The organism is Pseudomonas farsensis, assembly GCF_014268805.2.
Lineage (GTDB): Bacteria > Pseudomonadota > Gammaproteobacteria > Pseudomonadales > Pseudomonadaceae > Aquipseudomonas > Aquipseudomonas farsensis.
On record NZ_JABWRF020000003.1, the window covers coordinates 519,903 to 576,801 of the forward strand.

49 protein-coding genes, 1 pseudogene and 1 riboswitch are annotated in these 56,899 nt (G+C 62.8%); of the genes and pseudogenes, 30 read left to right on the plus strand and 20 right to left on the minus strand.

From position 1 onward, the window contains the following. Positions 1–25: 25 nt before the first annotated feature. Positions 26–2,560, plus strand: coding sequence for a dermonecrotic toxin domain-containing protein (locus HU719_RS18610; protein ID WP_186535733.1), 2,535 nt, complete (start codon positions 26–28; stop codon positions 2,558–2,560). 5 nt (positions 2,561–2,565) lie between these two features. On the opposite strand, the gene HU719_RS18615 is transcribed toward HU719_RS18610, so the two are convergent. Further along, positions 2,566–3,144, minus strand: coding sequence for a hypothetical protein (locus HU719_RS18615; RefSeq protein WP_186519721.1), 579 nt, complete (start codon positions 3,142–3,144; stop codon positions 2,566–2,568). Positions 3,145–3,291: 147 nt separating this feature from the next. Beyond that, positions 3,292–3,512: riboswitch (cobalamin riboswitch) on the plus strand. Between the two features lie 111 nt (positions 3,513–3,623). Here HU719_RS18615 and cobO point away from each other — a divergent pair. The 13 genes from cobO to HU719_RS18680 all read left to right on the plus strand — a co-directional run bounded on the left by cobO (position 3,624) and on the right by HU719_RS18680 (position 15,730). Further along, positions 3,624–4,235: a cob(I)yrinic acid a,c-diamide adenosyltransferase gene (gene cobO, locus HU719_RS18620; RefSeq protein ID WP_186519719.1), complete on the plus strand. Its 612-nt coding sequence runs from the start codon at positions 3,624–3,626 to the stop codon at positions 4,233–4,235. After that, complete coding sequence (locus HU719_RS18625) at positions 4,232–5,527, plus strand: cobyrinic acid a,c-diamide synthase CobB (RefSeq protein ID WP_186535735.1); 1,296 nt, start codon at positions 4,232–4,234, stop codon at positions 5,525–5,527. Before cobO ends, HU719_RS18625 begins: the two co-directional genes overlap by 4 nt. Beyond that, positions 5,524–6,174, plus strand: coding sequence for a 5,6-dimethylbenzimidazole synthase (gene bluB, locus HU719_RS18630; RefSeq protein ID WP_186519714.1), 651 nt, complete (start codon positions 5,524–5,526; stop codon positions 6,172–6,174). Before HU719_RS18625 ends, bluB begins: the two co-directional genes overlap by 4 nt. Further along, positions 6,171–7,079, plus strand: coding sequence for an adenosylcobinamide-phosphate synthase CbiB (gene cbiB, locus HU719_RS18635; protein WP_186535737.1), 909 nt, complete (start codon positions 6,171–6,173; stop codon positions 7,077–7,079). The genes bluB and cbiB overlap by 4 nt, the downstream gene beginning before the upstream one ends. Next, positions 7,072–8,064, plus strand: a complete 993-nt coding sequence (gene cobD / locus HU719_RS18640) for a threonine-phosphate decarboxylase CobD (protein WP_186535738.1) — start codon at positions 7,072–7,074, stop codon at positions 8,062–8,064. The genes cbiB and cobD overlap by 8 nt, the downstream gene beginning before the upstream one ends. Next, the gene (locus tag HU719_RS18645; RefSeq protein WP_186535739.1) at positions 8,061–9,521 is read left to right on the plus strand and encodes a cobyric acid synthase; all 1,461 of its coding nucleotides are present in this window, start codon (positions 8,061–8,063) and stop codon (positions 9,519–9,521) included. Before cobD ends, HU719_RS18645 begins: the two co-directional genes overlap by 4 nt. Then, positions 9,514–10,035, plus strand: a complete 522-nt coding sequence (cobU, locus tag HU719_RS18650; RefSeq protein ID WP_186519699.1) for a bifunctional adenosylcobinamide kinase/adenosylcobinamide-phosphate guanylyltransferase — start codon at positions 9,514–9,516, stop codon at positions 10,033–10,035. Before HU719_RS18645 ends, cobU begins: the two co-directional genes overlap by 8 nt. Next, positions 10,032–11,087: a nicotinate-nucleotide--dimethylbenzimidazole phosphoribosyltransferase gene (gene cobT / locus HU719_RS18655; protein ID WP_186535740.1), complete on the plus strand. Its 1,056-nt coding sequence runs from the start codon at positions 10,032–10,034 to the stop codon at positions 11,085–11,087. Before cobU ends, cobT begins: the two co-directional genes overlap by 4 nt. Next, the gene (cobC, locus tag HU719_RS18660; protein WP_186535741.1) at positions 11,084–11,650 is read left to right on the plus strand and encodes an alpha-ribazole phosphatase family protein; all 567 of its coding nucleotides are present in this window, start codon (positions 11,084–11,086) and stop codon (positions 11,648–11,650) included. The genes cobT and cobC overlap by 4 nt, the downstream gene beginning before the upstream one ends. After that, the gene (locus HU719_RS18665) at positions 11,651–12,391 is read left to right on the plus strand and encodes an adenosylcobinamide-GDP ribazoletransferase (protein WP_186535742.1); all 741 of its coding nucleotides are present in this window, start codon (positions 11,651–11,653) and stop codon (positions 12,389–12,391) included. A gap of 93 nt (positions 12,392–12,484) precedes the next feature. Further along, positions 12,485–13,669, plus strand: coding sequence for a glycoside hydrolase family 5 protein (locus HU719_RS18670; RefSeq protein WP_186535743.1), 1,185 nt, complete (start codon positions 12,485–12,487; stop codon positions 13,667–13,669). A 144-nt stretch (positions 13,670–13,813) separates the two neighbouring features. Continuing rightward, positions 13,814–15,016 (plus strand): MFS transporter, encoded by a 1,203-nt coding sequence (locus tag HU719_RS18675; RefSeq protein ID WP_186519689.1) that lies wholly within the window; start codon positions 13,814–13,816, stop codon positions 15,014–15,016. A gap of 162 nt (positions 15,017–15,178) precedes the next feature. Then, positions 15,179–15,730: a glutathione peroxidase gene (locus HU719_RS18680; RefSeq protein ID WP_186519670.1), complete on the plus strand. Its 552-nt coding sequence runs from the start codon at positions 15,179–15,181 to the stop codon at positions 15,728–15,730. Positions 15,731–15,732: 2 nt separating this feature from the next. On the opposite strand, the gene HU719_RS18685 is transcribed toward HU719_RS18680, so the two are convergent. After that, a complete protein-coding gene (locus HU719_RS18685; protein ID WP_186519667.1) occupies positions 15,733–15,993 on the minus strand; it encodes a DUF2798 domain-containing protein in 261 nt (86 codons plus the stop codon). 117 nt (positions 15,994–16,110) lie between these two features. Between HU719_RS18685 and HU719_RS18690 the strand changes: the two genes are divergently transcribed. Further along, positions 16,111–17,040 carry a LysR family transcriptional regulator gene (locus HU719_RS18690; protein ID WP_186535745.1) on the plus strand — a complete coding sequence of 310 codons (930 nt, stop codon included), beginning with the start codon at positions 16,111–16,113 and terminating at the stop codon, positions 17,038–17,040. Positions 17,041–17,083: 43 nt separating this feature from the next. Here the strand turns inward: HU719_RS18690 and HU719_RS18695 are convergent, their stop codons facing one another. From HU719_RS18695 to HU719_RS18705, 3 genes are all read right to left on the minus strand, one after another. Next, complete coding sequence (locus tag HU719_RS18695; RefSeq protein ID WP_186535746.1) at positions 17,084–18,361, minus strand: OmpP1/FadL family transporter; 1,278 nt, start codon at positions 18,359–18,361, stop codon at positions 17,084–17,086. Positions 18,362–18,507: 146 nt separating this feature from the next. Further along, positions 18,508–18,990 carry a hypothetical protein gene (locus tag HU719_RS18700; protein ID WP_186535747.1) on the minus strand — a complete coding sequence of 161 codons (483 nt, stop codon included), beginning with the start codon at positions 18,988–18,990 and terminating at the stop codon, positions 18,508–18,510. 244 nt (positions 18,991–19,234) lie between these two features. Further along, the gene (locus HU719_RS18705; protein ID WP_186519659.1) at positions 19,235–19,459 is read right to left on the minus strand and encodes a hypothetical protein; all 225 of its coding nucleotides are present in this window, start codon (positions 19,457–19,459) and stop codon (positions 19,235–19,237) included. A gap of 939 nt (positions 19,460–20,398) precedes the next feature. On the opposite strand from HU719_RS18705, the pseudogene HU719_RS18710 reads away from it, so the two are divergent. Together HU719_RS18710 and HU719_RS18715 are read left to right on the plus strand one after the other, a co-directional pair. Further along, a pseudogene (locus HU719_RS18710) lies at positions 20,399–20,740 on the plus strand (sel1 repeat family protein); the annotation flags it as partial. 178 nt (positions 20,741–20,918) lie between these two features. Continuing rightward, entirely contained in the window at positions 20,919–22,277 is a 1,359-nt protein-coding gene (locus tag HU719_RS18715; RefSeq protein WP_186535765.1) for a DNA recombination protein RmuC, read from the plus strand. On the opposite strand, the gene HU719_RS18720 is transcribed toward HU719_RS18715, so the two are convergent. Next, positions 22,249–25,725: a hybrid sensor histidine kinase/response regulator gene (locus tag HU719_RS18720; protein ID WP_186535748.1), complete on the minus strand. Its 3,477-nt coding sequence runs from the start codon at positions 25,723–25,725 to the stop codon at positions 22,249–22,251. The genes HU719_RS18715 and HU719_RS18720 overlap by 29 nt on opposite strands. A 114-nt stretch (positions 25,726–25,839) precedes the next feature. Next, entirely contained in the window at positions 25,840–27,024 is a 1,185-nt protein-coding gene (locus HU719_RS18725; RefSeq protein WP_186535749.1) for an MFS transporter, read from the minus strand. Positions 27,025–27,185: 161 nt separating this feature from the next. On the opposite strand from HU719_RS18725, the gene HU719_RS18730 reads away from it, so the two are divergent. Beyond that, entirely contained in the window at positions 27,186–28,325 is a 1,140-nt protein-coding gene (locus HU719_RS18730) for a TDT family transporter (protein ID WP_186535750.1), read from the plus strand. A gap of 15 nt (positions 28,326–28,340) precedes the next feature. Here HU719_RS18730 and HU719_RS18735 read toward each other — a convergent pair whose 3' ends face one another. From HU719_RS18735 to HU719_RS18745, 3 genes are all read right to left on the minus strand, one after another. Further along, positions 28,341–29,288, minus strand: a complete 948-nt coding sequence (locus HU719_RS18735) for an ornithine cyclodeaminase family protein (protein WP_186535751.1) — start codon at positions 29,286–29,288, stop codon at positions 28,341–28,343. After that, positions 29,285–30,262 (minus strand): threonine/serine dehydratase, encoded by a 978-nt coding sequence (locus tag HU719_RS18740; protein ID WP_186535752.1) that lies wholly within the window; start codon positions 30,260–30,262, stop codon positions 29,285–29,287. Before HU719_RS18740 ends, HU719_RS18735 begins: the two co-directional genes overlap by 4 nt. 375 nt (positions 30,263–30,637) lie before the next feature. Continuing rightward, positions 30,638–31,243 (minus strand): helix-turn-helix transcriptional regulator, encoded by a 606-nt coding sequence (locus HU719_RS18745; protein WP_186519646.1) that lies wholly within the window; start codon positions 31,241–31,243, stop codon positions 30,638–30,640. A 223-nt stretch (positions 31,244–31,466) separates the two neighbouring features. On the opposite strand from HU719_RS18745, the gene HU719_RS18750 reads away from it, so the two are divergent. After that, a complete protein-coding gene (locus HU719_RS18750) occupies positions 31,467–34,178 on the plus strand; it encodes an AAA domain-containing protein (RefSeq protein WP_186535754.1) in 2,712 nt (903 codons plus the stop codon). Positions 34,179–34,305: 127 nt separating this feature from the next. Here HU719_RS18750 and HU719_RS18755 read toward each other — a convergent pair whose 3' ends face one another. From HU719_RS18755 to HU719_RS18775, 5 genes are all read right to left on the minus strand, one after another. After that, positions 34,306–34,638: a hypothetical protein gene (locus HU719_RS18755; RefSeq protein ID WP_186535756.1), complete on the minus strand. Its 333-nt coding sequence runs from the start codon at positions 34,636–34,638 to the stop codon at positions 34,306–34,308. A 189-nt stretch (positions 34,639–34,827) separates the two neighbouring features. After that, complete coding sequence (locus tag HU719_RS18760) at positions 34,828–37,233, minus strand: TonB-dependent siderophore receptor (protein WP_186535757.1); 2,406 nt, start codon at positions 37,231–37,233, stop codon at positions 34,828–34,830. 81 nt (positions 37,234–37,314) lie between these two features. Further along, positions 37,315–38,313 carry a FecR domain-containing protein gene (locus HU719_RS18765; protein ID WP_186535758.1) on the minus strand — a complete coding sequence of 333 codons (999 nt, stop codon included), beginning with the start codon at positions 38,311–38,313 and terminating at the stop codon, positions 37,315–37,317. Further along, on the minus strand, positions 38,310–38,816 hold the full coding sequence (locus HU719_RS18770; protein ID WP_186519636.1) for a sigma-70 family RNA polymerase sigma factor: 507 nt from the start codon (positions 38,814–38,816) through the stop codon (positions 38,310–38,312). Before HU719_RS18770 ends, HU719_RS18765 begins: the two co-directional genes overlap by 4 nt. Before the next feature lie 123 nt (positions 38,817–38,939). Then, complete coding sequence (locus tag HU719_RS18775) at positions 38,940–39,425, minus strand: Lrp/AsnC family transcriptional regulator (RefSeq protein WP_186519634.1); 486 nt, start codon at positions 39,423–39,425, stop codon at positions 38,940–38,942. A 132-nt stretch (positions 39,426–39,557) separates the two neighbouring features. Here HU719_RS18775 and HU719_RS18780 point away from each other — a divergent pair, with 132 nt between their 5' ends. Continuing rightward, complete coding sequence (locus HU719_RS18780) at positions 39,558–41,018, plus strand: L-lactate permease (RefSeq protein WP_186535759.1); 1,461 nt, start codon at positions 39,558–39,560, stop codon at positions 41,016–41,018. Here HU719_RS18780 and HU719_RS18785 read toward each other — a convergent pair. Next, the gene (locus HU719_RS18785) at positions 40,974–41,585 is read right to left on the minus strand and encodes a hypothetical protein (protein ID WP_186535760.1); all 612 of its coding nucleotides are present in this window, start codon (positions 41,583–41,585) and stop codon (positions 40,974–40,976) included. The genes HU719_RS18780 and HU719_RS18785 overlap by 45 nt on opposite strands. Positions 41,586–41,780: 195 nt before the next feature. On the opposite strand from HU719_RS18785, the gene HU719_RS18790 reads away from it, so the two are divergent. From HU719_RS18790 to HU719_RS18800, 3 genes are all read left to right on the plus strand, one after another. Beyond that, positions 41,781–42,287 carry a sigma-70 family RNA polymerase sigma factor gene (locus HU719_RS18790; protein ID WP_186535761.1) on the plus strand — a complete coding sequence of 169 codons (507 nt, stop codon included), beginning with the start codon at positions 41,781–41,783 and terminating at the stop codon, positions 42,285–42,287. Then, the gene (locus tag HU719_RS18795) at positions 42,284–43,234 is read left to right on the plus strand and encodes a FecR domain-containing protein (RefSeq protein WP_186535762.1); all 951 of its coding nucleotides are present in this window, start codon (positions 42,284–42,286) and stop codon (positions 43,232–43,234) included. The genes HU719_RS18790 and HU719_RS18795 overlap by 4 nt, the downstream gene beginning before the upstream one ends. Positions 43,235–43,349: 115 nt before the next feature. Then, positions 43,350–45,794 carry a TonB-dependent siderophore receptor gene (locus tag HU719_RS18800; protein ID WP_186535763.1) on the plus strand — a complete coding sequence of 815 codons (2,445 nt, stop codon included), beginning with the start codon at positions 43,350–43,352 and terminating at the stop codon, positions 45,792–45,794. A gap of 401 nt (positions 45,795–46,195) precedes the next feature. On the opposite strand, the gene HU719_RS18805 is transcribed toward HU719_RS18800, so the two are convergent. From HU719_RS18805 to HU719_RS18815, 3 genes are all read right to left on the minus strand, one after another. After that, positions 46,196–46,837, minus strand: a complete 642-nt coding sequence (locus tag HU719_RS18805; protein ID WP_186521048.1) for a 3-oxoacid CoA-transferase subunit B — start codon at positions 46,835–46,837, stop codon at positions 46,196–46,198. 8 nt (positions 46,838–46,845) lie between these two features. Further along, positions 46,846–47,538: a 3-oxoacid CoA-transferase subunit A gene (locus tag HU719_RS18810; RefSeq protein ID WP_186521049.1), complete on the minus strand. Its 693-nt coding sequence runs from the start codon at positions 47,536–47,538 to the stop codon at positions 46,846–46,848. A gap of 315 nt (positions 47,539–47,853) precedes the next feature. Beyond that, entirely contained in the window at positions 47,854–48,723 is an 870-nt protein-coding gene (locus tag HU719_RS18815; protein WP_186536783.1) for a helix-turn-helix domain-containing protein, read from the minus strand. A gap of 132 nt (positions 48,724–48,855) precedes the next feature. Between HU719_RS18815 and pobA the strand changes: the two genes are divergently transcribed. The 4 genes from pobA (at position 48,856) to HU719_RS18835 (ending at position 53,188) form a co-directional block, all read left to right on the plus strand. Continuing rightward, a complete protein-coding gene (gene pobA, locus HU719_RS18820; RefSeq protein WP_186536782.1) occupies positions 48,856–50,040 on the plus strand; it encodes a 4-hydroxybenzoate 3-monooxygenase in 1,185 nt (394 codons plus the stop codon). A gap of 150 nt (positions 50,041–50,190) precedes the next feature. Then, a complete protein-coding gene (locus HU719_RS18825; protein WP_186536781.1) occupies positions 50,191–50,922 on the plus strand; it encodes a GntR family transcriptional regulator in 732 nt (243 codons plus the stop codon). 130 nt (positions 50,923–51,052) lie between these two features. Further along, positions 51,053–52,327, plus strand: a complete 1,275-nt coding sequence (locus HU719_RS18830; RefSeq protein WP_186521053.1) for an MFS transporter — start codon at positions 51,053–51,055, stop codon at positions 52,325–52,327. A 27-nt stretch (positions 52,328–52,354) separates the two neighbouring features. Continuing rightward, positions 52,355–53,188: an amidohydrolase family protein gene (locus HU719_RS18835; protein ID WP_437179684.1), complete on the plus strand. Its 834-nt coding sequence runs from the start codon at positions 52,355–52,357 to the stop codon at positions 53,186–53,188. A gap of 54 nt (positions 53,189–53,242) precedes the next feature. On the opposite strand, the gene HU719_RS18840 is transcribed toward HU719_RS18835, so the two are convergent. Further along, entirely contained in the window at positions 53,243–53,479 is a 237-nt protein-coding gene (locus tag HU719_RS18840) for a DUF465 domain-containing protein (RefSeq protein ID WP_186521055.1), read from the minus strand. A 262-nt stretch (positions 53,480–53,741) separates the two neighbouring features. On the opposite strand from HU719_RS18840, the gene HU719_RS18845 reads away from it, so the two are divergent. The 3 genes from HU719_RS18845 (at position 53,742) to HU719_RS18855 (ending at position 56,898) form a co-directional block, all read left to right on the plus strand. After that, positions 53,742–55,379, plus strand: a complete 1,638-nt coding sequence (locus HU719_RS18845; protein ID WP_186536779.1) for a phosphoethanolamine transferase — start codon at positions 53,742–53,744, stop codon at positions 55,377–55,379. Between the two features lie 101 nt (positions 55,380–55,480). Beyond that, positions 55,481–56,608: a ribonuclease D gene (rnd, locus tag HU719_RS18850; RefSeq protein ID WP_186536778.1), complete on the plus strand. Its 1,128-nt coding sequence runs from the start codon at positions 55,481–55,483 to the stop codon at positions 56,606–56,608. Further along, the gene (locus tag HU719_RS18855) at positions 56,605–56,898 is read left to right on the plus strand and encodes a YcgL domain-containing protein (protein ID WP_186521058.1); all 294 of its coding nucleotides are present in this window, start codon (positions 56,605–56,607) and stop codon (positions 56,896–56,898) included. Before rnd ends, HU719_RS18855 begins: the two co-directional genes overlap by 4 nt. Position 56,899 lies beyond the last annotated feature (1 nt).

Below are 56,899 nucleotides of genomic sequence, written 5' to 3' on the forward strand. Positions count from 1 at the left end.
GCTTCTTCAATAGAGAGGCGGCCCCATGGACTCCATCGAACAAACCTTGCAGCACAATCTGGCAGTGCTCGGCACCGGCCGTGAACTTACGCGTATGGCGCAGCGCCTGCTGCACGCCTACCCAGACCCCGGCCAGCTAGCAATCAGCGAGGCTGCGCGCATTCTGCGCAAGCACACCGGCAAGGACCTCGACCCGCAATCGGTCTGGTGGCACCAGTTCAGCGGAGCTAGCAGCAGTGGCCGCAGCTTCACCGGTTGGGCGCACAACCAGGCGCCGACACGCTCCATGCGCTTTCCTGAGCTGATGATCGAACGCTTCGAGCCTGCATTTCAGGAGGCGTCCGATGAGCTGAGCGTCTACAGCGGCTTCTATCGGCAAGGCCCCCGCGCCAGCCGCTTTGACGAACTTAATGAAGTGGCGGTGCTGCCGCGCGATGTACAGGCCGACTTCTGGGCGCTGAACTTTGCCCAGGCGTATCGCCAGCAGGTCGACGCCTTTTGGGCCGAGCAAGCGGACCACTTTGCAGTGCTGGCCAAGGTCAACTTGCTAGGCCAGTGCGTGGTTGCCCAACGCGAAGGGCGTATCAGCCCTGAAGATACGCAGCAGTTGCGCACCTGGTTGGGCTTGAGCGATGCGCAACTCACCCTTGCGCAGTTGCGTGAGCAGGCCGTGGCGGACGGCGCGTTAGCCGAAGCCTACGAGCTGGGAGCGGTCTCAGGTGCCTGCCTTTATGTATTGCAGGGCGCTGGCAGTGGTGTCTTGCTGTACTTGCCGTGGGCCGAGCAGCCCTTGCAGGCTTTTGCTTCCCTGCAGGCAGTGGCGCAGTGGCTACGGGAACAGTTGGCAAACACTGAGCAGGTGGCGCGGTTCAAGCGCGGCCTGGTAGCCGACCCCCATGACGCGGCTTCGCTGCAAGCGGTGGGCGATGCGTTGGCGGCGCTAGGTGCCAGTGACAGCGACGAAGCTGCACTGGTTTTGCTGGAAGGTGCCCGCAAGCCGGTTGGCCCTTCATTCTTTGCTTTCGTTACCGAGCAGGCGCGTAACCAGATGCAGAGCAGTGCCGCACGCATGACTGACAACAGTCAGTTGCGCAAGGCCATGTGGCGCGGCTATCTCGGCGCTTTCCTGCAGGTCTTTGGTGGCTTTGTGCCGATGGGCTGGCCAGTGTCGCTGGGGTTGCTCGGCGTGACCCTTGCAAAGCTTGGCCTGGATATCGATGCCGCCGTGCATGCGGGCAGCGCCCAGCAACGCCAGGCGGCAATGCGTGCGGCGATTCTGGATTCAGTGTTCGCCGCACTGAGCATGGTCGATGTGGGCGCAGGCAGTAGCATGGCGCTGCTTTCGTACCAGACGCCTTTTCACGAACTGCAAGCGTCGCTGGCCGATTGGGAGGTGGTTGAGGCGCCCTCGGCCGGTCTCGATGGCATCGAGGCCAATGAAGTGCTGGATGCAAAGCCGCTAGGGCAGGGCCGCTTGGAAGGGGTGCGCATGGGCACCGACGGCAGTTGCTGGATCGAGCTGGAAGGTGTTCCCTATCGCGTGCGCTATAGCCCGGAGACATCGAGCTGGCTGATCGTGCCTGCCGACAATCCGTTTGCGTTCGGGCCCCTGCGCCCGGTGCGGCTCAATGCTGAGGGGGAATGGGAGTTGCTGGCACCGCCACGTCTGGCCGGTGGCGCGCCAACCGGCAACCTGGCCAGCGAGCCTTCAGCGTTCTGGGACGAGTACATGCGCCCGGATGCGCTGCGCGAGCGCACCCTCTCGGACAACGCCCGGGCGCGGCAGGAGGCGTTGCTGGGCGACCAGGATATCCCTGAACTCGATGATGAAGACGACCCGCAAGTGGACGACAACGGTTTCGATTATGTCGATGACGGCGGCACGCCGGCCTACACCTATCAGCAGGACGGCCGCTACAAGAATCACCTGATCCTGATGTACACCGAGGAAGATTCGCAGATCCACCGCTTCCTGCGCGAAGGCGTGCGCGATTTCCCCTACGGCGATGAAGTGGACTACGTGACCAAGCTCGCTGATGATCTGGAGCGTCTGCCGAAAAACAGCGATGTGCCGCTATATCGCGGCGGCCATGGCCTGCGCAGCACCAGCGGTACGCACTTCCGTAACGGGCAGTTCAATGTGGGCGATGTGCTGGTCAATACCGACCTGACCTCGTTTACCGAAAACCCGTATGTGGTGCGCCAGTTCGCCGCCGACAACAACCTCAAGACTGCCAGCGGCGTTGAGGGCGTTTTCGATGACACCTCCGTGGTATTCGAGTTGCCAGCAGGCAGCTATCGCAATGGCACGCCGGTCAGCGCGTTTTCAGGCCATGCCAACGAGGCCGAAACGCTGTTCGTGCCGGGCTCGTACTTTCGCATCGATTCGCTGCGCGAGATCCGCGGCGCCGAGTACCACTTCGTCAATGTGCGGTTAAGTGAGGTGGCCGCCCCCGCGTCCGGGCCGGTTTATGACCTGCGCACCGGCCAGCTGTTCGACCGCGCCGCCTACGCAGCGCGCCTGAATGATGCAGGCTTGGTCGAGCGCTTCTTCGGCTGACCCGGTCACGCCTGCTTGAGCAGCAACGCCACCCCGGGAAAGTACTGCCCCAGCTCGTTGTGCAGCTTGCGATAGGCATACGGGAAGTACCACGCCACCGCGCAGGCGGTGTGCTTTTGCAGATCGTCCACCAGGTCCTGCAGTTCCTCGGGGCTTGCGTGCTGGCCGGCCTTCCATGGCGTGACGAACAGGGCGCCGGCCTTGAGCTGGCTGGGGTAGGCGATGCATTTGGCCTGCACGGCGGTTTCCAGCAGCGCCGCGGTCATGTCCAAACGCGCAATGCGCGGCCAGCGCTGGCTGGCATGCAAGTACACGGATGCTTCGGCGCTACTGATCGACAGGTCGCAGCGGGCGTCACGCTCGCCTTCGTCGCGCTGCTTCTTGCTGACGGTCTGCTCCAATGCGGCCAGCTCGCTCTGCCAGGCGGCAGCGGCCAGCAGGCCGACATTGGCTGCTGTGCCATGCCAGTAGGGCGCCTCGTTGTCGCCATGGAACTGGTTGCAACGGTCGATGCAGTCGATCCAGCGCTCCAGTGCCGGGCGCAGGAACTCCAGATGCTGATTATTGATGGTCAGGCCTTGCATGCTGCGCTCTCCTTGTAATTGTATTGAGGTCAGCTGGGTGCTGGCTAAGTGATATCACTGTACTCAGTGTGGCACAAGCTGGCAGATCGGCCATTGATCCAGGCCATTGCGGCCTTCGTTCATTGACGCTCAGGGTGCAACCCTCTAACCTTCGCGCGTGTTTCAGGTGCCCTGCGAGCCAAGCCTTGGCGGGGTGAAACTGGGAAGCCGGTGGGTGCCAGCATGGCGCGATTCCGGCGCTGCCCCCGCAACGGTAGGTGAGTCGACGCCGCGCACGGCCACTGGGTGCTCTCACCCGGGAAGGCGCGCAGGCCGGGGCCTTTGCCCCACTCACAAGCCCGGAGACCGGCCTGTAACTGCCAACGGCATCACGGAGGGTGATGCGCGGTGCACTGTGGCTAATGCCGCAGCTCCTGCGCGTTCTCCGTATGCCCGCCTTTTACCTGCCGCCACCGCGCGGCAGTTTGCGGAGACCCCTGATGAGCGAATCCCCCGAACGCGACGAACGCCACCTGGCGCGCATGCAGCGCAAGAAGGCGCTCATCGACGAGCGCATCGCCAACTCCCCCAACGAATGCGGCCTGCTGCTGGTGCTCAGCGGCAACGGCAAGGGCAAAAGCAGCTCGGCCTTCGGCATGCTTGCACGCGCCTTGGGCCATGGCATGCAGTGCGGCGTGGTGCAGTTCATCAAGGGCCGCAACAGCACCGGCGAAGAGTTGTTCTTCCGCCGTTTCCCGGACGAGGTGCGCTACCACGTGATGGGCGAGGGCTTTACCTGGGAAACCCAGGACCGCCAGCGCGACATCGCTGCAGCCGAGGCCGCCTGGGCGGTATCGCGGCAACTGCTGCAAGACCCCGCGGTGCAGTTCGTGGTGCTCGATGAGCTGAACATTGCCCTCAAGCACGGCTATCTCGACCTCGACCAGGTGCTGACCGACATCCAGGCGCGCCCGCCGATGCAGCACGTGATCGTCACGGGCCGTGGGGCCAAGCCTGAAATGATTGAAATGGCCGACACCGTCACCGAAATGGGCATGCTCAAGCATGCGTTCCAGGCCGGCATTCGTGCGCAGAAAGGCGTCGAACTGTGAGCCAACCCCGGCACTGCCCGGCCGTGCTGATTGCCGCCCCGGCTTCGGGGCAGGGCAAGACCACGGTCACTGCGGCCCTGGCACGCCTGCACCGTAACCAGGGGCGCAAGGTGCGGGTGTTCAAGTGCGGCCCGGACTTTCTCGACCCGATGATTCTCGAGCGGGCCAGCGGCGCGCCGGTGTACCAGCTCGACCTGTGGATGATCGGCGCCGACGAAAGCCGTCGCCTGCTGTGGGAGGCGGCGGTCGACGCTGACCTGATCCTCATCGAAGGGGTGATGGGGCTGTTCGATGGCACCCCGTCCAGTGCCGACCTTGCCCGCCACTTCGGCGTGCCGGTGCTGGCGGTGATCGACGGCACCGCCATGGCCCAGACCTTCGGCGCCCTGGCCCTGGGCCTTGCGCGCTATCAGCCCGATTTGCCATTCGCTGGCGTACTGGCCAATCGGGTCGGCAGCCTGCGCCATGCGCAACTGCTCGAAGGTAGCCTGACCGAAGGCCTGCGCTGGTATGGCGGGCTGTCCCGCGAGCGGGGTATCGAGTTGCCCAGCCGCCACCTAGGCCTGGTGCAGGCCAGCGAGCTGAACGACCTCGACGCCCGCCTGGATGCCGCCGCCGAAGCACTCGGCGCCAGTTGCGATGCGGCCTTGCCGCCGCCGGTCAGCTTTGCCGCGCCGCTGCTGCAGCAACCCGCCGCTACGCTGGCCGGGGTGCGCATTGGCGTGGCCCGCGACGAAGCCTTTGCCTTCCTGTATGGCGCCAATCTTGAGCTGCTGCGCAATCTGGGCGCCCACCTTGAGTTCTTCTCGCCGCTGCACGACCGTGAGCTGCCGGCGGTAGACAGCCTGTACTTGCCCGGCGGCTATCCGGAGCTGCACCACCACGCGCTGGCGGCCAATGCGCCGATGCTCGAGGCGATCCGTGCCCACCACGCCCAGGGCAAGCCGCTGCTGGCCGAATGTGGCGGCATGCTTTACCTGCTCGATGCGCTGACCGATGTGGCGGGCGAGCGCGCCGCGCTGCTGGGGTTGCTGAGCGGCGAGGCAACCATGCAGAAGCGCCTGGCTGCGCTGGCGCTACAGGCGGTCGAGCTGCCTGAAGGCACTTTGCGTGGGCACACGTATCACCATTCGCTGACCAGCACCGAGCTTGAGCCCATCGCTCGCGGCCTGAGCCCCAATGGCGGGCGCGGTAACGAAGCGGTGTACCGCACCGGCCGGCTGACGGCTTCATACGTACACTTCTATTTCCCTTCCAACCCCGATGCGGCGGCGGCATTGTTGCGACCATGAATGAACACGCTTACAGCGACGCAGAACGCGCGGCTATCTACCGGGCCATCGGTGAGCGCCGCGACATGCGCCACTTCATCGGTGGCGAGGTGGCGCCTGAGCTGCTCGGGCGCCTGCTGAGCGCCGCGCACCAGGCGCCCAGCGTCGGCCTCATGCAGCCATGGCGGTTTATCCGCATCAGCCAGCGTGCGTTGCGCGAGCGTATCCAGGCGTTGGTCGAGCAGGAGCGCCTGCGCACCGCTGAGGCACTGGGCGAGCGCTCCGATGCGTTCATGCAGCTCAAGGTCGAGGGTATCGGCGACTGCGCCGAGGTGTTGGTCGCGGCATTGATGGACAACCGCGAGCCGCATATTTTTGGCCGCCGCACCCTGCCGGAGATGGACCTGGCATCGCTTGCCTGCGCTATCCAGAACCTGTGGCTGGCCGCGCGTGCCGAGGGCTTGGGCATGGGCTGGGTGTCGCTGTTCGACCCGCAGGCGCTGGGCGAGCTGCTGGGCATGCCGGCCGGCGCAAAAGCGGTGGCGGTGTTGTGCCTGGGGCCGGTTGCTGCGTTTTACCCGGCGCCGATGCTGGTCATGGAAAACTGGGCCGAGGAGCGTCCGTTGCACGACATGCTGTTTGAGAACCACTGGGGAGAGCGCCCATGAGCGTGGCTTTGCTGACCGTCGCAGGCGTTGCGTTGGACGCCTTGTTCGGCGAGCCGCAGCGGCGCCACCCGCTGGTGGGCTTCGGCAACCTGGCGAGCAACCTGGAAAAACGCCTGAACGCCAGTGGCCGGGGCTGGCGCAGCCATGGTGTGAGCGCCTGGTTTATCGCCGTGGTGCCGCTGACGCTGCTGGCGCTGATTCTGTCATGGCTGCCCTACATCGGTTGGCTGGTGGACGTACTGGCGTTGTACTGCGCGCTGGGCTTGCGCAGCCTTGGCGAGCATGTGCTGCCGGTGGCCCAGGCCCTGCGCCAGGGGGACCTTGAGCAGGCGCGTACCCGCGTCGGTTATCTGGTCAGCCGTGAAACCCGCGAGCTGGACGAGCCGGCCGTGGCCCGCGCCGCCACCGAATCGGTGCTGGAGAACGGCAGCGATGCGGTGTTCGCCGCGCTGTTCTGGTTTGTCGTGGCTGGGGCGCCGGGCGTGGTGTTGTACCGTCTGAGCAATACCCTGGATGCGATGTGGGGCTATCGTAATGAACGGTTCGAGCGCTTTGGCTGGTGCGCGGCGCGTATCGACGATGTGCTCAACTATGTTCCGGCCCGGCTGGTGGCGCTGACCTATGCGCTGCTCGGCAAGACCCGCCTGGCACTGCGTTGCTGGCGCCAGCAGGGGCCTTTGTGGGACAGCCCCAACGCAGGCCCGGTAATGGCGGCTGGTGCCGGTGCGCTGGCGGTCGAGCTGGGCGGCCCGGCGGTGTACCACGGCGAGCTGCATGAGCGCCCACGCCTGGGGGAAGGGCCGATGGCCGACGCCGATGCCATCGAGCGTGGCTGGAACCTGGTGCAGCGCGGGGTGTGGCTGTGGTTGCTGGTGATTGCCTTGGGGGGGTATTTCTATGCTTGAACATGGTGGCCGCTTGGCGCGCGCCGTACAGCAGTACGGTATTGCTCGCCAGCACTGGCTTGACCTGTCCAGCGGCATCGCGCCCTGGCCGTACCCGGTCCCGACCATTGACAAAGAAGCCTGGGCACGCCTGCCAGAGACCGAAGACGGCCTCGAACAGGCGGCGCGCGCCTATTACAACGCCACAGTGCTGCTGCCGGTGGCAGGTTCCCAGGCGGCGATCCAGGCCTTGCCGCAGTTGCGCAGCACTGGCCGGGTTGGGGTGTTGTCGCCGTGCTATGCCGAACACGGCCACGCCTGGCGCAAGGCGGGGCACACGCTGGTGGAGCTTGCCGACGATGAGGTCGACGGTCAGCTCGACAGCCTCGATGTGCTGCTGCTGGTCAACCCGAACAACCCCACCGGCCGCCTGGTGCCACGCGAGCGCCTGCTGGCCTGGCATGCGCGGCTGGCTGCACGCGGCGGCTGGCTGGTGGTCGATGAAGCGTTCATCGACAACACCGCGATGCTCAGCCTGTGCGCCCTGGCTACGCAACCAGGGCTGATCGTGCTGCGCTCGTTTGGCAAGTTCTTCGGCCTTGCCGGCGTGCGCCTGGGCTTTGTCATGGCCGAACCTTGCGTGCTCGATGCGCTGGCCGAAACCCTTGGGCCGTGGACCATCAGTGGCCCGACCCGTGCCCTGGGCAAAGCGTGCCTGGTCGATGAGCTGGCGCATCTGATGCAAATCCAGCGCTGCGCCAGGTTCAGCCGCAGGCTGGTAGCCGTGTTGAGCAGCAGCGGGCTTGCGCCCAGCGGCGGCTGCGACCTGTTCCAGTACGTCGTGTGCGAGCAGGCGGTGCAGTTGCATGACTTTCTTGCCCAGCGCGGCATCCTGGTGCGCCTGTTCGAGCAGCCTGCGGCCTTGCGCTTCGGCCTGCCTGCCGACGAATTCCAGATGCAGCGCCTGAGCCAGGCGCTGCTCGAGTACCAACAGGTATCCGCATGAGCACACTCATGGTGCAAGGCACCACGTCCGATGCCGGCAAAAGCACGCTGGTCACCGCCTTGTGCCGCTGGCTGTTGCGCCAGGGCGTCGGGGTGGTGCCGTTCAAGCCGCAGAACATGGCGCTCAACAGCGCGGTGACGGCCGATGGCGGCGAGATTGGCCGCGCCCAGGCGGTGCAGGCCCAGGCCTGCCGGTTGGCACCGCACACCGACATGAACCCGGTGCTGCTCAAACCCAACAGCGACACCGGCGCCCAGGTGATCATCCACGGCCGCGCGGTAGCCAGCATGAACGCCGTCGCCTATCACGACTACAAAGCCATCGCCATGCAGGCGGTGCTGGCGTCCCATGAGCGCCTGCGCAGTGGTTACAGTGTGGTGATGGTCGAAGGAGCCGGCTCCCCAGCGGAGATCAACCTGCGTGCCGGCGACATCGCCAACATGGGTTTTGCCGAGGCGGTGGACTGCCCGGTGATTCTGGTCGCCGACATCAACCGTGGCGGGGTCTTCGCCCACCTGGTCGGTACGCTGGAGCTGCTTTCGCCGAGCGAGCAGGCGCGGGTCAAAGGGTTTGTCATCAATCGCTTTCGCGGCGACATCGCCTTGCTGCAACCGGGCCTGGACTGGCTGCAGCAGCGCACCGGCAAACCGGTGCTGGGCGTATTGCCGTTCGTCACCGACCTGCACCTGGAAGCCGAGGACGGCATCGACCGGCGCCAGGGCCAGAAGGGCGAACGGGTGCTCAAGGTGATCGTCCCGGTGTTGCCACGCATCAGCAACCACACCGATTTCGACCCGCTGCGCCTGCACCCGCAGGTCGACCTGCAATTTATCGGCGCCGGCGAGCCCATCCCGCCCGCCGACCTGATCATCCTGCCGGGCTCGAAAAGCGTGCGCGCCGATCTTGCCCACCTGCGCGCCCGTGGCTGGGATACGGCCATCGACCGGCACCTGCGCTATGGCGGCAAGTTGATCGGCATATGTGGCGGCCTGCAGATGCTCGGCAGCCAAGTGCACGACCCGTTGGGCCTGGAAGGGCCTGCCGGCTCCAGCGCAGGCCTTGGCTTGCTCGACTACACCACGGTGCTCGAAGCCGACAAGCAACTGCGCAATGTCGCCGGCACCCTGGCGCTTGCGCAGGCGCAGGTGAGCGGCTACGAAATTCACGCCGGCGTTACCTGCGGCGCGGCCCTTGAATGCCCCGCCGCGCAGCTGGCTGATGGCCGCTGTGATGGGGCCATCAGCGCCGACGGGCAGATCCTTGCCACCTACTTGCATGGCCTGTTCGAAGGCACCGCATCCTGCGCCGCGCTGCTGCGCTGGGCCGGGCTCGAAGACGTGCAAATGGTCGACTACGAGGCGCTGCGCGAGCGCGATATCGAACGCCTGGCCGACCTTGTCGAGCAGCATCTGGACACCGACCAACTGCGCGCGCTATGTGGTATTGCCCATGCGTAACCTGATTCTTGGCGGCGCCCGTTCAGGCAAGAGCCACCTCGCCGAACAACTGGCGAAGGACAGCGGCCTTGCCGTCACCTATATCGCCACCAGCGAGCCGCTGGATGGCGAAATGAACGAGCGAGTGCGCCTGCACCGTGAACGCCGCCCTGCCGACTGGGCGCTGATCGAAGAACCCCTGGCGCTGGCAGCCGTGTTGCGTGCCCAGGCCAGCGTCGAGCGTTGCCTGCTGGTGGACTGCCTGACGTTATGGCTGACCAACCTGTTGCTGCTCGACGACCCGCAGCGGCTGGTCGAGGAGCGCGATGCGCTGCTCGATTGCCTGCGCACCTTGCCCGGCATGATCATTCTGGTCAGTAACGAAACCGGCCTGGGCGTGGTGCCCATGGGCGAGCTGACCCGCCGTTATGTCGATGCCGCAGGCCTGCTGCACCAGGCCGCCGCCGCGCGTTGCGAGCGGGTGGTGCTGACCGTTGCCGGCCTTCCTCTCATGCTTAAAGGACCTGCTCTATGACCCAGATGTGGTGGCGTGATGCCTGCCAAGCCCCCGACACCACCGCCATGGACCAGGCCCGCGCCCGCCAGCAGCAGCTGACCAAACCGGCCGGCTCACTCGGCCAGCTCGAAGGCCTGGCGGTTCGCCTGGCCGGCCTGCAAGGCTGCGAGCGGCCAAGGCTTACCCAGGTGGCGATCAGCATTTTTGCAGGCGACCATGGCGTGGTCGAGGAGGGCATCTCAGCCTACCCGCAAGCGGTCACCGGGCAGATGTTGCGCAACTTCGTTGGCGGCGGTGCTGCAATCAGCGTGCTGGCCCGCGAGCTTGGCGCCAGCCTTGAAGTGGTCGACCTTGGCACCATTGACCCCGCGCTGGAGCTGCCAGGTGTGCACCATCTGCGCCTGGGCGCGGGCACTGCCAACTTTGCCCGCCAGCCGGCCATGACCGATGCGCAACTGGCGGCGGCCCTGCAAGCGGGCCGCGACAGCGCACTGCGCGCGGTGGATGCCGGGGCGCAGCTGTTCATAGGCGGCGAAATGGGCATCGGCAACACCACGGCTGCCGCTGCCGTCGCCAGCGTCTTGCTGGGCTGCCCGGCGCAGGAACTGACCGGGCCGGGCACCGGCCTGGACCCTGCCGGTGTGCGGCACAAGGCTGAGGTGATCGAGCGCGCCCTGGTGCTGCACGCCTTGCGCGCCGATGCGCCGTTGCAGGCGCTGAGGTGTGTTGGCGGGTTAGAAATCGCCGCGCTGGCCGGCGCGTACCTGGCCTGCGCCCAGCATGGCGTGGCGGTGCTGGTAGATGGCTTTATCTGCAGCGTTGCGGCGTTGGTCGCGGCGCACCTGAACCCGCAGTGCCGCGCCTGGTTGCTGTTCGCCCACCAGGGCGCCGAGCCTGGGCACAAGGCCCTGCTGGCGGCCCTGCAGGCCGAGCCGCTGCTGGCGTTGGGCTTGCGCCTGGGCGAGGGCAGTGGCGCCGCCTTGGCCGTGCCGTTGCTGCGCCTGGCCTGTGCCCTGCACGGGCAGATGGCGACTTTTGCTGAAGCTGCCGTGGCGGACCGCCCGGCATGATCCTCGACCTGCTGCGCCATGGTGAGACCGAACTGGGTGGCGGCCTGCGCGGCAGCCTCGACGATGCCCTGACCGAGACCGGCTGGGCGCAGATGCGCAACGCGGTGGCCAGTGCCGGCCCGTGGGACGTGCTGGTCAGCTCGCCGCTACAGCGGTGCGCATTGTTCGCTGACGAACTGGGTGCGCAGCTGGGTTTGCCGGTGCACCGCGAAGCTGGGGTGCGTGAGCTGCATTTCGGCGATTGGGAAGGGCGCAGCGCTGCGCAGATCATGCAGACCCAGGCCGACGCGCTTGGGCAGTTCTGGAACGACCCCTATGGCTATACCCCGCCTGGCGGCGAGCCGGTGCTCGAGTTTGCCCAGCGTGTGCTTGGCAGTATCGAAACCCTGGCCCGCGAGTATGCCGGCCAGCGCGTGCTGCTGGTGACCCATGGCGGGGTGATGCGTTTGCTGCTGGCGCGCGCCCGTGGCCTGCCACGCGAGCAGCTGTTGCAGGTGGAGGTCGGGCACGGCGCGCTGATGCGTGTGCACGTGCGGGGCGGCCAGTTGCACGAGGGCGTCTAGATGCTGGCGTTGTGGATCGCCTTGCAGTTTCTCAGCAGCTTGCCGGTGACCCTGCCGGGCATGCCGGCGCCACGCGAAATGGGCCGCTCGTTGCTGTTCTACCCCGTGGTCGGTGCCTTGTTCGGCCTGCTGCTGTGGCTGGCGAGCGCTCTGCTGCAAGGCGTTGCGGCGCCGTTGCATGCGGCGCTGCTGCTGGCCTTGTGGGTGTTGCTCAGTGGCGCGTTGCATCTGGATGGCCTGGCTGACAGCAGCGATGCCTGGCTGGGTGGCTTTGGCGACCGTGAGCGCACCTTGGAAATCATGAAAGACCCGCGCAGCGGGCCGATTGCGGTGGTCACGCTGGTGCTGGTGTTGCTGCTGAAATTCTGCGCGCTGTGGGTGCTGGTGGAGCGTGGTGCGGGCGCGGTGCTGCTGCTGGCCCCGGTGATTGGGCGGGCAGCGATGCTCGGGCTGTTTTTGTGCACGCCGTATGTGCGCAAGGGCGGCTTGGGCGCGGCGCTGGCCGAACACCTGCCGCGCCAGGCGGCTGCGTGGGTGCTGGCGGGCAGTGCGCTGGCCTGTGTGGTGCTGGCGGGTGCCACGGCTGTGTGGATTCTGCTGTTGGCGTTGGCGGTGTTCGCCAGCTTGCGGCGGTTGATGTGCAAGCGCCTGGGCGGCACCACCGGCGATACCGCCGGGGCATTGCTGGAACTGCTGGAGCTGGCGGTGGTAGTGGGGTTGGCAGTGCTTCCAGCAGCGTGACCTGTAAAACGGAAACCTCCCACGCGCAATGCGGAAATGGCTCAGAGTGATCCGTTTTATCGTGAGGGGCCTTCCATTACTGGGGTTGCTCCGATGCGCCACTGGATATCGTTTTGCCTGCTTGCCCTGATGTGCCAAGCCTCCCACGCCGCCGACCTGATCGACTTCTGGGACGCCGCGCGCCACGGCGGCAACAGCTTCAACCGCTTGCCGCCCGATCAGGCCTACTTCGATGCACTGCAAGGCTACGGCGCTAATTGGGTACGCCTGTCCTACGACAAGTGGAAGCCCGCCAGGCGCGACTTCCTGCTGGGCGATGCCGACGATTACACAGGGCTCGTCGAGGCCGACTTGCAGCAGCTCATGGCGGTACTCGACCGTGCCCATATTGCCGGGCTCAAGGTAGTCGTCGCACCGCTCTCGCTGCCCGGCATGCGCTGGGCGCAGAACAACCAGGGCCAGTTCGACGACAGGCTCTGGCAAGACAAGCGCTACTGGCAGCAGGCCGCACGCTTCTGGCGTGACCTGGCCACTGCGCTCAAGGACCACCCGGCGGTTGCCGCCTACAACTTGATCAACGAGCCGGCCCCTGAGTTCAAGGGCGGGTTGGCCGAGCACGCGAGCGCTGCGCAGATGCAGGCCTGGTATGCCCAGCAGCAGGGCAGTGCCCGCGACCTGCCGGCGTTGTATCGGCAAGTCATCGCAGCTATCCGCGAAGTCGATGGCACCACCCCGGTAATGGTCGATGCTGGCTGGTACGCCGCGGCCGATGCCTTCAGCTACTGGCCGGCGGCGCTGGAGGATGAGCGGGTGCTGTACAGCGTGCACATGTACGAGCCCTACGCGGCCACCAGCGCGCCGAACCTTACCCGCGACAAACCCATCCCCTATCCTGGCCCGGCACCCTTCGGCGGGCAAAGCGTGCAGTGGAATGGCCAGCGCGTGGCCGAGTACCTGCAAAAGCCACTGGGCTGGGCGCAGCGGGTGCAACTGCCGCGCAAGCGGCTGGTGGTGGGCGAGTTCGGTTGCATGCGCCGCCTGGCAGGGTGTCAGCAATATCTTGAGGATGTACTGAGCGTGCTCGACCGCGAGCAGCTGCATTGGGCGTTCTACAGCTTTCGCGAAGACAGCTGGGATGGCATGGACTATGAATTGGGTACAGGCAAGGTGCCGGGTGTGTACTGGCAGGCGATTGAGGACGGCACACCGGACCCGGTCGCACGTCGGGCGACCCGTGCATTCAAGCCTATTCTCAAGCGTTTGCAGCCCGGAACGTAAATAGATAATACCTGTCCTCCGGAAAACTCTTGCAACAGGTCGCTGCCGGTGTCCATCATTTCAGCGCCGCCTTAAGCTGCGGCCTGATGTGCACGAGCGGGACGATACCTGCAAACACCTTGCGAGCTGCCGGAGACAACAATAATGAATTCGCTATGGCGTACCAGCGGTTGGGTATTACTGGGCGCCGCGCTGATCCTTGCGCTATCGCTGGGAGTGCGCCACGGTTTCGGCCTGTTCCTGGCGCCGATGAGCGCCGATTTTGGTTGGGGCCGCGGCGTCTTTGCCTTCGCCATTGCCCTGCAAAACCTGATCTGGGGCCTGGCCCAGCCGTTCGCCGGGGCGTTGGCTGACCGCTTGGGGGCGGCAAAAGTGGTCATCATCGGCGGCATTCTCTATACCGCAGGCCTGGTGCTGATGAGCATGGCCGACTCGCCCTGGTCGCTCTCGCTGAGCGCCGGCTTGTTGATTGGTATCGGCCTTTCCGGCACTTCGTTCTCGGTAATCCTTGGCGTAGTCGGCCGCGCCGTGCCGCCCGAGAAGCGCAGCATGGCCATGGGCATCGCCAGCGCTGCAGGCTCGTTCGGCCAGTTCGCTATGCTGCCCGGCAGCCAGGGCTTGATCCAGTGGCTTGGCTGGTCGGCGGCGTTGCTGGTGCTGGGTATGCTGGTGGCGCTGATTGTGCCCTTTGTGGGGCTGTTGCGGGACAAGCCGATGGTGGTCAAAGGCCCTGACCAGACACTCGGCCAGGCGCTGCGCGAGGCCTGTACCCATTCAGGTTTCTGGCTGCTGGCACTGGGCTTTTTCGTCTGCGGCTTCCAGGTGGTGTTCATCGGGGTGCATCTACCGGCGTATCTGGTCGATCAGCATTTGCCGGCGACCACCGGCACCACGGTGCTGGCGCTGGTCGGGTTGTTCAACATTGTCGGTACCTATACCGCCGGCTGGCTGGGCGGGCGCATGTCCAAGCCGCGCCTGCTTACCGGGCTGTATCTGCTGCGCGGGGTGGTGATCATCCTCTTCCTGTGGGCACCGGTCACGCAGTACAGCGCGTATCTGTTTGGTATCGCCATGGGCCTGCTGTGGCTATCGACGGTGCCGCTGACCAACGGCACCGTGGCTACGCTGTTCGGCGTGCGCAACCTGTCGATGCTGGGCGGGATCGTGTTCCTGTTCCATCAACTGGGCGCTTTCCTGGGTGGCTGGCTGGGCGGCGTGGTGTATGACCAAACCGGTAACTACGACCTTGTCTGGCAGTTGTCGATCCTGCTTAGCGTGATGGCCGCCGCGCTGAATTGGCCGGTGCGTGAACGCCCGGTGGCACGCTTGCAGGCGCAAGCGGCATGAGCCTGGCCTGGCGTGCTGCGCTGGTTATCGCCGCCACAGGGGTGCTGGCGCTGGTGTGGTGGGGCTGGCAAAAGGGCGGCCTGGCGTTGATGCAGTTGGGCATGAGCATCTGTTAGGCGCTACCCTGCAGGTTCATGGAAACCTTTGCAGGAGAACCCGACAATGCATGCTCGCTGGCTGATGATCCCGGTACTGGCTTTGGCTGCCAGTACTTCTAGCTGGGCTGCAGACTGCCCGGCCCTGTTGCAGGGCAGTTTGCCGGAGCTGCGTGGCAAGCAAACCATAGACCTCTGCCAGCGTTACGCCGGCAAGCCGCTGGTGATAATCAATACCGCCAGCTATTGCGGTTTTGCCCCGCAGTTCGAAGGGCTTGAGGCCACTTACAAGCACTATCACGAGCAGGGGCTGGAAATGCTCGGCGTGCCGTCCAACGACTTCAAGCAGGAAGACGACAACGCCGAGAAAACAGCCAAGGTGTGTTACGCCAACTATGGCGTCACCTTCACCATGGCCAAGGCGCAAGCGGTGCGCGGCAAGGATGCGGTGCCGCTGTTCGCCGAACTTGCCCGGCAGAGCAGCGCGCCAAAGTGGAACTTCTACAAGTACGTGGTAGACCGCAAGGGCAAGGTGATCGGCAATTTCTCAAGCCTGACCAAGCCCGATGACCCGGCGTTTACCGCTGCCATCGAAAAGGCCATTGCCTCGCAGCCTTGAGTTCAATGCGGATGCACGGTCACTGCCACCAGGCGCACAACCACCGGCCTGACCATCAGCACGCAGAGAAAGGCCACCGGCATCGCCAGCTGGTAGGCCTTTAACACGTTGCTCAGGTACTGGCTGTCGATGCCTGCGTTGGCGGCGGTGATCACGAAGCACATCAGCATGGCCATGATTGCCGACATATAAAAAGCGAACACGTAAGGCGTGGCGCTTGGGCGCAGCTTGCGGCGGGTGCGTGGGGAAGAGAGTTCAGTCATGAAAGCTCCAAGACAGGTGTGAATGTGCGGGCAGGTTAACAACGGCCGCAGGTAACCCTGTAGACCTCCGGTGCTGAGTTCTTTATAAAGGGAAACTTACGAATGCCGAGGCCAGACATGGACCTGCTCAATACCATTCGCAGCTTCATCAAAGTGGTTGAAGCCGGCAGTATCGCCGGTGGCGCCCGTGCCCTCGGCCTGACCCCGGCAGCGGTCAGCCAGAACCTGGCGCGGCTCGAGGCGCACCTGCAAGTACGCTTGCTCACGCGGACCACACGCAGCATGGCCCTCACGGCAGCCGGGCGGCTCTATTACGAGAAGGTCAGCCATATCGAGCGCGACCTGGCGTTGGCCGAGCAAGCGGTCAGCGCCCCCGACAGCGAGCCGCAGGGCCGGTTTTGCATAGCCAGTACGTCGGCGTTTGGCCGTCATGTGCTGGCGCCGCTGATCCCGGCCTTTGCGGCTCGCTACCCTGGGCTTTCGATAGAGTTGGTGATGACTGACCGCAAGGTGAACCACACTCGCGAAGACGTCGATGTCAGCCTGCGCATTACGCCACAGCTTGAAGACAACCTGCTGGCGCGGCATATCGCGCGCATCCCGTTTATCTGCTGCGCATCCCCTGGGTACCTGGCCGGCGCCGGTTGGCCGGCAACCCCTGAAGCGCTGCGCGAGCACCGTTGCCTGGTGTTTCGTTACCCGGTGGACGGGCGGTTTCTGCACTGGGGGTTTGTACGTGATGGCCATCGTTTCGAGGCGCAGTTTGGCCCGGCGCTGATCAGTGACGATGTCGATGCGCTGACCCAGATGGCCTTGAACGATGGCGGCATTACCCGGCTGGCTGACTTTATCGTGCGCCCACACCTGGACGCAGGGCGGCTGGTGCCATTGTTCGAGTACAGCAACGCAGGCGTTGCTTACGCGCAGACCGAACCAATGGATGTGTTCTTGTGTGTGGCAGACCGCTTTGCCATGACCGCCAAGGCGCGGGCATTCATGGAGTTTTTGCAGCAGTCGCTAGAGGGAAGGTGGGCGGTGCCGGCTTGAGCCGGAAAGGGGCCGCAGGGCGGCCCCGAGCGTACGCTGCGGCTTAGAAGCGATAGGTCAGCGAAGCACCTACGCCATGGGCGCTGTTTTCGTACTTGGCCTGGTAGCTGCCACGCAGGGCATTCTGGGCAGGGCCGTCCGGCTGGTTGTTGACCTTGGTGTCCTCTTCCCACAGGTAGGAGTAGGCCACGTCAATGGTCAGGTCATCCGAAGGGCTCCAACCGGCACCGAGGCTGAAGATCTTGCGATCGCCAGTAGGGATGCGTGGGGAGCGGTTGGTGTTGTTGGTAGGCGACTGGTCCACCGTGAAGCCGGTGCGCAAGGTCCACTCTTTGTTGACCTTGTAAGAAGCACCGATGGCGTGTGCCCAGGTGTCGTGCCAGTTCTGCTCTTCGCTGATGGTTGCGAACTGGCCTGCAGCGCCTGCCGGCACCTCGTTGTTGACGACGATGGCTTCCAGGCGGCTCCAGCGGGTCCAGGTACTGCCGGCGTACACCGTCCATTGGTCATCCAGTTCATGGGTGACGGAGAAGTCGACCGATTCCGGCGTCTTGATCTTCAAGGTCGCGTCGAACTTGGAGTCATTGAGGCCCAGCAGCGGGTAATTGACCTTGGTCTTGCCTTCGAGCTTGTAGTCCACCATCGAGTGGTAGGTCAGGCCCAGGCGAGTGCGGTCGGTGGCTTGCACGAGGATGCCGATGTTGTAGCCAACGGCGGTATCGTCACCTTTGATCTTGACCTCGCCATCGGCCGGGGCCAGCGGAGATACGCTTGCCAGGTTCGAGCCCAGCTCACCTTCGATACGGTTGATTGTCGGGCCGAAGCCGATCGACACTTTGTCGTTGAACGCGTAGCTGACGGTTGGCTGGAAGGTCACCACTTCAACGTGGCTCTTTTTGCCCCAGTAGCGAGCGGCGTCGTCGCTACCGTAGTCGGTCACCAGGCCAAATGGCACGTAGACCCCGAAGCCGATGCTCCAGTGGTCATCCAGCGGTTTGACGTAGTAGCCCATCGGTACGCCGACGACCGGCACCATGTCACCGTCGGTTTCCCCCCCTTTGCTGCTGCCAGGCCCGGAAATGTCGGTCTTGGCAATGACCGCGGCGCCGCCGACGGTGATCTGCTCGCGCTTGAGGCGCGACATGCCGGCAGGGTTGCCGTAAACGGTGCTGGCATCTTCGGCAGAAGAAGAACGACCCGCGAAACCTGTCCCCATGCTGCTGATGCTCTGTTCGTTGAGCGCAAAGCCCGACGCGAACAGTTGACTTGAAGCGATGGCCACGGCGATGCCGAGGGAGGTTTTGAGCATTACTTTTTTCATTATTAGAAACTCCTTGGGTTCTCCGGGGCGAAAAGCTACCAACAAATCTCGCTCCACGCTATAGGCTAAAACGCAGGAGATAGAGCGGTTTTGTAGGACAATCCGACCATAATTCCATTTTTCAGAGTTTTATATGAGAGGTCTTCTCATATGCTAACGGTGGCTGCCGGCTCGACGCAGTGGTGCCAGGCCTGGGTGAAGTCACGCAAGCGGCCCTGCGGATGGAATGTTTGGCGCCAGATTCGTGCCAGCCCTTGCAGGTCGTCGGCGGCAGGCAATGGGGTGGCCTGCTCCTCGATCAGCATCCAGGCAATGGCCGTGGCGTAGCGCAGGTTGACTGTGAGTTCCAGGTGGGGGCCGCCCAGGAAGGCGTGTTGGCTGGCAAGGCCGCGTACCAGGCTGGCCAGGTCCGGGTCTCGGGCGAGGAAATCGTCCCAGAGCACGCGGTGGCGTTGGCTGGTGATGCGGTACAGCCCGTGACCGCGCCGGTCGTGCAGGGCCGCGCCCAATGCCGACTGGCTTGCCGCAACGCCCAGTAACAAAGCTTCGGCGCTCTGGCAGTAACGATTCAGGTAAACCAGCGTTGGCCGGATCACGTATTGACTCAACTCGTTCGCAGCAATGCCCATGATGCCCTCATCTGCAAAGGGCCGACGGGCGCTGGAGCTTGGCAGCTGGTGGGGGATCAGGCCCGTCGGAAGCGGTCTGCACCGCTCGAGTTGAAGTGTAGTGTGATAAGCGTGCTGTAAAGGGCTGTTTTTAAATCGATTGCAGCCTGAGAGTGCTGGGCATATGCCCGTAGGCAATTAAGCCAATCGTACTCAGGCTGCAAAAAATGGCGGTTATTCATGCTGTGAATCTGCCGCCATTCATTCATGCGGTCAGCGACTGGCGGGTGCGCTCGATCACCGCTTGCAGCGGTTCTGCCCGGTTGTATTGGTCCGGGTACAGGCGCTCGGTGTGACAGGCGACGCCATATTCGTCGACCAGGGTAAAACTGAAGCTGCCCTTGCGGGGGGCAACGATAAGGCACGTCAGTGGAGCGAAGGCCTGAGAGAGTTTGCCGAATGCGGCGTGGATCTGTTGTTGTTGGCACATGTTTAGAATGTTCCTGCGAAAGACACGGTGTCTGATCCGTGAACAATAGAAACGTTCCAGTGACGTCTTTATTACGGAGACGAATAACCTGACTGGAACAGGGCAGCCAGAGGTGCGCAATTAAATGTAGGCGCTGGGCTGACTGGTAGGTACTACAGAAGGCAGGCAACACTCCGGGCCAAGGTTCTAGGCGTCGGGGAAGATCCTGATCAATCTGAGACGTGATTCGCGCTCGGGCAATGGTTTGCAGAGTGAATCAGCGAATGGGCCGTCCGAGGGGGCAGCGCAAGCAAAAGGTGCGAGCGAGGCTGCAAGGACTTGATGGCCAGAATTGACTTTCAGCTGGTGTACTAACGGGGCGAACAGTACAGCAGAAAATTGAAGTTGGCAAGCGTTTTGCTGGTGCCTCGCCAAGCCGGCCATTATGTCGTCTTTGCGGGCTGCTGGGAAGAGGGGTAAACCCAGGGTAGCTGCCATGAATGTGCGGTTTTCGTGCATCGCCGTGCCGCCTGCTGGTGCACTTGTACACACGCGGGCAGGCACCTGTAACCAGACTGCAACAGGCTGTGGATGCTTTGCCGATGACTTGGCCGCACGCTTAAGTCAATGAAAAAAAACACTAATTTGTACTGGTGAAAAAATCGTCAGTTTGACTGTAGGCCCCATTTCACAAGGGTTTGCGGGGTGTATGCCGGGGTTGTCCACCGAGTTATCCACAGGTTCTGTGGATTGTCCCGAGGGCTTGCTCTAGGACGGGCGTGCCAGCGCTTTGCCGTAATGTCCTACAATCAATCGTCCAAGGCGCAGCTGCATTTTTGCCTGCTGATCGTCAAGAAAAAAACCTCGAAAAAAAGCGCGCTTTGCTACGCTCCGGGTTGGGCCACAGCGCAAAAAGGGAGTAGAGTGGCGCGCCTCTTGAGTCCACCCTCGCTGTCGGTCATGAAGCTCCTCGGTAAATCTCACACCCCCTCTGCTGCATCCCCGTCGTTGCCCGCTGAAAAGCGCTTTTCCTTGAAAGTGGCCCCGTGGCTGCTCGACAGCCCGCGCCTGGGTGACAAACCCCGCGTCAAACACCTGGCCGGGCGCATGCTCAAGCAGCCGGCGCGCCAAGGCGTGGTCGTTGCGCAAAGCCGGCTTGGGCAGATGCTCTGCCGGGATTGCGGCAGTGCCCGCGACCGGCGCATCGGCCATGACCTGTTGCGCCAGGCCGCCCGCGCAGGCGACAGCCGCGCACAGCAGGAGTACGCACGCCTGTGCCAGGCGCCGGAAACCGAGCAGGCATAAGCGCGGCCTGGGCTAGCCCTGATAAGCTGCGCAGCATTCGTCATTGAGCGTTGGGGTAACCATGGCTGTTGATCTGACCAGCATTCTGCTGGGCTTGGTGGCAGGGGCTTTGCCTTGCCTGGCGTGGGTCATGCAGGTGCAGCGCCGCCAGGGCGCTCGGGCCGCCGAGCAAACCTTGCTTGAAGAGCGCCTGAACAGCGCCTTGCTGGCCCAGGCAGGCTTGCAGGCGCAGCTTGACGCCAACCGCGACGAGGTCAGCGACCTCACTGAAGCCAACACCCTCAAACAGACCCAACTGGCCGCCCAGGGCCGCGAGCTTGAGCTGTTGCAGATCGACCGCGACAACGCCCGTGACGCCGCCCACGCCTGGCACATCGAGCGCGTCAACCGCGAAGCCGAACTGCGCCGCCTCGAGGCCCAGGCCGCGCGCCTGGAAGCTGAGCTGCGCGAACAGCAGGACAGCCACCAGCAGCGCCTGGAAGACTTGCAGCAGGCTCGCGATACCTTGCGTGCGCAATTTGCCGAGCTGGCCGGGAAGATATTCGACGAACGCGAGCAGCGCTTCGCCCAGACCAGCCAGCAGCACCTTGGCCAGTTGCTCGACCCGTTGAAGGAGCGCATCCAGGCGTTCGAAAAGCGTGTCGAAGAAAGCTACCAGCAAGAAGCCCGCGAACGGTTCTCGCTCGGCAAGGAGCTTGAACGCCTGCAACAGCTCAACCTGCGCCTGTCAGACGAAGCCACCAACCTTACCCAGGCGCTGAAGGGCCAGAAAACCCAAGGCAACTGGGGCGAGCTGATTCTGGAGCGGGTGCTGGAGCACGCAGGCCTTGAGAAGGGCCGCGAGTACCAGACCCAGGTCAGCCTGAAAAGCGCCGATGGCGAGCGCTTCCAGCCCGACGTACTGATCATGCTGCCGGGTGACAAGCAGATAGTGGTCGACGCCAAGGTCAGCCTGACCGCTTATCAGCAGTGGGTGTCGGGTAACGACGAAAGCGCCCTCAAGCAGCATGTGCAGTCGCTGCGCAGCCATGTCAAAGGCTTGTCGAGCAAGGACTACAACCGCCTCGACGGGCTGCACAGCCTGGATTTCGTGCTTTTGTTCGTGCCCATCGAGGCGGCGTTTGCCGCAGCCTTGCAGGCGGAGCCGAACCTGTTCCAGGAAGCGTTCGACCGGCAGATCGTGATTGTCAGCCCGACCACCCTGCTGGCCACCTTGCGGGTGATCGACAGCCTGTGGAAGCAGGAGCGCCAGAGCCAGAACGCCCGCGAAATCGCCGAGCGTGCCGGGTGGCTGTACGACAAGTTCGTGTTGTTCATTCAGGACCTGGACGAGCTGGGCAACCGCCTGCAACAGGTCGACAAAGCCTACGCCGCGGCGCGCAACAAACTCTGCGAAGGGCGCGGCAACCTGGTCAGCCGCAGCGAGCAACTGAAGCTGCTCGGCGCCCGGGCCAGCAAAAGCTTGCCGGCCGATCTGATCGAGCGCGCGCTGGGCGAGGAGCCGGTTACTGAACCAGGCTCAGATGCCGATTGAGCAGGGCGCGCAAGGCGGCAGGCTTGACCGGTTTGGCCAGGTAGTCCAGGCCTGCGGCATGCACCAGGGCGATGGTTTCGTTGCGCCCGTCGGCACTGATCACCACCCCCGGCACCGGCTCGCCCAGGCGCGCCCGTAGCCAGCCCATCAGCCCGGTGCCGGTCTCGCCGTCGTCCAGGTGGTAGTCCACCAGCGCCAGGTGCGGGCGTAAGCCCTTGGCCAGCAGCGCCTCGCATTCGGCCTGGTTACGCGCCGTGGACACCTGGCAGCCCCAGCGGCTGAGCAGGCTGTGCATGCCGATCAAAATGCTGTCTTCGTTGTCCACGCACAGCACTTGCAACCCCGCCAGGGGTTGGCCAGGTTGCTCGACCGGGGCCTGTAGCACCGGCGCGGGGCTACGGGCGATGGGCACGCCGACGCGGAATACGCTGCCCTTGCCTGGCCATGAGCGCACTTCAAGCGGGTGGCCGAGCACTCGGCACAGGCCATCGGCAATCGCCAGGCCCAGCCCCAGGCCTTTTTCGGCGCGGGTCTGGTGGCTGTCCAGGCGTTTGAATTCCTGGAAGATCACTTGCAGTTTGTCGTCGGCGATACCAGGGCCACGGTCCCAGACCTCCAGCCACAGCTGCCCGCCCTGGCGCCGCGCACCCAGCAGAATCGGGCCCTTGCCGTAGCGCAGGGCGTTGGTCAGGAAGTTCTGCAGCACCCGGCGCAGCAGCTTCATGTCGCTGTCGATGCGCAGGCGGCTGCCACGCAAGCGGAACGCCAGGCCTTTTTCGGCGGCCAGCGCCTTGAATTCGGCACCCAGGGTGTCGAACAGATCGTTCAGGGCAAACGCTTTGACGTCCGGGGTGATCTTGCCGTTTTCCAGGCGCGAGATGTCCAGCAGGTCGCTGATCAGCTCTTCGGCCGAGCGCAGCGAGCTGTCCATGTGCTGCACCAGTTGCCCGGCTTCCTCGCTCAAGCCTTCGGCTTGCTGCGACAGGGCGGCGGAGAACAGCCGCGCGGCGTTCAGCGGTTGCATCAGGTCGTGGCTGACCGCAGCCAGGAAGCGGGTCTTGGACTGGCTGACCGCCTCGGCGCGGCTCTTGGCCTCCGACAACGCCTGGTTGAGTTGCGAGAGCTCATGGGTACGTTCGGCAACCCGTTGCTCCAGGCTCTCGTTGGCATCGCGCAAGGCCTGCTCGGCCTCGCGGAATGGGGTGATGTCGGTGAAGCTCATGACAAAACCACCGCCGGGCATGGGGTTGCCGATCAGCTCGATGACCCGGCCGTTGGGGAACAGCCGCTCGGAGGAGTGCGCCCGGCCCTGGCGCATCCAGTGCAGGCGCCGCGCCACGTGCACCTGCGCCTCGCCTGGGCCGCACAGGCCGCGGTCGGCGTTGTAGCGGATGATATCGGCGATGGGCCGGCCGACGCTGATCAGCCCCTCGGGGTAGTTGAACAGCTCAAGGTAGCGGCGGTTCCAGGCCACCAGGTGCAGGTTCTGGTCGACCACACTGATGCCCTGGTTGATGTTCTCGATGGCGCCTTGTAGCAGTGCGCGGTTGAACTGCAGCACTTCGCTGGCTTCGTCGGCGATACGCACCACATCTTCGAGCTGCATCTCGCGCCCTTCGATGGCCGCCTTGACCACCGCACGGGTGGACGAGGTGCCCAGCACACCGGCCAGCAGCCGCTCGGTGTGCTCGATCCAGTCGCCATCGGCGTTCTGGTTGGGGTTGAAGCCTTTGCCCTGGCGGTAGGCGAAGCGGATAAAGCTTTGCCGGGCGCGCTCCTCGCCGACAAAGCGTGCGGCCAGGTTGAGCAGGTCGTCGATCTGCACCGCCAGCAGCGGCTTGCTGCTGGGCCGGGCGCTGGTTTGCTGGCCAATGAACGCACCCGCCTGCCAGTGCTCCGATACCCGTGTGCGCGACAGGATGGACACCCAGGCGAACAGGGTGAAGTTACCTGCCAGCGACAACACCACGCCCTGGGTGAGCGGGGTAATCGGCAAATTCAGCGGGTTGCCGTGCAGCCAGGCAAGGCCGGGGAACAGCTCAAGGGGCCAGCCCAGGCTGTGCGCGGTGATCGGCAGCACCAGGGTGTAGAACCACAGGAAAATACCCATCGCCAGGCCTGCGAACACGCCACGGCGGTTGGCCTGCTTCCAGTACAGCGCACCCAGCATGGCCGGGGTCAGCTGGGTCACGGCGGCAAAGGCGATCTGGCCGATGGTGGCAAGGCTTGCGGTGGAACCGAGCAGACGGTAGCTGACGTAGGCCAGCAGCAGGATCACCACGATGGTCACACGGCGCACCGACAGCATCCAGTGGCGGAATGCCTCGAACGGGCGCTCGGCGTTGTTGCGCCGCAGCAGCCAGGGCAACAGCATGTCGTTGGAAACCATGGTCGACAGCGCCACCGCCTCGACGATCACCATGCCGGTGGCCGCCGACGCGCCGCCAATGAACGCCAGCAGGGCAAGGCTTGGGTGGGCCTCGGCCAGTGGCAGGCTGATCACGAACGAGTCGGACATCACCGTGCCGGGCAGCAGCATCTGCCCGGCCAGGGCAATCGGCACTACGAACAGCGCAGCCAGCGCCAGGTACATCGGGAATACCCAGCGCGCCAGGCGCATGTCCTGGGGTTCGATGTTCTCAACCACAGTGACGTGGAACTGGCGCGGCAGGCAGATGATCGCCATCATCGCCACGGCGGTCTGTACCACCATCGACGGCCAGTTGATGGTCTCTTTCCAGTAGCTGTCCAACTGCACCGACTGGCGCGCCTGGGTGAACAGGTCGTCAAAACCGTCGTACAGGTTGAACACCACGAACACCCCTACCGCCAGAAACGCCAGCAGCTTGACGATCGACTCGAAGGCGATGGCCAGCACCATGCCCCGGTGGTGCTCGGTCACATCCAGGCTGCGGGTACCGAACACGATGGCGAACAGCGCCAGCACCAGCGACACCACCAGTGCCGTGTCCTGCACGCGGCTGCCGGTGGCGTCGGCATTGGCGCCGATCAGCAGGTTCACCCCGAGCACGATGCCCTTGAGCTGCAAGGCGATATACGGCAACACGCCGACCAGGCAGATCAGCGCCACCACCACCGCCAACGATTGCGACTTGCCGTAGCGGGCGGCAATGAAGTCGGCAATCGAGGTGATGTTCTGCTGTTTGCTGATCAGCACCATCTTCTGCACCACCCAGGGTGCGAAAACCAACAGCAGCACCGGCCCCAGGTAGATCGGCAGGAACGCCCACAGCTGTTCGGCGGCCTGGCCGACCGCGCCGAAGAAGGTCCAACTGGTGCAGTACACCGCAAGCGACAGGCTGTACACCCACGCACGCACGCGCGGGGGCAGCGGGGTGCTGCGGCGGTCGCCATAAAACGCGATGGCAAACATGATGGCCATATAGCCGAGGGCGACGGCGGCGATCAGCCCGCTGGACAACGACATGCAAACTCCGGAGCAAGAAATGGAACGCGGTCCCGATCAATCAGTCTGGCACGCGCCAGAGCCTTCGTCAGCGCCGACGTTGGTCGCAGTGGCAGGACGTCGCAGGCTATGGCCTCAGTGGCTGCGGCGGGTGCCCAGGCGATAGAAGACCGCCGCCAGTATTACCGAGCCGATCAGCAGATAGAACACCCCGGCAGGCGCCATCCAGCCAAGCGCTGCGCCGACCAACGCAGGGCCCAGGCCGGCGCCGAGGTTCGACAGGTTCTGCGCGCCGTAATACACGCCGCGCAGCGGCTGCGGGGCAATCAGGTCAATGAACATGAACTCGGCCGGGATCACGATGATTTCGCCCAGGGTGAAGACCACCATGGCCAGGCACCAGGCCGGGACTGACGACGCCATGGAGAACCCCAGCAAACCGGCGATGAACAGCGCCATGCCGGCCATCAGCCAGGGCAGCAGGTGCTGGCGGCTGATGCGCCGGCCGATTACGTACTGCAGGGCGATCACCGTCAGGGCGTTGCTGGTGACCAGGTAGCCGGCCAGGCGCGCGACCTGCACCGGGTCTTGCAGGGTGACCACCAGGTACTGCGACAGGTACGCGGTGAACTGGCCAAACACCACGGCGCTGAGCATGCCGCCCAGGGTGAAGCAGACCAGCCGCGTGTCCCGCAGCAGGCTCAACCCCACCTGAGCGAAGCCGGCTGTGCTTTTGTCCTGTGCGGGGCTTGCCAGGCCGCGTTCACCAAAGCGCTGATAAAACACTGCCAGGCCAAGGCCGATCGCCGCGCTGAACAGAAATGGCAGATGGTCATCGAGCTCGATCAACAACACCCCAAGCATTGGCCCCGCAGCCCAGGCAATGTTGTTGAAGGTGTATTTGATGGCGAAGGCTTCGGCTCGCCGCGCCTCGGGCAGCAGGGCGCAGAAGCCGGCCTTGGCGGCGATGTCTACCACCGTCTGGGCCAGGTAGGCCACCACCAGGCAACAGAAGAACGGCAACGCCCAGGTGCTGGCGACAATGCCCAGGAACGACAAGCCGAACACTGCGCTGCAGGCCACGATCAGCGTGTGGTTGCGCAGCCGGTCGACCAGGTGCCCGCCATACAGCGACAGCGCCGAGGCAACAAACATCGCGCCACCGACCAGCAAGCCGACCCGTCCGACCGACAGGCCCATATGCGTTGCCAGGTAAACCACCAGATAGGGCAGGGTGATAGCGCGGGCCATGGTCAGCGTGAAAGTGGTGAACAGCAGCAGGCGTACCGCGCTGGGGTAGCCTTTGAGTGCGGCGAGCATGACGCATCCTTGTGAGCAGAGAGCCGGCTGTAGCATAAGCCCAGAGGAAGTATTCCCGTATATCTTCAAAACCGATAACAGATAGAGAAAATACCCGTTATATAGATATTCTTCGAAGGCATAAGATTGACTCCACCTTACACAAGGCCCGGAGACAACCCATGCCCTGCACCCCAACGCGCCCTGCCTGCTGGCGCCCCTTCAGCGCACTGGCCCACCCCCGCGAGGTGATCCGCCAATTCACCCCCAACTGGTTCGCCGCGACTATGGGCACAGGCGTATTGGCCTTGGCGTTTCATCAATTGCACATTGCGCTGCTCGATGGCTTGGCTGAAGGCCTGTGGTGGCTGACGATTGGCTTGTTCAGCCTGTTCTGCGTCCTGTATGGCGCCCGCTGGTTGCTGTTCTTCGACGAGGCGCGGCGCATTTTCGCCCACTCCACGGTGTCGATGTTCTTCGGCACCATCCCCATGGGCCTGGCCACCATTCTCAACGGCGCGCTGGTATTCGGCCTGGCGCGTTGGGGTGAGGCCGTTGTGCCTTGGGTGGAGGCGCTGTGGTGGCTGGATGTGGGGCTGGCGCTACTGTGCGGGGTGGCCATCCCCTACCTGATGTTCACCCGCCAGGAGCACAGCATCGACCAGATGACCGCAGTCTGGCTGTTGCCGGTGGTGGCCGCCGAAGTCGCTGCCGCCAGCGGGGGGCTGCTGGCGCCGCACCTGGGCGATGCGCAGGAGCAGTTTCAGGTGGTGATCACCAGCTACGTGTTGTGGGCGGTGTCGCTGCCGGTGGCGTTCAGCATCCTGACCATCCTCATGCTGCGCATGGCCTTGCACAAATTGCCGCCGGCCAACATGGCCGCCTCCAGCTGGCTGGCGCTGGGCCCGATCGGCACCGGTGCACTGGGCATGCTGCTACTGGGCGGTGACGCCCCGGCGGTGTTCGCCGCCAATGGCCTGGGCAGCCTGGGCGAGGTGGCGCGTGGCCTTGGGCTGGTGGCGGGGCTGGTGCTGTGGGGCGCCGGGTTGTGGTGGTTGCTCACTGCCGTGTTGATCACCCTGCGCTACATGCGCCAGGGCATGCCGTTCAACCTCGGCTGGTGGGGGTTCACCTTTCCGCTTGGGGTGTACTGCCTGGCCACCTTGAAACTGGCAGCCTGGCTCGGGTTGGGCTTTTTCAGCGTGTTTGGCCAGCTGTTGGTGGTGGCGCTGACGATGCTGTGGCTACTGGTCGCCTGGCGTACCCTGCGCGGGGCGTGGTGCGGGGAGTTGTTTGTCTCCCCGTGCATTGCCCAGCGTTAGGTAGCCGAGCATCAGCTATGCATGCATGCAGGCCAGGGCGCAGTTGGAAATCTGCGCATCCTGCACCGCGACACCGGTCAGGTCGGCCAGGGTGATCTGTTGGTCATCCTCGCGGCCCTTGGCCTGCCCGGCCAGCAGGGCGCCCAGCTCAGCCAACTGGCCCAAGCTGATCAACCCGGCCTTGAGCGCGTGGGAGATTTCGCCGTACTGGCTGCATTGCACCAGCGAGTCGACGATGATGCGGTCGGCCCGTGCCACCAGCGCAGGGTCGAGTTCCTGCTTGCCGGCAGTGTCAGCGCCGACTGCGGTGATATGAGTGCCGGGCTGCACCCAGTGGCTTTGCAGCAACGGCTCGCGGGACGGGGTGGTGGTAACGATCAGGTTGGCCATGCCGGCCACCTCGGCGGCATCGCGTGTGGTCCTGGCCTGGAACCCCAGCCCATGGGCAAAGGCTTCGAACGCAGCCAGCCCAGGCTCGTTGCGCCCCCAGGCAATCACCTTGCGGCAGTCGGTGACGGCGCGCAGTTGCTCTAGCTGCATGCGCGCCTGGGTGCCGGTGCCGATGATGCCAATGGCGTTGACCTGGCGGGGGGCCAACAGGCGTGCAGCGATGCGCCCAGCGAGTGCTGTGCGGATGCACGTCAGCCAGCCTTCATCCTGCAGCAGCGCCAGTGGCTGGCCGGTGGTGGCCGACAGCACCATCATCAGGCCGTCGTTGCTCGCCAGGCCCTTGGCCGGGTTGTCGTAAAAGCCGGTCGACACCTTTACCGTGAAGGTGTCACTGCCTTCTACAAAGGCCGACTTTACGCAGCAGTCGCCGTTGGCCTGGTTAAAGGCAAACGCCTGCACCGGCGGCACTTGCACCTGGCCCGCCGAGAACGAGACGAAACCTTCCTGCAGGCGCTGTACGGCAAGTTCCAGGTCCAGGCTGGCGACGATTTGCGCTTTGCTGAATACCTTCATTGCACCGCCCCAAGAAACTTCTCGAAGGTGATGTTGCGCCCACAAATGATCACCGCCACGCGCTTGCCGCGGTATTGCTCGGCGAGTTTCTTCATGCCGGCGACGGCCACCGCTGCTGCGCCTTCGATGATCCAGCGGTCACCGCTGGCGACATCGCGCATGGCGGTTTTGATGTCATCCTCGCTGACCAGCACCGTGCGGGTAATCAGGCTCTGGCACAGGGGGAAGGTAATGCTGTCTGGCTCTACGCCACCGGCGGTGCCATCGGACAGCGTTTCGTCTTCAAGCATTTCGATGATGTGCCCCACTTCAAGCGAGCGCTGCAGCGTCGGCGCGTTCTGCGGCCAGCAGCCAATGATGTCGGTTTTCGGGCTGAGCGCCCGCAGCGCAGCGCCAATCCCGGAAATCAGCCCGCCACCGCCAACCGCCACGAACACCGCGTCCAGTTCGGGCTGCTGCTGGAACAGTTCGATGCCGATGGTGCCTTGGCCTGCGATCACCTGTGGGTCGTTGTAGGGCGAGACGAATGGCTTGCCCTGCAGCTCGGCCTGGCGCCCGCCTTCCAGCTCCACCCCGAGTGGGTCCAGGTCGAGGCTGACCACCTCGGCCCCCAAGGCGCGGATGGCATCGACTTTGTACTTGGATGCCGTGGTGGCGGTGTACACCGTGACTGGCACGCCCAGCAGCTTGCCGGCAAGCGTGAGCCCCTGGCCGTGGTTGCCGGAAGACGCCGTGACCACGCCGGCCGCGCGCTGTGCTTCAGGCAGCAGGCGCAGCTTGTTGCTGGCGCCGCGGAACTTGAACGAGCCGGTGTGTTGCAGGTGTTCGCATTTCAGGTAGACCTGGCACTGCGTCAGGGCAGACAGATGCGCGCTGTGGCTGAGTGGGGTGACGCTGACCTGCGGGCGCAGCGCTTCGTGCGCTTCGCTGATGGCTTCATACAGGGAGAGCAGGGTGTTGGCATCGGCGGACATCGTGTTCCTCTCGGCAATCGGGGCGAGCGGGCACGGGAAGGTGCTCGCCATTGTGGAATATTTGTCTACGGTAGACTCATATTCTTTTTGTGGCAAGCCTGCTGACAGTTAACGACGGTGAGTTTTTTTGTGGTGAGCGGGCTTGCCCCGCGTTGGGCTGCGAAGCGGCCCTGAGGTCTGTGCTGTTCAAAGTGCACGCGCTGGCTGCTCGGTGTTTGCACAACAGCATTCAACGCTTTGATGGATGTGGGTTTAGGGCTGCTTCGCAGCCCAACGCGGGGCAAGCCCGCTCACCACAAGGAGAATTGTCTGGTGCCGAATTGGCGCCTTCACTCAAAAACCTTGAAAGCCATGGGTAAAACCCAAGCCATCCCGTCAGCCCCGAAGTTCCTTCAGGTACTTGTAAACAGTCGCCCGCCCCATGTTCAGCACATTGGCCACATAGTCCGCCGCGCTGCGGCCTTCGAACGCCCCTTCGGCATACAACGCCTGAACCAGGCTGCGCTTGTCTTTTGCAGCCAGGGTACGCAGCGACAAGCCATGCTCGCGCAGCCAGGTTTGCAGGAACGTGTTGATCCGTTCCTGCCAGTCATCCTTGAACAGCGCCTCTGGCTGCGCAATCAGCCGGCTGACCTGGAAGAACGCACTCAACGCTTCGTGGGCCTGCTGCAAGACCGAGAAATTCAGGTTGATGCACAGCAAGTACTCAGGCTCGCCTTGCTCGTCATAGAGCACGCTGGTCACCGAGCGCAGCTTCTGCCCATCCCAGTTGGTCTTCTCGTACGGGCCGATGCTCGGCGAGCGGCGAAACTCGTCCATGTCCTGTTCCAACGCCGAGTCATCGCCCAGCTTGCGCTTGGAAAAGTTGTTGGCGATATGAACGATGCTCTGGCTCTTGACCTCATGCACGACGACCTCGGCATGGGGGAACAGCAGCAGGGCGATGCTCTCGGCGATGGTCTGGTAGTTCTTGGTTTTCATGGTCTGCCACGGGGTGGGAGCGAGGGCCTGCGTGGAAAAAAGTCTACAGGCGGATTGGGCCTATGGTGGACGTTGGGGCGGGGGGATTCAAGTTGGGGGAACTTTCGATTGCTGATCGTAGAGTTTGATACGGGTAGTGCGAGGACGGCTATCAAGTCCGTTTGTGGTAATGGCATTATGATGTTTCGCAAGGAAGCAGCATTCGGCGCACAGGCAAGGGAATATGACGTCTATACAGATGGATGGTGAGGACAAGACTTCAACGATCAGCGACTGGACGATTCGCTGGAGCGACAAGCACGATGTGTTTGAACTCACCTGTCATTTTACGTCCGGTAGAAAATCTACTCGCCCGCTCAGCAACTGTCGTGTTTCTCCCTCCCGAGAGCTAAGCAATGTTCTGCTGATCAAACCCGGCAGCAAGATCGTCAAGCCCATTGATAAAGCGATGATCTACGGTGAGCGCTACGCGGTGGTGCACTACCCAGGTTCCAGCAAGCCTTATTTACACAAGATGGCTGGGATCGTCTTTGCTGCACCAACCTCGCTGAGGGAGGCGCCAGTTTTCCGCTATTTTGCGGACGTTGCCAATGCACGAGAGTCCCAAGCGCAGTCCAAGGTTGACCGTGATATAGCAAGCAATGTCGCGGCCCAGCTCGGCAAGCTGCCTCCTGTCGCAAGCACTGCCTTGCAGGCTTATTGTACCGGGCGAAATGGCACGCTGGCGCCAGACCAAGGGCTCATTTATCCGTTTGGGCTCAATGAAAGTCAGTACCACGCAGTTGAGCGGGCGTTCAGCGCGCAAATCAGCGTGATCGAAGGGCCGCCCGGCACCGGTAAGACCCAGACCATCCTCAACATCCTGGCCAATATCGTGTTGCGCGGCCAAACAGTGGCGGTGTTGTCCAATAACAATGCGGCCGTGGCAAACGTCTACGAAAAGCTTGAGAAATGTGGCTTGGGCTATTTGGTAGCCAAGTTAGGCAACAAGCAGAACCGCGAGACCTTTTTCGCCGACCTGCCAGCGTGGCCGAGCGGTGAACCCGGGCCGGCGGCGTCTGCGGATGAAATTCAAGCCTTGCTGACCCGCTTGAAACAGCACCTTCAAGACCATAACAGAGCCGCGCAACTGCAGATCGAACTGGATGAGCTGGTCATCGAGCGGCGCTACCTACAGCAATGGTGGGCACGCAACGGTGTGCAGACCGAAAGCTCATTGGACAAGTACGGGCTCACCCCGCGCAAGACGGCAGACCTCATGGCATACCTGGCGTACTTGGGGGAACGGCGCGTTCAGCTCAAGGACCGCATCGAGTTGCTGTTCAAGTTTCGGGTGTTCCGCACCAAACCTTTCGCCGAGGGCCAAGCGCGCATCGCCGCATTCCATGCGTTGCAGTTGCATTTCTATGACAAAGCGCTGAAGGACAAGGACGCCGAGCTGCGGGCCTGCCGTGAATCGTTGGTACGCGCAAATTTCACTGAATTGCTGGAAGGGCTGACAAGTACATCGATGCAGTATTTGAAGCAGCACCTGTCAGGGCAGCAGCGAACTCGAATCAGCTTCGATGCTAGTAACTACCGCAACAATTTCGATGCCTTCATGCAACGATTTCCTATTGTGGCTAGCGGCACGCACTCCATCGTCAATTCGCTCGCACCTGGGGCGATCCTTGACTATGTGATCATCGACGAAGCCTCACTGCAGGACATAGTGCCGGGCATTCTGCCATTGGGCTGCGCCAAGAACCTGATCGTGGTCGGCGATAACCGCCAGTTGCCGCACATCCCTGTAAAGCTTGGACTCCCGGCGCCGGCCGAAGCCTATGATTGCGAGCGCTACAGCCTGTTGGACTCGTGCATCGAGGTGTTTAAGGATGCGCTACCGAGGACGCTATTGAAAGAGCATTATCGCTGCCATCCTAGAATCATTCAGTTCTGTAACCAGCAGTTCTATGACAATGCCTTGGTGCCGATGACCGTGGACAACGGCGAAGACCCCATGTGGCTGGTGGTGACAGGCAAGGGAAATCATGCTCGCGATAACACTAACCTCCGTGAGTTGGACTCATTGCTGGCGGTGCTTGAAAGCGATGGTGACCCCGTGGGTGTAGATCGCGAAGGCCGCGGTTACATCGCCCCATTCCGCGCGCAAGCCACCCTCTCTGCCACGCACTTGCCGTCGGACTTCGTCAATGACACGGTGCACAAGTTTCAAGGGCGCGAATGCGACGAGATTGTCTTCTCGACCGTATTGGACAAGAAGCGCTATAACCAGACGCAAAGGCGCCTCGATTTCGTCGATGACGCCTGCATGGTCAACGTGGCTGTGTCGCGGGCCAAGAATCGCTTCACGCTGGTGACGGGTGATGAGGTGTTCACAGCGAACAATGGCCCTATCGCCGCATTGATTCGCTACATCAGCTATTACGGCCAGGATAAGCAAAGCGTACGCGCGCCGGTGGTGTCGGCCTTCGACTTACTCTATCGCGAGTACGACCAGTCGTTGGCACGCTTGAATTCCCGCCTGCGGCCCGAGGACTCGCGCTACAAGTCTGAGCAGATCGGGGCACAGTTGCTGCGCGAAGCAATGTCGGCCCCGGCGTATCAGGCGTTGACCTGGCATACCCAGATCAAGCTGGATCAGCTTGCAGCGCCTGACAACGCGCAATGGACGGAGCCGCAGCGAGCGTTCATGAGGCGCGCCAGTTGTGACTTCGTGATCTATTTCAAAGTAGGGAAGACGCCAGTCGGTGTGATTGAGGTTGATGGCGGGTACCACGATCACCCTGTGCAGGCGGCTCGGGACGCCATGAAAAATGAAATCCTGGCGCAGAGTGGCATCTCCATTCTGCGGCTGCGGACGGTTGAGAGTGGGATCGAGAGCAGGATTGCTGAGTTTCTTGGGCAGTGGGCGGGGCCTGCTTCGGGAGTGTAAACAGCTGTGGCACTCGGGTTTTTCATTGATCAAAATGCCCCGCATGCGGAAACCTTCGGTCGTGTTTGCCGGCAGTCTGGCTACGCATCGCTAACGAGAAATCTGGCACTCCTTGGTTACTCGGCCATCAGTTTGCTTCTGGGCAATGCCAGACCACGCAATGCCACATGCTTCCAGACACCGTGAACTGCAGCATAAGCATCTGCGACTCGATGTGGTCAGGTGCTTCGATATGGCTGAACACCAGTTTCGAGTGAATTCCCTCGCCGAACTCCAGGAATGCCGTAGTAGGCGTATTACGATTCTCCAAGCTTGCTGTCAGTAGATGCCACTCACCGGCGGAAAATGATCTGAGTGCCTTCCGCCATTCGATGTATTCGTTGTTCAGAAATAGGTCATGGATACAGTTGGTTAGCTCTTCTTCGGTCTGTTCAATCTCGGCGTCGCAGGGTGTGGTCATCGTTCTGGCCCATGGTGGTTTGCAGTTGGTTAGTAGAATCTTCCGTCAGTTTCTGCCAATCGTGAGGGTCAGCAAAAGGTCGGTAGCGGACAGGCACATGGGCTTCCGACTTAAAGCGGTCCTCCACCACGGGTCGCCACAGGGCAAAAGCTGTAGATCAGTAGTGCCATGATCGTCCCGCTGTCTGGCTCAAAAGTTGTACTTGATACCCGTCATGATGTTTCTTGGCGCACCGTACATACCGTGGTCGCCGGCATAGCTGAGGTATTCACGGTCAAACACGTTGTTGAGATTGACTGACGCACTCAAGTGCTGGTTGAAGTCGTACCGAGCCATAAGGTGGGTGACGGCGTAGCTACCCTGAGTAAAGGTGTGCAGATCGGTGCCGGTTTTGCTCTGCCAGTTGACTCCGCCGCCAACGGTGAGCTTTTCCAGAACCCCCGGCAGGCGATAGCTGGTGAAGGTCTTGAGACTGTGCCGAGGCAGGTTGGTAACGATACGCTGGTCGTCAGCGTCGGTGCTGACCGCATAGGCATAGCCGGCAGATGCCTGCCAGCCTTCGGCCAGCTCTCCGTCCAGGGTGAATTCAGCGCCTTTGGTAGTGGTTCCCTGTTCCGACTTGTACGTATTACCGCCCGGGGTATCGATCCAGATCGCCAGGTTGTCCTGCTCGATCTTGAACAGCGCGACGCTGGAGTTCAACCTGCCGTCGAAGTGGCTGCCCTTGACGCCGACTTCATAGCCGGTGCCCTCCATCGGATCGAGTGGTTTGTTGTCGATGTCGCGAACCCAGGACGACTGGGGGTTGAAGATTTTCGTGTAACTGGCATACAGCGACCACGTATCGTTGATGTCATACACCACGCCAGCGTAGGGGATGTAGACGCCGGTTTCCGACTCCTTGGTCTTGGTTTGCTCGGCGTTGTAGGGTTTATCCTCGATGTCACGATGCCAGTCGATCAACCGGCTGCCCAGCAGGATACTGAGATCATCGGTGGTGTGCAGGCGCGTGGCAAGATAGGCCGCGTATTGGTTTTCGTCGGTAGTGGATTTGCCCGTGACGTTGAACTCAGGTTTCACGGAGTCGCCGTTCCAGTTCAGCAGGTTGTCGATCGCGCCGGCCGCAGAGCCGGAATAGTCGTATTTCCAGCCGCCGTAGCTTGGCACGTTCTCGTAGTAGTGGGACAAGGTCACGCCGGCAATCAACTCGTGCTCGCGCCCCAACAGGCCGAATGGGCCGGTCAAGTAGGCATCGATGTTGTTCTGGCGCGGGGTACCGGAAAAGCGCACTGGCAACTGTGTGGTACCGCTTCCGTCCGGGTTGAGGCTGCCGTTGACGTAGTTGAAGACCTCGTCAAACTTGTTTTCGGAGTGGGTCAGTTCGATCTTGCCGCTCCAGCCGTTGGCGAACTGCCGCTCGATCGAGGTAAAAAAGCTGGTTTGAACATGGTCGTTGTAAGACCAGGTCTGGGCCGAATTGAGCGAGCGTTTGAGGTCGCTGCGAGAGCCGTCGCTGAAGCGGGTCGGCAAGCCGGAGCGCATGGGGGAGTCGACGTCCGTTTGCTGATAGCTGAAACCCAGGGTCAGCAACGTGTCTTCAGTCAGGTCAAACTCGGTAATGCCGTAGATCAGTTGCGAGTCCTGCTTGTAGCGGTCGATCCAGGACTGCTCGGTGTTGAAGTCGGCAACCAGGCGGCCGCGAACATTGCCGCTTTCGGTCAGCGGCCCAGATACATCAAAGCCGGTACCGTAGCGGTCCCAACTACCGGCTTGCGCAGAGATGCTGGCCTGCGCTTCGGCAGTCGGGCGCTTGCGGATCAGGTTGATCGTCGCTGAAGGGCTGCCCAGGCCGCTGATCAGGCCGGTCGCACCGCGCACCACCTCCACTCGGTCATACATGGCCATGCTCTGGGTGTAATTGTCCATGCGCTTGACGGTGGGCACACCGTCGATTTCGAAGTTCTGGATCTCGAAGCCCCGGGAGAAGTAACCGTCGGATTCGGCCCCCAGCCCATCGCGCAACACGATGACACCCGGTGTGGCATCGAGGGTATCGCTCAGATTGGTCAGGCGCTGGTCATCCAGGCGCTGGCGGGTCATGACGGTCAGCGACTGCGGAGTCTCCTTGGGGGTCAGGTTCAGGCGGGTCGAACTGCTGGAGGAGTAGGTGGTATAGAGCCCGGTACCCTCTGTGGTCGACCCGGGCGCTTTGCCCGAAATGGATATGCTCTGGAGCTCCAGGCTGGTAGAGGCTGGCGCTTGCTGGAGGATATAGCGTCCATCGGGTTGACGAACCGCAACCAGTTGGCTGCCCGCGAGCAGCGCTTCCAGGGCGCCGTCGACCGTGTAGTCACCCTTGAGGCCAGGGCTGATTTGCCCGGCAATCAGGTCATTGGGAAACGACAGCAGCAAATGGGCTTGCTGACCCAGTTGGGTGAGCGCAGTGCCCAGTGCCGCCGGGGGAATTTCGTAATGTTGCACGCTGCTGTCGGTGGCGGCCCACACTGGCGATGATGTGGCGACAAGAACCGCTGTAGCACAACCAATAGTGGTGGCGAGCAAGGTTGGGTAGTACGAAACACTGCGGTGATGCATGTGAAGTTTCCCGATGATTTTTGATGTATGGCCTATAAGTCTCGCCAGAAATCAAAACGGCTCATCGAAGACGAAAATAGCTCACACGGTTGCCGGCAAGGCGCGCAAGTTGACCCACAGGCGAGTGAAACGCTGCACATCCAGTTTCAGCGTCTGGGCAATGGCATCGATGATTCGATCGCTGTCTGCCAGCGGGTAGGTGCCCCATACAGGCAGGTTGGCCAATGCGCGGTCGCACCCCAGATGCCCATGACGATACCGACCCAGTTCATCCAGAAAAGCCTGCAGCGGTTGGCCGTTGGCGATGATCATGCCTTCTGTCCAGGCTGCTGCGTTGGCTTGCAGTGCAGCCTGATCCACCAGCCCGAGCGGCCCGAACCGAGCCAATTGTCCGGCCTGCAGGGACGTCCACGTGCTCGCTTTTGCCGGGATTACCTGAAGTGAGCCACGATAGACCGCCAACTGAGTCGAGCCATTGTCCAATTGGCGTACCGTGAAGCGCGCCGAGGCCGCCTGCGCGCGAACCTGAGGGGTGTCGATGGCGAGCGCCTGGTTCAAAACCGTGTCGACCAGGACCTCGCCGCTGAGCAATCGAAGGTCCCAGCGATGATCGGTATGACGGACATTTATCGCGCTGCGGGTATTGAGATCAAACGACAGGTTGGCGTTCAGTGCGACGCGTCGCTGCTCGCCAACGCCTGTCGCGTAATCGGCGCTCAAGCGCGAAACCACTTCGCTGTCTCGGGCCAGCCAGGCACCCGCGCTTGTGGTCAGCAGCAAGGCAAGGCCCTTGATGGCCCGTCGCCTGCTCAACCCATTCTCAGAAGAATGCAACAGGGCCTGTCGGGCAAGGTCTGGATCGCCTCGGGTACGCACTGAGTCTAGCTGCGCCGCCAGCGCCAAGGCTTTTTCCCAGGCCAACTCATGCAACGGGTGTTCACCACGCCATGCCATGAAAGCGGCCTGTGCGGGTGAATCGAAATTGGCTTCCTGCATATCGAGCCACCACGCCATCGCCTCCTCACACATTTTCGGTGATAGCGCGGGTTCTCGGGTGAAGGCGTTGTCGGCGCTCGTCATTCCAGCGCGTCCGTCACCAGCATGCACTGCGCACCTGCCTTGATGATGTGGCGTTTGACGGTAGCGATTGAAATACCCAGCCGCTCGGCAATTTCCCCATGGCTGAGGCCATCCAGCTGCGACCACAGGAAGGCCTTTTTGACGGCGACATCCAATTTACAGAGCGCTTCGTCGAGCCGAACCAGTGTCTCGAAAATAATCATTTGGGTCGCCAGGTCTGGCAGCACGTTTTCGTCTTGCGCCTGGATCGCATCCAGATAGGCTTTTTCCAGGCGTGCGCGGCGGTAGTGGTTGGACAGGACGCTACGTGCCACCTTGGCCAGAAACGGTCGGGGCTGTCGGACTTCAACCGCCTCTTTGCTGAGCAACAGGCGCATGAAGGTGTCCTGCATCAAATCAGCGGCGCGGTGTGAACAGCTCAGTTGCCGACACAGCCACCCACGCAGCCAGCGGTGTTGCTGTTCGTAAAGAGCCGTGAGCTGAGCACTGTCGACGGATGCCATGAGTTGCCACTGAATCGATGCAAATGAGACTTAGTATCATATGCAACTCTTGGGCTGCCGACAAGGATGCAAAATGTTTGCTTCAGTTCGATAACGGTTCGTCGCAGTTTGCCGCTTTGAGCCTCAAACCCCGCTCGGCACATCCAGCCCGACCTTCACCCGGTCCAGCGCCACGATTGTCTTGAACCAGGTAACGTTGGCGTTTTCGGCAAACAATCGCCGTGCCAAAGCCTGGTATTCATTCATGCTGGCAACGGTTAACACCAGCACGAAATCCACTTCGCCGGTGACGTAGTAGCACTGCTGAACTTCGGGCACCGCAAAGTGTGCCTTCATCGCCTCCAGCGCGTCGATGCTGGTGCGCTCTGCCATGACTTCCACAATGATCGTGATCGGCCGCCCGACAGCCGTGGGGTCGACGATGGCTACGTTGCCGGTGATCACGCCGCCTTCTTCCATTCGCTTGATGCGGCGCTGAACGGCGGCCGTGGAAAGATTGACCTGCTCGGCCATAAGGCGCAGTGGCAGGGTGTTGTCGCGCTGGACGAGGTCGAGGATGGCGCGGTCGAATTTGTCCAAGGATTCAGGTGCAGCGTCCTTCTTTGCCATAGCAAACCCGTGAGAAATTTTCTCGAAAACTATCAGAAAACTGCGCGCCTTTATCTAGGGCAGAGAAATATTATCTTGCCAGCAGCCTGCATACGCAGCCTGGGTCTGGAATTCACACAGGATATTATCGGCATGCTCGCACTGTTCCATCTTTCCCCTGTCCTGTTGGTTACAGCCATGCTCGTCGTGCTGCGTAGGCCGCCGGTCCACGCCGCTATGGCAGGCACTGTGTTGGTCATGGTGCTGTGGTTTGCCGGTGCTGCCGATGCGTGGCGCCTGGGCAGTATGCTGGCCGCCGCGCAAGACACCGCCGTGCTGTTTGCAAGTACGGCGTTCGTGATCGTTCCAGGGCTGGTTTTCGTGATTTTCATCGAGCGTATGGGCGTCAACCTTGCGCTTAGCCAGTGGGTGCGCTCACTGGGGCTTGGACGCGGCGATCAGGTAGTGTTCATTGTCCTTGGGCTGGCGCCGTTGCTCGAAGCGATGACCGGTTTCGGCGTGTCATTGATCGCTACGGTGCCGCTGCTGCTCAGCCTCTTCGAACGCCGGGTGGCGCTACGCATAGCGCTGACCGGTATGGCGATCATGCCGTGGGGAACGCTGGGCCTGGCATCGGTGATTGGTGCTTCGTTGGTTCACCTGGACGCCTCTGCGCTGGCATCAACCTCGGCACTGACCAGCGCACCGGTATTTTTGGCACTGAGTGCAACCGCGCTCTTTCTTGCAGGCGTTCGTAACATGCGCGAATGGCTGGCGTTGGGCGCGTTCTGGCTGCTGTTTGCGGGCGTGCTCTACGGTGCCAGCCGTTGGCTGGGGCCGGAAGTGGCCGGCGTTGCTGCGGGCCTGGTGACGGCAGCAGCGGTACTCGCGGCGGGGCTGTGGCGCCTGCACCGCAACGACAGCGGGAGCGGGGCGGTGCAATGGCCTCGTCAGGCATGGCCGTACCTGGTGCTGATTGTCTGCATTGTCGGGTTGAAGGTGCTGTGGACGACTACCTCCTGGCCAGATCACTGGGTTGTACAGGGTGCCCAGGTCACCTGGAAACCACTCGCCTCACCCGGCCTGGCACTGGTTCTGGTGCTGATCTGGCTAAGGTTTTACACGCGCAACACACAACGCGACACAGCCCACGAGGCCAACTTGCCTGCTGCGCTGCTGGCGCGGGCGAAACGGCCGTTGCTGACCATTTTCTTCTTTCTCGCCATGTCGCAGATGATGGTGAAGGCAGGTTTTCTTACGGGTTTGATGCAACTGCTGGCGGGCCTGTCGCCCACCGCGGCGACGTCGCTGGTTGCCGTGTTTGGCGCGCTGTCAGGCTATATGACCGGGTCGAATGTCGGCGGCAACGCGATCTTCATGCCGGCCATCGCGATGCTGCCCGAATCCTCTCGGCTATTGCTGGCGGCCGTTCAGAACAGCGCGGCAGGGCATGCAGCACTGGGCTCGCTGTCGGTGGTGATGCTGATCCTTGGGCTTGCTAAAACCCACGCCAAGGAGGAAGGCGAACTGGTCAGGTTCGGCTTCATGCTGGTCTGTCTCAATACCGCGCTAGTGGCGCTGGGCGCAGCGTGGTTGAGTGGCTGGTTCGGGTAGCAGGGGCTCGGCATCAACGCCGATCGCCCGAAGCGCCTGGGCGAACGAGCGATCGATAACCGCTTCGCCTGTTGTCGCACCCGCTTGGTCGATAGCCCCAATGCGGTAGCGCAGCGTCTGCCCAGCCGCAAGCTCACGGATGATCCGCTTCGCTTTGTCGCCGGAGGCCAATGTGTAGGGGGCCATCATTTGCGACGCGGCGTCCTGCGAGTCAGCCCCACCCTTCGAGAAAAGCACCGGCGACAGGCTCACCGGGTTCTCCTGCGGGGTGATGGTCCAGGCCTCGTGCTGGTCGACCATCAGTTGCACGGTACCTACCGGCAGCCTGGCCCTGCCGGCGGACATCACCCCAACCAGCAGCTCATTCCCTTCCTTGCGAATCACCGGGAAGTAGTACACCGGCCTGGGGAGCATCCAGCTTGTACTTTCTATATCGACAGGGCTGACCATCAGGGTCGTCTGGTGGGTGGACGCGTCCGTCGAACAAGCCGCTTGCCAGGTTTGTTTGCTACCCGCGCACCCGCCCAGCGAGAGAGCGACAGCGAGCACTGCTGTGGTCCATTTCATTGCGGCTTCTCGGTATCCAGGGCGGCGAGTTTAGCAAGGGGCCTTGGTGGAGGCATCTTCGTCAAATCACAGCGCTCCTGACCGACTGATTGTCGGGATAGAACTGGCCACCGCCCTGCATCTGTTCCCAAAGTCACGCTCCCACTCTACAATCGCAACTGATTCCTATCCGCAGCTCATTCCTGGGAAAGCACAGTGCCCCCTGACGCCACCTCGCACCCCCTCAATAGCCTTTATCGTGACCACCATGGCTGGTTGCAGGGCTGGCTGCGCGTGCGCCTGGGTGACCGCGAGCGAGCGGCGGATATTGCCCAAGACACCTTCCTGCGCTTGCTGGTCACGCGCCGCATGCCGGAGCAGGGTGATGGGCGTCGGTTCCTGGCGCAGATCGCCCGTAACCTGGTCATCGACCAATGGCGCCGCCAGCGTATCAAGCAAGCCTACCTCGACAGCCTGGCCGCGCTGCCCGAGCCAGAAACCCCGTCGCTGGAAGCCCGGGCCATCGTCATCGAAACCCTGATGCAGATCGATGCCATGCTCGACAGCATGCCGGCCAAGGTCCGTGAGGCGTTTTTGCTGTCGCAGTTCGAAGGGCTGACCTATCCGCAGATTGCCGAGCGGCTGCAGGTCAGCGTCAGCTCGGTGCAAAAGTACATGCTGCGTGCCATCACCGCCTGCTATCAGGTGTTGTACGCCGAATGAAAAGCGAAGCGCCCATTGCCGCAACCATCATCGAGCAGGCCAGCCACTGGTTGATGCTGCACTGGGGAGGCGAGCTGAACAGCGAGCAACTGCGGCGCTTCGTCGAATGGCGCGCTGCCGACCCAGAGCATGAGCGCGCATGGCTGCGCCTTGAGCAACTGCAAAGTACCCTGAGCGGTGTGCCAACCGGTACCGCCCTGACGGTGCTGCGCGAGCAGCCCGATGCGCGCCGCCGGCAGGCGCTGAAACTGCTCGGTACATTGTTGTTGGTGGGCGGCAGCGGCTACCTCGTGCAATCGCAACTGCCCTGGCGCGAGGCGATGGCAGACCTGCGCAGCGGCACCGGCGAACGCCTTCAGCACACCCTGGCCGATGGCAGCCGGCTAAGCCTGAACAGCGGCACCGCGGTCGATATCCTGTTCAGCGCAAGCGAACGGCGCATTCGCCTGCTAGCAGGGGAGTTGCTGCTGGACAGCGGGCAAGACGCCGCACAACGCCCGTTGATCGTGGACACCGCAGCCGGCGAAATCCAGGCGCTGGGCACGCGTTTTTCGGTGTATCAGCATGGCGAGCGGTGCCAGGTCGAGCTATTCGAAGGCGAACTCGAGTTGCGCCCGAGGCATGCTCGGGCCATGCGCCTGCATGCCGGGCAAGGTTGCGGGTTTGATGCAAACCAGGTCGGTGCCGTCGTGCAGGCCAACCCCAACGCCATCGCCTGGCAGGATGGCCGCCTGATCGCCGAACGCACGCCGCTGGGCGAGTTCGTCGAGCAACTCGCTCGCCATCGCCCCGGCCTGTTGCGCTGCGACCCGGCCGTGGCAGGCCTGCCGCTGACGGGCGTTTTCCCCTTGGCAGACACCGACCGCGTGCTGTTGGCGCTGGAGCAGTCGCTGCCGGTGAAAGTGCACCGCCTGACCCGCTTATGGGCCACCGTCAGCGCGGCCTGACAGGCGTAGCCATCGGTATTACAAAAAAAATTCAGCCACCCTTGTCGGTTTTGCCGACTCGCTCGGGATACCTCTTGAATCCAACCAAGAAGCATTCTCAAGAGGAACATTCAGAGTGCCGTATCTGCCCACGACATCCATTTCTCAACTGAGCCATGCGGTTCGTCACGCCCTGTTTGCCGGTTTGCTCTGCAGCGGCCCGCTGTTGCTCGCACTGCCTGCGGCGCAGGCCAGCGCCAGTGAGCAATCGCGCAGCTACGCCATCCCCGCCGGCAACCTGGACCAGGCGCTGAACCGCTTTGCGAGTGAGGCCGGCATCCTGCTGTCGGTCGATGCCCAGCTCACTGCCGGCAAGCGCAGCGCCGGGCTCAATGGCAGCCATTCCGTTACCGATGGCTTGGCCGTGCTGCTGGCCGGTACCGGCCTTCAGGCTCTGGATAACGGCGGCAACTATTCGCTTGAGCCCGTCGCCGATAGCGCTGGCGCCGTGGAGCTCAGTGCAACCAACGTCATCAGCAACCAGCTGGGCACGGTCACCGAGGGCACCGGCTCCTACACGCCCGGCACCATCGCCACGGCCACCCGGCTGGTACTCACGCCCAGGCAAACCCCGCAGTCGATCAGCGTGGTTACCCGCCAGCACATGGATGACTTTGCCCTCAACAGCGTCGACGCGGTGATGCGCCACACGCCGGGCATTACCGTGTCGGCCTATGACACCGACCGCACCAACTACTATTCCCGCGGTTTCTCGATCAACAACTTCCAGTACGACGGCATTCCCTCGGCCGTGCGCAACGTCGCCTATTCGGCGGGCAACACTCTTAGCGACATGGCCATCTACGACCGTATCGAAGTGCTCAAGGGCGCCTCCGGCCTGCTGAGCGGCGCAGGCTCGCTGGGGGGCACCATCAACCTGGTGCGCAAGAAGCCCACTGCCGACTTCCAAGGCCATGCCACCTTGGGCGCGGGCTCCTGGGACAACTACCGCAGCGAACTGGATGTGAGCGGCCCGCTGACCGAAACCGGCAACGTCCGCGGCAGGGCAGTGGTGGCCTACCAGGACAAGCACTCGTTCATCGACCGCTATTCGAGCGAGAACTCGGTGTTCTACGGCATTCTCGAATTCGACCTGTCCCCCGACACGATGCTGACCGTGGGCGCCGATTACCAGAACAACGACCCCAAGGGTTCCACCTGGTCGGGCAGCTTCCCGCTGCTCAACTCCAGGGGCGAGCGCAACGATGCCAAGCGCTCGTTCAGCAACGCCACCGACTGGAGCAGTTGGCAGCAGTACACCCGCACGGTGTTCGCCACGCTTGAGCACCAGATGGGCGATGGTTGGGTCACCAAGCTGCAACTGGACCACAAGTACAACGGCTACGATGCGCAGATGGGCGCCATCCAGTTCGACCAGCCGCTGCCCGACGGCAGCGCCGAGATCAACGCGCAACGCTATAAAGGCGACACCACCAGCGATTCGGCCGACCTGTACGTGAGTGGCCCATTCAGCATGCTCGGCCGCGAGCACGACCTGGTGCTTGGCGGCTCGATCAGCAAGGCCCACTGGGATGGCAAGGGCTACTGGGACGAAACCTTCTCGGTCCCCAACCGTGTGGACTACAACAACTGGCACGGCAACCTGCCCAGGCCCGACTGGGGCCCAGTGTCGCAGCGCACCGACGACGTCATCCGCCAGACCGGCGTGTACCTCACCACCCGCCTGAACGTCACCGACGACCTCAAGGTGCTGCTGGGCGGCCGCGTGGTCAATTACAGCCTTACCGGGCTGACCCCGAGCTATACCGAATCCGGGCGTTTCATCCCTTATGCGGGCGCCATCTACGATTTGAACGAGAACTTCTCGGTGTACGCCAGCTACACCGACGTGTTCATGCCCCAGGAAAACTACAACCGCGACCGCGACAACAAGCTGATCGAGCCGGATGAAGGCGAGAACTACGAAGTCGGCATCAAGAGCGAATTCTTCGACGGCCGCCTGAACGCGAGCCTGGCGTACTTCGAGGTCAAGGAAAGCAACCGCTCGGTGCCGGACGATGCCTTCAACAACCAGACGCCGACCCCGCCCAACTACGCGTTCAAGGGCAGCAAGGCGACCACCAAGGGCTACGAGCTGGAAATGTCCGGCGAGTTGGCCCCCGGTTGGCAGGTACAAGGCGGCTACACCCACAAAGTGGTGCGCGACAGCAACGGTATCAAGCTGTCCACCTTCGAGCCTGAAGACCAGATGAGCGTCTATACCACCTACAAGCTCAGTGGAAACCTGGACAAACTCACCGTCGGTGGTGGCGCACGCTGGCAGAACAAAGCCTGGCAACAGATCTGGAACAACCCCAAGGGCGTTAACGAGGACGTCACCCAGGAGTCCTACTGGGTGGTGGACCTGATGAGCCGCTATCAGATCACCAAGAACCTGTCGGCCACGCTCAACGTCAACAACATCTTCGACAAGTACTACTACACCAATGTCGGGTTCTATAACTCGGCCATCTACGGTGAACCGCGTAACTTCATGGTCACCACGCGCTGGGACTTCTGAGGCGGCGCTTGAGATTTCATGGGTTTGTACAAGCCTGTGCTGGCCTCATCGCAGGCTGGCGCCAGCTCCCACAGGTATCTGGGCCAGACCTCGATGGTGTGGCAGTGAGCCGCCCTTGTGGGAGATTCTATGGTTTTGTACAACCCTGTTTTCGCCAGGCATATCTCCTTGTGGCGAGCGGGCTTGCCCCGCGTTGGGCTGCGCAGCAGCCCCTTGTTTTTCAGGGCTGCTGCGCAGCCCAACGCGGGACAAGCCCGCTCGCCACAACTGTCTATCATTTCCCATAGGATTGGGTTCAACCAGCAATGTTGCGGTTGGGCATGGCCTCTGTGGGAGCTGGCGCCAGCCTGCGATGAGGCCGGTACAGGCCTGCACCGCCAAAGCGCAGGTGACGCGCAGGGTCACTCGATCAGCGGCACACCACTGAGCTCTTGCAAGGCCTGGAACGACAGGTCTGCGCAGATTTCCACGACCTTCAGGCCGTCAGGCGTCACGTCCAGTACGGCAAGGTCGGTGTAGATGCGGCTGACGCAGCCAATACCGGTCAGCGGGTAGGTGCACTCGGGCACCAGCTTGCTTTCGCCGGTCTTGGTCAGGTGGTCCATCATCACGAACACCTGGCGGGCGCCGGTGGCCAGGTCCATCGCGCCGCCCACGGCCGGGATCGAGCCTTCTGCGCCGGTGTGCCAGTTGGCCAGGTCGCCCTTGACCGAAACCTGGAACGCCCCCAGTACGGCGATATCCAGGTGGCCGCCACGCATCATCGAGAACGAGTCGGCATGGTGGAAATAGGCACCGCCGGTCAGCAGGGTCACGTGCTGTTTGCCGGCATTGATCAGGTCGTCATCCTCCTCGCCGGGTGCCGGGCTTGGCCCCATGCCCAGCAGGCCGTTTTCGCTGTGCAGGAACACTTCCTTGTCGCCCAGGTAGTTGGCAACCAGCGTCGGTGCGCCGATGCCCAGGTTCACGTAGGCGCCTTCCTGGATGTCCGCAGCCACGCGCTGGGCCATTTCAGTACGGGAGAGCTTTTGGGTGATGGTCATGGCAGGCCTCAGGAAGCGTTGGCGATTGGAGCGGCGGCGCTGGAGACGGCAACCACGCGTTGGACGAAAATACCCGGGGTGATGATATGTTCCGGGTCCAGCTCGCCCAGCTCGACGATCTGGTCAACCTGGACGATGGCGGTCTTGGCGGCCATGGCCATGATCGGCCCGAAGTTGCGCGCAGCCTTGCGGTAGGTCAGGTTGCCCCAGCGGTCGCCCTTGTGCGCCTTGATCAAGGCAAAGTCGGCGTGCAGCGGCATTTCCAGCACGTACTGGCGGCCATCGATCTCACGGGTTTCCTTGCCCTCGGCCAGCAAGGTGCCGTAGCCGGTCGGCGAGAAGAACGCGCCGATGCCGGAGCCGGCAGCGCGAATGCGTTCGGCCAGGTTGCCTTGCGGCACCACCTCCAGCTCGATCTTGCCGGCCCGGTAGAGGGCGTCGAAGACGTAGGAATCGGACTGGCGCGGGAACGAGCAGATGACCTTGCGCACGCAACCGGCCTTGAGCAACGCGGCAAGCCCGGTGTCGCCATTGCCGGCGTTGTTGCTGATGATGGTCAGGTCACGTGGGCCGAGGGCAATCAGCCCATCGATGAGTTCGGACGGCATGCCAGCGGTGCCGAAGCCACCGACCAGAAGGGTTGATCCGTCGGTGATATCGGCCACGGCACTGGCGATGGACGCATGCGTTTTATCGATCAAAGCGGGACTCCCGGTGAGTTCAGAGAGAGGTCGCCCGGTGGGTGTTGTTGGTATTGAGGCGACCGGCGACTGAGGTTGATTGCGAGCTTGTCGATAGTCTGACTTAACCCGGATGGGGCGCCGAGGGGGGCAGGGCGGTATATGGGCGATTACCGAACCATTGTTTGGCCGCCGCAGCGGCTGCACGCAGCCTTTGTAGGAGCGGCCTTGTGTCGCGAAAGGGCTGCGCAGCAGCCCCAGGGATATCTGCGTGGTGCACAAATCCTAGGGGCGCTTCGCACCCCTTTCGCGACACAAGGCCGCTCCTACAAGGCGCTAGGCCTCGCGGCGTTGCAGGCGGAACTCCTTGGGGGTCAGCCCAGTGGCGCGCTTGAAGTAGCGCGAAAAATACGCCTGCTCGGCAAACCCCAGGCTGTCGGCTACCTGGCCGATGGTCATGGCGGTGTAGACCAGGTTGCGCTTGGCCTCGAGGATTACCCGCTGGTTGACCAACTGCAGCGCTGACTGCCCGGTAAGTTGCCGACACAACGCATTGAGGTGGGCGGTACTGACGCCGATCTGCTGCGCGTAGTGCTCGATCTGCTGGTGTTCCCTGAAGTGCTTTTCTATCAACTGCGCCAGGTTATCGAGGTGCTGCATACCGCGTTCCCGGGGTTTGGCGATGTGCTGGGCGCGTTCGCGAGCGCGTCGCGAGATCCATACCAGCAGCGCGCAAAGCAGCGATTGCAGCAGCAGGTCGCGTTCTGGGCGGCGCAAGGCATATTCCTCGGTCAACTGGGCAAACAGCTGGTCAAGGTAGGCCCGGTCATCGCCGGCCCAATAGCACTCGGCCTGTGCCATAGGCTTGCCTTCGAGTAGCGGCGCAAAGCGGTCGATGACCGGCTTGGCCAGGCTGATCACGTAGCCCTGGATATCTTCGGAAAAGCGAAAACCATGGATGCTCATTACCGGCACGACCTGCAACGCGCCGCCGCTCACTTGCTGCTCGACATCTTCGACCAGTACCCGAGCCTTTCCGGCTTGTACGTAGAGCAACTGGGCGAGATCGCCATGGCGGTGAGTCTTGATTTCCCAGTCATGCAGGCGGCTGCGTTCCGGGATCGATTCGCAGTGAATGAGGTCTGGCGTCGGCCACGACGTCTCCCCGTAGAGTTTGAAAACCGGTATGCCATTCGCCGTTGCCATGTTGTTATCTGTCGATCCTCGAAAAGTCCTAAAAATAAAGCAGAAAGTGCCTTCTTATGGAACCTTTATCTGCGAAAAATACAGAACGACAAATCGTAACCCAGAGCCTTGCGGCTCATGAGGATAAAAACAATGAAAACTCAAATTGCCATCATCGGTGCAGGTCCGTCTGGGCTTCTGCTGGGTCAACTGCTGCACAATGCCGGTATCGACACGGTCATCATCGAACGTCAAAGCCCTGATTATGTGCTTGGCCGGATCCGCGCCGGTGTGCTCGAACAAGGCATGGTCGACCTGCTGCGCGAAGCCGGTGTCGGCGAGCGCATGGACCGTGAAGGGTTGGTCCACGATGGTTTCGAACTGGCTTTCAATGACCGCGTGGAACATATCAACCTGCGTGAATTGACTGGCGGCAAGACGGTGATGATCTACGGTCAGACCGAGGTCACCCGCGACCTGATGCAGGCCCGCCGGGCTAGCGGCGCACCCACCTATTACGATGCCAGCGACGTCCAGTTGCACGAACTCAAGGGCGAAAAACCTTACGTCACCTTTGTTCAGGACGGCACCCCGGTGCGCCTTGACTGCGACCTCATCGCAGGCTGCGACGGCTATCACGGTGTATCGCGCAAATCGATCCCGGACGGCGTGCTCAAGGAGTTCGAACGGGTCTATCCGTTCGGCTGGCTGGGCGTGCTGGCCGATACCCCGCCGGTCAATGAAGAACTGATCTACGCAAGCCATGAACGCGGCTTCGCCTTGTGCAGCATGCGCTCGCCAACACGCACCCGCTACTACGTGCAGGTGGCCAGTGACGAAAAGGTCGAGGACTGGTCCGACCAGCGTTTCTGGGACGAGCTGAAGAGCCGCCTGCCAGAGCCGATTGCGGCCAAGTTGATCACCGGCCCTTCCATCGAAAAGAGCATCGCCCCGCTGCGCAGCTTCGTCGTTGAACCCATGCAGTATGGCCACCTGTTCCTGGTTGGCGATGCCGCGCATATCGTCCCGCCGACCGGCGCCAAAGGGCTGAACCTGGCCGCAAGCGACGTCAGCACGCTCTACCGGATCCTGCTCAAGTACTACCGCGAAGGCCGCCAGGACTTGCTTGAGCAGTACTCGCAGATCTGCCTGCGACGCGTCTGGAAAGCTGAGCGCTTTTCCTGGTGGATGACCTCGATCCTGCATCAATTCCCTGGGACCGACGCCTTCACCCAACGCATGCAGCAGACCGAGCTTGAGTATTTCGTAAGTACCGAGGCCGGGCGCACATCCATCGCGGAAAACTATGTGGGCTTGCCGTACGAGCCTGTGGAATGAAATGGGTGCTGCTGTGATCACCGCAATGGGCCGCCAAGCGGCCCCATCTGCTTTACCCGACGTGCATTAGGCATTGACACCCTCACAGGCAGGGACAATACTCTCGAAAAATTCATATATATGTCTATATAACAATATCGAGAGCCGCCCATGAACGCCCTGTCTGCCGATGCGCGCCTGCCCCGTTACCAACAACTGCGCGACCACCTGGTCGAGCAGATCGCCAACAACCGCTGGCGCCCGGGTGAGGCGATCCCCACCGAGGCTGCGCTGGCAACCGAGTTCGACCTCTCGGTGGGCACCGTGCGCAAGGCCGTCGATGCCCTGGTGGCCGAGGGTGTGCTGGAGCGCCAGCAGGGGCGCGGCACGTTCATTCGCCGCCCGCAGTTCCAGTCCTCGCTATTCCGCTTTTTCCGCTTCGAAGCGGCCAACGGCGAACGCGCCGTGCCGCAGAGCCGCATCCTGTCCATAGAGCCGGTGCCCGCGCCTTCGGCGGTCGCCGAGGCTTTGGGGCTGTCGGTCGGGGCGCCGGTCATTCATATCGTGCGGGTACGTCTGCTCGGCGCCGAGCCGGTGCTGGCCGAAGACATCTGGCTGGCGCGCCAGACCTTCCAGCCGCTGCTTGAGGTCGACCTGGACCGCAAGGGCCCGCTGCTTTACCCCATCTATGAAGAGCTGTGCGGCCAGGTGGTTGCCTCGGCCGAAGAAACCCTGACCGCAGAAGCGGTGGATGAGGTGCACGGGCGCCTGCTGCAAGTGCCGGCGGCAAGCCCGGTGGTGGTGATCGAGCGGCTGGCCCGCGATTACGCCGGCAAGCCGCTTGAGTGGCGGCGTTCGCGCGGCCATGCGCAGCACTTCCGCTACCGCATCGACATTCGCTGACCGCAACGCCGTAACCCGATGACGTTCGGCGCCGTGTCTGCACGGCGCCGTGGTTCTGCCTGCCCGACCGGCGCGCGGCGAGCGTTCGTGTGCCCGGCCGTTACACAACACACCAAAAAGGATAAAAATCATGTTCAGTTGGTATCGTCAGATCACTTCACGGGAACGCAAGACGTTCTGGGCCTGTTTCGGCGGCTGGTCGCTGGATGCACTGGAAGTGCAGATGTTCGGCCTGGCCATTCCGGCGTTGATTGCCGCGTTTTCGTTGAGCAAAGGCGATGCCGGGCTGATCAGCGGCGTCACCCTTGTGACCTCGGCAATCGGCGGCTGGCTTGGCGGCACGTTGTCCGACCGCTACGGCCGGGTGCGCACGCTGCAATGGATGATCCTGTGGTTCTCCACCTTTACCTTCCTCTCGGCATTCGTCACCGGTTTCTACCCGCTGTTGTTCGTCAAGGCCATGCAAGGTTTTGGTATTGGCGGTGAGTGGGCGGCGGGCGCGGTGCTGATGGCCGAAACCATCAACCCGAAATACCGCGGCAAGGTCATGGGCACGGTGCAGAGCGCCTGGGCGGTGGGCTGGGGCCTGGCGGTGGCGCTGTTCACGCTGATCTACTCGCTGGTGCCGCAGGAGTTCGCTTGGCGGGTGATGTTCTTCGTCGGCCTGCTGCCGTCGCTGTTGATCATCTGGGTGCGTCGCAACGTGCCTGAGCCGGACAGCTTCCAGCGCATGCAGAAGGCCAACGTGGTACCGGTCAGTTTCGCCAAGTCCATGGCCGGGATATTCCGCCCTGAACTGCTGCGCGTCACCTTGCTCGGCGGCCTGCTGGGCCTGGGCGCACATGGTGGCTACCATGCGGTGATGACCTGGCTGCCGACCTTCCTCAAGACCGAGCGCAACTTGTCGGTGCTCAACTCGGGCGGCTACCTGGCGGTGATCATCTTCGCCTTCTGGTGCGGCTGCGTGGTCAGCGGCATGCTGATCGACCGGATTGGCCGGCGCAAGAACATCCTGCTGTTCGCGGTGTGCTGCGTGCTGACGGTGCAGGCCTATGTGTTCTTCCCGTTGAGTAACACCCAGATGCTGTTCCTGGGCTTCCCGCTGGGCTTTTTTGCCGCCGGTATTCCGGCAAGCCTCGGGGCGTTCTTTAACGAACTGTATCCGGCGGATGTGCGCGGCGCCGGGGTGGGCTTCTGCTACAACTTCGGCCGCGTGCTGTCGGCGGTATTCCCGTTCCTGGTCGGGCATATGAGCGAGTCGATGTCGCTAGGCGCTGCCATCGGCATCGATGCCGGTATCGCCTATGGCGTGGCCGTGATCGCCGCCCTGTGCCTGCCGGAAACTCGTGGCCGCAGCCTTGAAACCACGCCTGCACCCGCCATGGCGGATGCGCAGGCCAAGTAACCTCACTTGCACTTTTCGATGAGCACCATGCCTGACGTTCCCGTTTCACCGTTTTCTGCTATCGACAGCCATGCCCACGTGTTCAGCCGCGGGCTGAGCCTTGCCGCCGAGCGCCGCTACGCGCCGGCCTACGATGCGCCGCTGGGCGATTACCTCGCCCAGTTGTACGGCCACGGCTTCAGCCATGGCGTGTTGGTCCAGCCGAGTTTTCTCGGCACCGACAACGGCTACCTGCTCAGCGCCCTGCGCGCTGCGCCTGGGCAACTGCGCGGCGTGGTAATGCTGGAGCGGGGCGTCCAGCGCGAGGCCCTTGAGCAGATGGCGGGCCAGGGCGTGCGTGGGGTGCGGCTGAACCTGATGGGCCAAGCGCTGCCTGATTTTGCCGATGCCCAGTGGCAGACGCTGCTGGAGCGCATCGGTGAGCAAGGCTGGCACCTGGAGCTGCACCGCGAGGTCCAGGACCTGCCGGCGCTGGTACGGGCATTGCGGCCGTTCGGGCTGGATATCGTCATCGACCATTTTGGCCGCCCCGACGCCCGTCGCGGCCTCGGCCAGCCTGGCTTTGCCGAGCTGTTGACGCTGGGCGGGGAGGGCAAGGTGTGGGTGAAGGTGTCAGGCGTCTATCGGCTTGAAGGCACGCCGCAGGAAAACCTGCACTTCGCCCGCCAGGCGCTGGCTGCGCTGGAGGCGCATTACGGGGCTGAGCGCCTGATGTGGGGCAGCGACTGGCCGCACACACAGCATGAGCAGGCGGTGAGTTTCACCACGGCGGTCGAGCAATTCGATGCGTTGGGCTGTTCAGCCGAACTGCGGCGGGCGCTGTTGGTAGACACTGCGCGGGCGCTGTTCAGATTCGATTGACGTAGTGTCGAAACGGCCCTGCCAGTGCAATGCGCCGGCAGGGCCTTGCGGGAGTCAGGTTTTGGCGGGGTGAATGGCCCGCTCGATCTTGTCCTTGAGCAGCAGCCGCTCCTTGCGCAGCTGGGTGACCCGCTCATCATTGCTGCCTTTGCCTTCGGCCACCATCACTTCCTTGTCCTTGGCGTTGTAGTCCTTGTGCAGCTTGTGCAGGGCCTGGTCCTTGTCGATCAAAGCCTGGAAGTCCTCGGCGGTAATGTGCAGGTCTGCGAGCAAATCGTGCGGAACTGGCATTTCTTCACCTCTGTCTGGGGTTGGCGAAAGGGCCTGAGCCCTGAGGATAGCCGCCTTTAGGGTAGCTTGGGAGGCTTTGCCCGGGGTGGGCCTGACTGAACGGTTGCTGAATGAAAACCGTTTAATAAATAAAACTGGCCTTCGCGACTAAGTGTTACCAAGTTTTTCACAAAAAATTGATGCTACGCTTTCTAAAGTTCGCCCACTTTCCAGCGTACCCGTCCGGGCCGCTGGCCGATTCCGTACTTTGAATGCGAATGCCATGCCTAACGTCAAACCCCTGCGGACTGAATGGGTCACGCTGTTGGCCAGCCTGTACCTGTTGATTGGCCTTAACACCTTTCTGTGGAGCCACCTGAAGAGCATACTGCCGCCCGGTATGGTGGGGCTGTGGCTAGGTCTTGCGTTTGCCGTGCTGATGTTTTTCGCGTTCAACCTGGTGCTGACGTTATTGGCCTTTCGTTATGTATTGAAACCGGTGCTGGTTATATTGTTCATGAGCGGTGCGGGCGTCGCGTATTTCATGAACCAATATGGCGTACTTATTGACGCTGGTATGTTTCGTAATGTCGCGGAAACCAATGTTGCCGAAGTACGCGACCTGTTGTCTATCAAGTGTGTGCTGTATATCGTGCTGCTCGGTGTGCTGCCCTCGTTGCTGGTCTGGAAGGTGCGCATTGCCTACCGCCCCTGGCACCGCGAGGTGCTCGGCAAGCTGGTGGTGGGCGGTGCCTGCGTGGCCGCGCTGGGTTCGGTGGCGCTGGTCAACTATCAAGGGCTGTCGTCGCTGCTGCGCAACCACCACGAACTGCGCCTGATGCTGACCCCAAGCAACATTGTCGGTGCCTCCATTGGTTATGTCAGCGAGCAGGTCGGCAGCGCCGCGCGCCCGTTCCAGGCCTACGCCGAAGACGCCCACCGCGACCCCGCCTGGCAGCACCACCAGCGCAAATCGCTGACCGTGCTGGTGGTGGGCGAGAGCGCCCGCGCCGAGAACTTCGGCCTGCTTGGCTACGCTCGTAATACCACGCCAAAACTTGCCCGGCAGCAGGGCCTGCTGAGCTTTACCGATGTGCATTCGTGCGGCACTGAAACGGCGGTGTCGGTGCCGTGCATGTTCTCCGGCTTGGGCCGCAAGGGCTACGACGCACGAGTGGCCAAGAACCGTGAGGGGCTGCTCGACATCCTGCAGCGTGCCGGGCTTGCCGTGCAGTGGCGCGATAACCAGTCTGGCTGCAAAGGCACCTGCGACCGCGTGCAGTTCATCGATGTCAGCAAGCTCAAGGACCCAACGCTGTGCGCCAGTGGCGAGTGCCATGACGCAATCCTGCTGCAAGGCCTGGCCGAGCTGATCGACAACCTCGACAAGGACACCGTGCTGGTGCTGCACCAGATGGGCAGCCACGGCCCGGAATACTTCAAGCGCTACCCGGCCGGCAGCGAGCCGTTCCAGCCGGTGTGCCGCAGCAACGCGTTGAACCAGTGCAGCCGTGACGAAATCATCAATGGCTACGACAACACCCTGGCCTACACCGACACCGTGCTGTCGTCGCTGATCGACACCCTGCGCAGCAAGCAGGACAAGGTCGATACCGCGATGATCTACCTGTCCGACCATGGTGAGTCGCTGGGCGAATACAACCTGTACCTGCATGGCACCCCCTACGCCATTGCCCCGGACCAGCAAAAGCATGTGCCGCTGCTGGCCTGGTTCTCCGACAGCTACCGCGAGGACTTTGGCGTAGATACCGCCTGCATGGCCAAGTTGCGCGATGCACCGCTGTCCCAGGACAACCTGTTCCACTCGATGCTGGGCCTGTTGCAGGTGCGTACCGGGGTTTACCAGCAGTCGCTGGACATGTTCGCCAGCTGCCGCCCGTGGCTTGCGGCCGAGCGCTGAATAGCCGCCCGGGCGACCGCCCGGCACCATGGATGGCGCGAGGTTTCACCCGCAGGGCCCGCGCCGTATATACTGCGCGCCAATGTTAGTGGGAGAGCCTCGTGGCCAACGAAATACACTGGATCCGTGACGACCAGACCCTGGCCGAACACTGCCAAAGCTGGCGCGAACTGCCCTTCGTAGCGCTCGACACCGAGTTCATGCGGGTCGACACCTTCTACCCCAAGGCGGGGCTGATACAGATCGGCGATGGCAAGCATGCCTTTCTCATCGACCCGCTGCTGATCTGCGACTGGCAACCGCTGGCCGCGTTGCTCGAAGACCGCGCCGTGGTCAAGGTGCTGCACGCCTGCAGCGAAGACCTCGAAGTGCTGCTGCGCCTGACCGGCAAGCTGCCGCAGCCGCTGTTCGACACCCAGTTGGCCGCAGGCTACCTCAACATCGGCTTCTCCATGGGCTACTCGCGCCTGGTGCAAGAGGTGCTGGGGCTCGACCTGCCCAAGGGCGAAACCCGCTCCGACTGGCTGCAGCGCCCGCTGTCGGACACCCAGGTCAGCTACGCCGCCGAAGACGCCGTGCACCTGGCCGAGCTGTTCAGCGCCCTGCGCCCGCGCCTTTGCGACGACAAATACGCCTGGGTGCTTGAGGACGGCGCCGAACTGGTCGCCGCCATGCGCCGCGAAGTCGACCCGCAAACCCTGTACCGCGATGTGAAGCTGGCCTGGAAGCTGTCGCGCCAGCAGTTGGCGGTGCTGCGCGAGCTGTGCGTGTGGCGCGAAAGCGAAGCGCGCCGCCGCGATGTGCCGCGCAGCCGCATCCTCAAGGAGCACTCGTTGTGGCCGCTGGCCAAGACCCAGCCCGATAACCTCTCGGCCCTGGCCAAGATCGACGAGATGCACCCGCGCACCATCCGCCAGGACGGCGAGTTCATCCTCCAGTTGATCAAGCGCGCCGCCGCAACGCCTGCCGCCGAATGGCCGCCCGCGCAACCAGAGCCGCTGCCGATCGAAGCCGCCGGCGTGCTCAAGCGCCTGCGCGCCATCGGCCAGGCCGAAGGCGAGCGCTTGCAGATTGCCCCGGAGCTGATGCTGCGCAAAAAGACCCTCGAAGCGCTGCTCAAGAGCGGCTACCCCGATGGCCCCTATCAATTGCCTGATTCGCTGCGCGGCTGGCGCCGTGAGCGTATGGGCCAGGCCTTGCTCGACGACCTGGCCGGAGACAAACCATGAAACGTATCTGCTCGATCTACCGCAGCCCGCGCAAAGCCGGCATGTACCTGTATGTGCTCAAGGCCGATGCCCTGGCCCGTGTGCCTGAAGCGCTGCTGCCCATTTTCGGCACGCCCCTGCATGCCTTCGACCTGGTGCTGACCCCCGAGCGCAAGCTGGCCCGTGAAGACATCGTCAAGGTGCTCGAAAACCTCGACAGTCAGGGCTACCACCTGCAAATGCCGCCGCCTGAAGACGAGTACATCGAGCACTTGCCCGAAGAGCTGCTGCGCCGCAACGACCCGGTCTGAC

Bases quoted from the DNA above. Each gene is read 5' to 3' on its own strand.
- HU719_RS18610 (WP_186535733.1), top strand. From the start codon at position 26: ATGGACTCCATCGAACAAACCTTGCAGCACAATCTGGCAGTGCTCGGC.
- HU719_RS18615 (WP_186519721.1), bottom strand. From the start codon at position 3,144: ATGCAAGGCCTGACCATCAATAATCAGCATCTGGAGTTCCTGCGCCCG.
- cobO (WP_186519719.1), top strand. From the start codon at position 3,624: ATGAGCGAATCCCCCGAACGCGACGAACGCCACCTGGCGCGCATGCAG.
- bluB (WP_186519714.1), top strand. From the start codon at position 5,524: ATGAATGAACACGCTTACAGCGACGCAGAACGCGCGGCTATCTACCGG.
- cbiB (WP_186535737.1), top strand. From the start codon at position 6,171: ATGAGCGTGGCTTTGCTGACCGTCGCAGGCGTTGCGTTGGACGCCTTG.
- cobD (WP_186535738.1), top strand. From the start codon at position 7,072: ATGCTTGAACATGGTGGCCGCTTGGCGCGCGCCGTACAGCAGTACGGT.
- HU719_RS18645 (WP_186535739.1), top strand. From the start codon at position 8,061: ATGAGCACACTCATGGTGCAAGGCACCACGTCCGATGCCGGCAAAAGC.
- cobU (WP_186519699.1), top strand. From the start codon at position 9,514: ATGCGTAACCTGATTCTTGGCGGCGCCCGTTCAGGCAAGAGCCACCTC.
- cobT (WP_186535740.1), top strand. From the start codon at position 10,032: ATGACCCAGATGTGGTGGCGTGATGCCTGCCAAGCCCCCGACACCACC.
- cobC (WP_186535741.1), top strand. From the start codon at position 11,084: ATGATCCTCGACCTGCTGCGCCATGGTGAGACCGAACTGGGTGGCGGC.
- HU719_RS18665 (WP_186535742.1), top strand. From the start codon at position 11,651: ATGCTGGCGTTGTGGATCGCCTTGCAGTTTCTCAGCAGCTTGCCGGTG.
- HU719_RS18670 (WP_186535743.1), top strand. From the start codon at position 12,485: ATGCGCCACTGGATATCGTTTTGCCTGCTTGCCCTGATGTGCCAAGCC.
- HU719_RS18675 (WP_186519689.1), top strand. From the start codon at position 13,814: ATGAATTCGCTATGGCGTACCAGCGGTTGGGTATTACTGGGCGCCGCG.
- HU719_RS18680 (WP_186519670.1), top strand. From the start codon at position 15,179: ATGCATGCTCGCTGGCTGATGATCCCGGTACTGGCTTTGGCTGCCAGT.
- HU719_RS18685 (WP_186519667.1), bottom strand. From the start codon at position 15,993: ATGACTGAACTCTCTTCCCCACGCACCCGCCGCAAGCTGCGCCCAAGC.
- HU719_RS18690 (WP_186535745.1), top strand. From the start codon at position 16,111: ATGGACCTGCTCAATACCATTCGCAGCTTCATCAAAGTGGTTGAAGCC.
- HU719_RS18695 (WP_186535746.1), bottom strand. From the start codon at position 18,361: ATGAAAAAAGTAATGCTCAAAACCTCCCTCGGCATCGCCGTGGCCATC.
- HU719_RS18700 (WP_186535747.1), bottom strand. From the start codon at position 18,990: ATGGGCATTGCTGCGAACGAGTTGAGTCAATACGTGATCCGGCCAACG.
- HU719_RS18705 (WP_186519659.1), bottom strand. From the start codon at position 19,459: ATGTGCCAACAACAACAGATCCACGCCGCATTCGGCAAACTCTCTCAG.
- HU719_RS18720 (WP_186535748.1), bottom strand. From the start codon at position 25,725: ATGTCGTTGTCCAGCGGGCTGATCGCCGCCGTCGCCCTCGGCTATATG.
- HU719_RS18725 (WP_186535749.1), bottom strand. From the start codon at position 27,024: ATGCTCGCCGCACTCAAAGGCTACCCCAGCGCGGTACGCCTGCTGCTG.
- HU719_RS18730 (WP_186535750.1), top strand. From the start codon at position 27,186: ATGCCCTGCACCCCAACGCGCCCTGCCTGCTGGCGCCCCTTCAGCGCA.
- HU719_RS18735 (WP_186535751.1), bottom strand. From the start codon at position 29,288: ATGAAGGTATTCAGCAAAGCGCAAATCGTCGCCAGCCTGGACCTGGAA.
- HU719_RS18740 (WP_186535752.1), bottom strand. From the start codon at position 30,262: ATGTCCGCCGATGCCAACACCCTGCTCTCCCTGTATGAAGCCATCAGC.
- HU719_RS18745 (WP_186519646.1), bottom strand. From the start codon at position 31,243: ATGAAAACCAAGAACTACCAGACCATCGCCGAGAGCATCGCCCTGCTG.
- HU719_RS18750 (WP_186535754.1), top strand. From the start codon at position 31,467: ATGACGTCTATACAGATGGATGGTGAGGACAAGACTTCAACGATCAGC.
- HU719_RS18755 (WP_186535756.1), bottom strand. From the start codon at position 34,638: ATGACCACACCCTGCGACGCCGAGATTGAACAGACCGAAGAAGAGCTA.
- HU719_RS18760 (WP_186535757.1), bottom strand. From the start codon at position 37,233: ATGCATCACCGCAGTGTTTCGTACTACCCAACCTTGCTCGCCACCACT.
- HU719_RS18765 (WP_186535758.1), bottom strand. From the start codon at position 38,313: ATGACGAGCGCCGACAACGCCTTCACCCGAGAACCCGCGCTATCACCG.
- HU719_RS18770 (WP_186519636.1), bottom strand. From the start codon at position 38,816: ATGGCATCCGTCGACAGTGCTCAGCTCACGGCTCTTTACGAACAGCAA.
- HU719_RS18775 (WP_186519634.1), bottom strand. From the start codon at position 39,425: ATGGCAAAGAAGGACGCTGCACCTGAATCCTTGGACAAATTCGACCGC.
- HU719_RS18780 (WP_186535759.1), top strand. From the start codon at position 39,558: ATGCTCGCACTGTTCCATCTTTCCCCTGTCCTGTTGGTTACAGCCATG.
- HU719_RS18785 (WP_186535760.1), bottom strand. From the start codon at position 41,585: ATGAAATGGACCACAGCAGTGCTCGCTGTCGCTCTCTCGCTGGGCGGG.
- HU719_RS18795 (WP_186535762.1), top strand. From the start codon at position 42,284: ATGAAAAGCGAAGCGCCCATTGCCGCAACCATCATCGAGCAGGCCAGC.
- HU719_RS18805 (WP_186521048.1), bottom strand. From the start codon at position 46,837: ATGACCATCACCCAAAAGCTCTCCCGTACTGAAATGGCCCAGCGCGTG.
- HU719_RS18815 (WP_186536783.1), bottom strand. From the start codon at position 48,723: ATGGCAACGGCGAATGGCATACCGGTTTTCAAACTCTACGGGGAGACG.
- pobA (WP_186536782.1), top strand. From the start codon at position 48,856: ATGAAAACTCAAATTGCCATCATCGGTGCAGGTCCGTCTGGGCTTCTG.
- HU719_RS18825 (WP_186536781.1), top strand. From the start codon at position 50,191: ATGAACGCCCTGTCTGCCGATGCGCGCCTGCCCCGTTACCAACAACTG.
- HU719_RS18830 (WP_186521053.1), top strand. From the start codon at position 51,053: ATGTTCAGTTGGTATCGTCAGATCACTTCACGGGAACGCAAGACGTTC.
- HU719_RS18835 (WP_437179684.1), top strand. From the start codon at position 52,355: ATGCCTGACGTTCCCGTTTCACCGTTTTCTGCTATCGACAGCCATGCC.
- HU719_RS18840 (WP_186521055.1), bottom strand. From the start codon at position 53,479: ATGCCAGTTCCGCACGATTTGCTCGCAGACCTGCACATTACCGCCGAG.
- HU719_RS18845 (WP_186536779.1), top strand. From the start codon at position 53,742: ATGCCTAACGTCAAACCCCTGCGGACTGAATGGGTCACGCTGTTGGCC.
- HU719_RS18855 (WP_186521058.1), top strand. From the start codon at position 56,605: ATGAAACGTATCTGCTCGATCTACCGCAGCCCGCGCAAAGCCGGCATG.